Source organism: Paucimonas lemoignei (genome assembly GCF_004342585.1).
In the GTDB taxonomy this organism is placed as follows: domain Bacteria; phylum Pseudomonadota; class Gammaproteobacteria; order Burkholderiales; family Burkholderiaceae_D; genus Paucimonas; species Paucimonas lemoignei.
Genome location: NZ_SLZQ01000004.1, coordinates 112,792 through 170,084 on the forward strand (window position 1 = coordinate 112,792; position 57,293 = coordinate 170,084).

55 protein-coding genes and 4 tRNA genes (2 of these 59 only partly in view) are annotated in these 57,293 nt (G+C 57.6%); 10 read left to right on the forward strand and 49 right to left on the reverse strand.

The genetic code is table 11. The features are described 5' to 3' along the window. The 32 genes from rplE to EDC30_RS07980 form a co-directional block, all read right to left on the reverse strand. On the reverse strand, positions 1-232 hold the 5' end (the start) of the coding sequence (gene rplE / locus EDC30_RS07825) for a 50S ribosomal protein L5 (RefSeq protein ID WP_132258274.1). It extends 308 nt beyond the left edge of the window; only the first 232 of its 540 coding nucleotides appear in the window; its start codon is at positions 230-232; the stop codon falls past the left edge of the window. A 5-nt stretch (positions 233-237) separates the two neighbouring features. After that, positions 238-552, reverse strand: coding sequence for a 50S ribosomal protein L24 (gene rplX / locus EDC30_RS07830; RefSeq protein WP_132258275.1), 315 nt, complete (start codon positions 550-552; stop codon positions 238-240). 9 nt (positions 553-561) lie between these two features. Then, positions 562-930 (reverse strand): 50S ribosomal protein L14, encoded by a 369-nt coding sequence (rplN, locus tag EDC30_RS07835; RefSeq protein WP_132258276.1) that lies wholly within the window; start codon positions 928-930, stop codon positions 562-564. A 282-nt stretch (positions 931-1,212) separates the two neighbouring features. Then, a complete protein-coding gene (gene rpsQ / locus EDC30_RS07840; RefSeq protein WP_132258277.1) occupies positions 1,213-1,485 on the reverse strand; it encodes a 30S ribosomal protein S17 in 273 nt (90 codons plus the stop codon). Beyond that, entirely contained in the window at positions 1,485-1,676 is a 192-nt protein-coding gene (rpmC, locus tag EDC30_RS07845; RefSeq protein WP_132258278.1) for a 50S ribosomal protein L29, read from the reverse strand. Before rpmC ends, rpsQ begins: the two co-directional genes overlap by 1 nt. Positions 1,677-1,688: 12 nt before the next feature. Further along, on the reverse strand, positions 1,689-2,108 hold the full coding sequence (gene rplP, locus EDC30_RS07850; protein ID WP_132258279.1) for a 50S ribosomal protein L16: 420 nt from the start codon (positions 2,106-2,108) through the stop codon (positions 1,689-1,691). A gap of 2 nt (positions 2,109-2,110) precedes the next feature. After that, positions 2,111-2,950 (reverse strand): 30S ribosomal protein S3, encoded by an 840-nt coding sequence (gene rpsC, locus EDC30_RS07855; protein WP_132258280.1) that lies wholly within the window; start codon positions 2,948-2,950, stop codon positions 2,111-2,113. A 9-nt stretch (positions 2,951-2,959) separates the two neighbouring features. Continuing rightward, positions 2,960-3,292: a 50S ribosomal protein L22 gene (rplV, locus tag EDC30_RS07860; protein WP_207907235.1), complete on the reverse strand. Its 333-nt coding sequence runs from the start codon at positions 3,290-3,292 to the stop codon at positions 2,960-2,962. Between the two features lie 6 nt (positions 3,293-3,298). Further along, complete coding sequence (rpsS, locus tag EDC30_RS07865) at positions 3,299-3,574, reverse strand: 30S ribosomal protein S19 (RefSeq protein WP_007875308.1); 276 nt, start codon at positions 3,572-3,574, stop codon at positions 3,299-3,301. Between the two features lie 10 nt (positions 3,575-3,584). Beyond that, entirely contained in the window at positions 3,585-4,412 is an 828-nt protein-coding gene (gene rplB / locus EDC30_RS07870; protein WP_132258282.1) for a 50S ribosomal protein L2, read from the reverse strand. Next, positions 4,412-4,729, reverse strand: coding sequence for a 50S ribosomal protein L23 (gene rplW, locus EDC30_RS07875; RefSeq protein WP_132258283.1), 318 nt, complete (start codon positions 4,727-4,729; stop codon positions 4,412-4,414). The genes rplB and rplW overlap by 1 nt, the downstream gene beginning before the upstream one ends. Next, a complete protein-coding gene (gene rplD / locus EDC30_RS07880) occupies positions 4,726-5,346 on the reverse strand; it encodes a 50S ribosomal protein L4 (RefSeq protein ID WP_132258284.1) in 621 nt (206 codons plus the stop codon). The genes rplW and rplD overlap by 4 nt, the downstream gene beginning before the upstream one ends. 3 nt (positions 5,347-5,349) lie before the next feature. Then, positions 5,350-6,018, reverse strand: coding sequence for a 50S ribosomal protein L3 (gene rplC / locus EDC30_RS07885; protein ID WP_207907236.1), 669 nt, complete (start codon positions 6,016-6,018; stop codon positions 5,350-5,352). Between the two features lie 142 nt (positions 6,019-6,160). Beyond that, a complete protein-coding gene (gene rpsJ, locus EDC30_RS07890) occupies positions 6,161-6,478 on the reverse strand; it encodes a 30S ribosomal protein S10 (RefSeq protein ID WP_132258286.1) in 318 nt (105 codons plus the stop codon). A 59-nt stretch (positions 6,479-6,537) separates the two neighbouring features. Then, complete coding sequence (gene tuf, locus EDC30_RS07895; RefSeq protein WP_132258287.1) at positions 6,538-7,728, reverse strand: elongation factor Tu; 1,191 nt, start codon at positions 7,726-7,728, stop codon at positions 6,538-6,540. Positions 7,729-7,821: 93 nt separating this feature from the next. Then, the gene (gene fusA / locus EDC30_RS07900; protein ID WP_132258288.1) at positions 7,822-9,927 is read right to left on the reverse strand and encodes an elongation factor G; all 2,106 of its coding nucleotides are present in this window, start codon (positions 9,925-9,927) and stop codon (positions 7,822-7,824) included. A gap of 127 nt (positions 9,928-10,054) precedes the next feature. Beyond that, positions 10,055-10,525: a 30S ribosomal protein S7 gene (gene rpsG, locus EDC30_RS07905; protein WP_132258289.1), complete on the reverse strand. Its 471-nt coding sequence runs from the start codon at positions 10,523-10,525 to the stop codon at positions 10,055-10,057. A 135-nt stretch (positions 10,526-10,660) separates the two neighbouring features. Beyond that, positions 10,661-11,044: a 30S ribosomal protein S12 gene (rpsL, locus tag EDC30_RS07910; protein WP_132258290.1), complete on the reverse strand. Its 384-nt coding sequence runs from the start codon at positions 11,042-11,044 to the stop codon at positions 10,661-10,663. Positions 11,045-11,444: 400 nt separating this feature from the next. Next, on the reverse strand, positions 11,445-15,686 hold the full coding sequence (rpoC, locus tag EDC30_RS07915) for a DNA-directed RNA polymerase subunit beta' (protein ID WP_132258291.1): 4,242 nt from the start codon (positions 15,684-15,686) through the stop codon (positions 11,445-11,447). A gap of 233 nt (positions 15,687-15,919) precedes the next feature. Beyond that, complete coding sequence (rpoB, locus tag EDC30_RS07920; RefSeq protein WP_132258292.1) at positions 15,920-20,026, reverse strand: DNA-directed RNA polymerase subunit beta; 4,107 nt, start codon at positions 20,024-20,026, stop codon at positions 15,920-15,922. 260 nt (positions 20,027-20,286) lie between these two features. Further along, the gene (gene rplL, locus EDC30_RS07925; RefSeq protein ID WP_132258293.1) at positions 20,287-20,664 is read right to left on the reverse strand and encodes a 50S ribosomal protein L7/L12; all 378 of its coding nucleotides are present in this window, start codon (positions 20,662-20,664) and stop codon (positions 20,287-20,289) included. Positions 20,665-20,726: 62 nt separating this feature from the next. Continuing rightward, positions 20,727-21,224: a 50S ribosomal protein L10 gene (gene rplJ, locus EDC30_RS07930; RefSeq protein ID WP_132258294.1), complete on the reverse strand. Its 498-nt coding sequence runs from the start codon at positions 21,222-21,224 to the stop codon at positions 20,727-20,729. Between the two features lie 334 nt (positions 21,225-21,558). Further along, positions 21,559-22,254 (reverse strand): 50S ribosomal protein L1, encoded by a 696-nt coding sequence (gene rplA, locus EDC30_RS07935; RefSeq protein WP_132258295.1) that lies wholly within the window; start codon positions 22,252-22,254, stop codon positions 21,559-21,561. A 1-nt stretch (position 22,255) separates the two neighbouring features. After that, positions 22,256-22,687: a 50S ribosomal protein L11 gene (gene rplK / locus EDC30_RS07940; RefSeq protein WP_132258296.1), complete on the reverse strand. Its 432-nt coding sequence runs from the start codon at positions 22,685-22,687 to the stop codon at positions 22,256-22,258. Positions 22,688-22,860: 173 nt separating this feature from the next. Continuing rightward, entirely contained in the window at positions 22,861-23,457 is a 597-nt protein-coding gene (gene nusG, locus EDC30_RS07945; protein ID WP_132258297.1) for a transcription termination/antitermination protein NusG, read from the reverse strand. A 2-nt stretch (positions 23,458-23,459) separates the two neighbouring features. Beyond that, positions 23,460-23,840 carry a preprotein translocase subunit SecE gene (gene secE / locus EDC30_RS07950; RefSeq protein WP_132258298.1) on the reverse strand — a complete coding sequence of 127 codons (381 nt, stop codon included), beginning with the start codon at positions 23,838-23,840 and terminating at the stop codon, positions 23,460-23,462. 36 nt (positions 23,841-23,876) lie between these two features. Further along, positions 23,877-23,952 (reverse strand) — tRNA-Trp (locus tag EDC30_RS07955). Positions 23,953-24,100: 148 nt separating this feature from the next. Next, positions 24,101-25,291 (reverse strand): elongation factor Tu, encoded by a 1,191-nt coding sequence (gene tuf / locus EDC30_RS07960; protein WP_132258287.1) that lies wholly within the window; start codon positions 25,289-25,291, stop codon positions 24,101-24,103. Positions 25,292-25,415: 124 nt separating this feature from the next. Further along, positions 25,416-25,490: transfer RNA gene (locus EDC30_RS07965), tRNA-Thr, on the reverse strand. A gap of 44 nt (positions 25,491-25,534) precedes the next feature. Further along, a tRNA-Gly gene (locus tag EDC30_RS07970) sits at positions 25,535-25,608 on the reverse strand. A 58-nt stretch (positions 25,609-25,666) separates the two neighbouring features. Next, a tRNA-Tyr gene (locus tag EDC30_RS07975) sits at positions 25,667-25,752 on the reverse strand. A 207-nt stretch (positions 25,753-25,959) separates the two neighbouring features. After that, positions 25,960-26,943, reverse strand: coding sequence for a gamma-glutamyl-gamma-aminobutyrate hydrolase family protein (locus EDC30_RS07980; RefSeq protein ID WP_132258299.1), 984 nt, complete (start codon positions 26,941-26,943; stop codon positions 25,960-25,962). Between the two features lie 110 nt (positions 26,944-27,053). Here EDC30_RS07980 and arsC point away from each other — a divergent pair, with 110 nt between their 5' ends. Continuing rightward, on the forward strand, positions 27,054-27,413 hold the full coding sequence (gene arsC, locus EDC30_RS07985) for an arsenate reductase (glutaredoxin) (protein WP_132258300.1): 360 nt from the start codon (positions 27,054-27,056) through the stop codon (positions 27,411-27,413). Between the two features lie 64 nt (positions 27,414-27,477). Here the strand turns inward: arsC and EDC30_RS07990 are convergent, their stop codons facing one another. From EDC30_RS07990 to EDC30_RS08000, 3 genes are all read right to left on the reverse strand, one after another. After that, the gene (locus tag EDC30_RS07990) at positions 27,478-29,088 is read right to left on the reverse strand and encodes a tetratricopeptide repeat-containing response regulator (RefSeq protein WP_132258301.1); all 1,611 of its coding nucleotides are present in this window, start codon (positions 29,086-29,088) and stop codon (positions 27,478-27,480) included. 191 nt (positions 29,089-29,279) lie between these two features. Next, complete coding sequence (locus EDC30_RS07995; RefSeq protein ID WP_132258302.1) at positions 29,280-29,474, reverse strand: DUF2905 family protein; 195 nt, start codon at positions 29,472-29,474, stop codon at positions 29,280-29,282. Positions 29,475-29,495: 21 nt separating this feature from the next. Then, positions 29,496-30,656, reverse strand: coding sequence for a class I SAM-dependent methyltransferase (locus tag EDC30_RS08000; protein ID WP_207907246.1), 1,161 nt, complete (start codon positions 30,654-30,656; stop codon positions 29,496-29,498). A 106-nt stretch (positions 30,657-30,762) separates the two neighbouring features. On the opposite strand from EDC30_RS08000, the gene EDC30_RS08005 reads away from it, so the two are divergent. From EDC30_RS08005 to glmU, 4 genes are all read left to right on the forward strand, one after another. Beyond that, positions 30,763-31,536: an SDR family oxidoreductase gene (locus EDC30_RS08005; RefSeq protein ID WP_424446906.1), complete on the forward strand. Its 774-nt coding sequence runs from the start codon at positions 30,763-30,765 to the stop codon at positions 31,534-31,536. A 12-nt stretch (positions 31,537-31,548) separates the two neighbouring features. Continuing rightward, a complete protein-coding gene (locus tag EDC30_RS08010) occupies positions 31,549-31,944 on the forward strand; it encodes a dihydroneopterin aldolase (RefSeq protein ID WP_132258303.1) in 396 nt (131 codons plus the stop codon). Positions 31,945-31,947: 3 nt separating this feature from the next. Beyond that, positions 31,948-32,877: a tRNA 2-thiocytidine(32) synthetase TtcA gene (gene ttcA / locus EDC30_RS08015; protein ID WP_132258304.1), complete on the forward strand. Its 930-nt coding sequence runs from the start codon at positions 31,948-31,950 to the stop codon at positions 32,875-32,877. Between the two features lie 181 nt (positions 32,878-33,058). Continuing rightward, positions 33,059-34,417 (forward strand): bifunctional UDP-N-acetylglucosamine diphosphorylase/glucosamine-1-phosphate N-acetyltransferase GlmU, encoded by a 1,359-nt coding sequence (gene glmU / locus EDC30_RS08020; RefSeq protein WP_132258305.1) that lies wholly within the window; start codon positions 33,059-33,061, stop codon positions 34,415-34,417. 109 nt (positions 34,418-34,526) lie between these two features. On the opposite strand, the gene EDC30_RS08025 is transcribed toward glmU, so the two are convergent. The 4 genes from EDC30_RS08025 to EDC30_RS08040 all read right to left on the reverse strand — a co-directional run bounded on the left by EDC30_RS08025 (position 34,527) and on the right by EDC30_RS08040 (position 39,059). Further along, positions 34,527-35,312: a 1,6-dihydroxycyclohexa-2,4-diene-1-carboxylate dehydrogenase gene (locus EDC30_RS08025; RefSeq protein ID WP_132258306.1), complete on the reverse strand. Its 786-nt coding sequence runs from the start codon at positions 35,310-35,312 to the stop codon at positions 34,527-34,529. A 101-nt stretch (positions 35,313-35,413) separates the two neighbouring features. Beyond that, a complete protein-coding gene (locus EDC30_RS08030) occupies positions 35,414-36,751 on the reverse strand; it encodes an MFS transporter (RefSeq protein ID WP_132258307.1) in 1,338 nt (445 codons plus the stop codon). A 177-nt stretch (positions 36,752-36,928) separates the two neighbouring features. Beyond that, positions 36,929-37,846 (reverse strand): dioxygenase family protein, encoded by a 918-nt coding sequence (locus EDC30_RS08035; protein WP_132258308.1) that lies wholly within the window; start codon positions 37,844-37,846, stop codon positions 36,929-36,931. A 76-nt stretch (positions 37,847-37,922) separates the two neighbouring features. After that, positions 37,923-39,059 carry a muconate/chloromuconate family cycloisomerase gene (locus EDC30_RS08040; protein WP_132258309.1) on the reverse strand — a complete coding sequence of 379 codons (1,137 nt, stop codon included), beginning with the start codon at positions 39,057-39,059 and terminating at the stop codon, positions 37,923-37,925. 108 nt (positions 39,060-39,167) lie between these two features. Between EDC30_RS08040 and EDC30_RS08045 the strand changes: the two genes are divergently transcribed. Continuing rightward, the gene (locus EDC30_RS08045) at positions 39,168-40,091 is read left to right on the forward strand and encodes a LysR family transcriptional regulator (protein ID WP_132258310.1); all 924 of its coding nucleotides are present in this window, start codon (positions 39,168-39,170) and stop codon (positions 40,089-40,091) included. Positions 40,092-40,121: 30 nt separating this feature from the next. On the opposite strand, the gene EDC30_RS08050 is transcribed toward EDC30_RS08045, so the two are convergent. Next, a complete protein-coding gene (locus EDC30_RS08050; RefSeq protein WP_132258311.1) occupies positions 40,122-43,598 on the reverse strand; it encodes a DUF748 domain-containing protein in 3,477 nt (1,158 codons plus the stop codon). Positions 43,599-43,706: 108 nt separating this feature from the next. Next, complete coding sequence (locus EDC30_RS08055; protein WP_132258312.1) at positions 43,707-44,174, reverse strand: Lrp/AsnC family transcriptional regulator; 468 nt, start codon at positions 44,172-44,174, stop codon at positions 43,707-43,709. Positions 44,175-44,345: 171 nt separating this feature from the next. Between EDC30_RS08055 and glmS the strand changes: the two genes are divergently transcribed. Continuing rightward, on the forward strand, positions 44,346-46,163 hold the full coding sequence (gene glmS, locus EDC30_RS08060) for a glutamine--fructose-6-phosphate transaminase (isomerizing) (RefSeq protein ID WP_132258313.1): 1,818 nt from the start codon (positions 44,346-44,348) through the stop codon (positions 46,161-46,163). 182 nt (positions 46,164-46,345) lie between these two features. Here glmS and EDC30_RS08065 read toward each other — a convergent pair whose 3' ends face one another. From EDC30_RS08065 to EDC30_RS08080, 4 genes are all read right to left on the reverse strand, one after another. Next, positions 46,346-47,275 carry a DMT family transporter gene (locus EDC30_RS08065; RefSeq protein ID WP_424446907.1) on the reverse strand — a complete coding sequence of 310 codons (930 nt, stop codon included), beginning with the start codon at positions 47,273-47,275 and terminating at the stop codon, positions 46,346-46,348. A 268-nt stretch (positions 47,276-47,543) separates the two neighbouring features. After that, complete coding sequence (locus tag EDC30_RS08070; protein WP_132258315.1) at positions 47,544-47,918, reverse strand: nuclear transport factor 2 family protein; 375 nt, start codon at positions 47,916-47,918, stop codon at positions 47,544-47,546. Positions 47,919-47,928: 10 nt separating this feature from the next. Further along, entirely contained in the window at positions 47,929-48,795 is an 867-nt protein-coding gene (locus EDC30_RS08075) for an alpha/beta hydrolase (RefSeq protein ID WP_132258316.1), read from the reverse strand. A 92-nt stretch (positions 48,796-48,887) separates the two neighbouring features. After that, entirely contained in the window at positions 48,888-50,111 is a 1,224-nt protein-coding gene (locus tag EDC30_RS08080) for an ABC transporter substrate-binding protein (protein ID WP_132258317.1), read from the reverse strand. 387 nt (positions 50,112-50,498) lie between these two features. On the opposite strand from EDC30_RS08080, the gene EDC30_RS08085 reads away from it, so the two are divergent. Both EDC30_RS08085 and EDC30_RS08090 read left to right on the forward strand, forming a co-directional pair. Continuing rightward, positions 50,499-51,287 (forward strand): IclR family transcriptional regulator, encoded by a 789-nt coding sequence (locus EDC30_RS08085; RefSeq protein ID WP_132258318.1) that lies wholly within the window; start codon positions 50,499-50,501, stop codon positions 51,285-51,287. Between the two features lie 25 nt (positions 51,288-51,312). After that, positions 51,313-52,254, forward strand: a complete 942-nt coding sequence (locus EDC30_RS08090) for a bestrophin family protein (protein ID WP_132258319.1) — start codon at positions 51,313-51,315, stop codon at positions 52,252-52,254. A 109-nt stretch (positions 52,255-52,363) separates the two neighbouring features. Here EDC30_RS08090 and metE read toward each other — a convergent pair whose 3' ends face one another. Continuing rightward, the gene (gene metE / locus EDC30_RS08095) at positions 52,364-54,655 is read right to left on the reverse strand and encodes a 5-methyltetrahydropteroyltriglutamate--homocysteine S-methyltransferase (protein WP_132258320.1); all 2,292 of its coding nucleotides are present in this window, start codon (positions 54,653-54,655) and stop codon (positions 52,364-52,366) included. A gap of 101 nt (positions 54,656-54,756) precedes the next feature. Between metE and EDC30_RS08100 the strand changes: the two genes are divergently transcribed. Then, complete coding sequence (locus tag EDC30_RS08100) at positions 54,757-55,662, forward strand: LysR family transcriptional regulator (RefSeq protein ID WP_132258502.1); 906 nt, start codon at positions 54,757-54,759, stop codon at positions 55,660-55,662. A gap of 30 nt (positions 55,663-55,692) precedes the next feature. Here EDC30_RS08100 and EDC30_RS08105 read toward each other — a convergent pair whose 3' ends face one another. The 3 genes from EDC30_RS08105 to EDC30_RS08115 form a co-directional block, all read right to left on the reverse strand. Then, positions 55,693-56,319, reverse strand: coding sequence for a LysE family translocator (locus EDC30_RS08105; protein WP_132258321.1), 627 nt, complete (start codon positions 56,317-56,319; stop codon positions 55,693-55,695). 119 nt (positions 56,320-56,438) lie between these two features. Further along, complete coding sequence (locus EDC30_RS08110; protein ID WP_132258322.1) at positions 56,439-56,747, reverse strand: hypothetical protein; 309 nt, start codon at positions 56,745-56,747, stop codon at positions 56,439-56,441. 67 nt (positions 56,748-56,814) lie between these two features. Then, positions 56,815-57,293, reverse strand: partial view of a YbfB/YjiJ family MFS transporter gene (locus EDC30_RS08115; RefSeq protein WP_132258323.1) — the 3' end only. The gene runs 718 nt beyond the window's last position; 479 of the gene's 1,197 nt are visible here — the last part of the coding sequence; the start codon falls outside the window, past its right edge; its stop codon occupies positions 56,815-56,817.

Consider the following 57,293-nt stretch of genomic DNA (forward strand, 5'->3'; position numbering starts at 1 on the left):
TGAAGCCTGCGATAGCTTTACGGGCTTTGGTCACGACCGGCTTTTGACCTGCAATCTTAGTCAGATCGCCGACTGCATGCTCGATCACTTTCTTGTCTGCGACGGCTTCGGACAGACCCATGTTCAGGGTGATCTTGGTCAGACGCGGGACTTCCATCACCGACTTGTAACCAAATTTGCTGGTCAGGTCGGCAACGACTTTATCTTTATAGAACTGTTGGAGACGTGCCATGATTTTTATACCTTCACGACTTCGCCGCTGGACTTATAGACGCGGACTTTTTTGTCGCCCTCAGTCTTGTAGCCCACACGATCGGCCTTGCCAGCCGCCGCATTGAACAATGCAACGTTGGACACATGAATTGGCATCAGCTTGTCGACGATGCCACCAGTTGCACCGGTCATCGGATTCGGCTTAGTCGCTTTCTTAGCAACGTTGATGCCTTCGACGATAACGTAGTCGGCATTCACGCGCTGCTTGACAACACCACGCTTGCCTTTGTCTTTGCCGGTCAGGACGATTACCTCGTCGTTTTTACGAATCTTGCTCATGACGACTCCTTACAGAACTTCAGGTGCCAGGGAGACGATTTTCATGAAGCGCTCGGTACGCAGCTCACGAGTCACCGGCCCAAAAATGCGGGTGCCGATCGGCTCGAGCTTGGCGTTCAACAAGACTGCAGCATTGCCATCGAACTTCACCAGCGAACCATCCTGGCGACGCACACCTTTGGCGGTACGCACAACCACGGCGTTATAGATTTCGCCTTTCTTGACGCGACCACGCGGCGCAGCGGCTTTCACCGTGACCTTGATAATGTCGCCAATGCTGGCATAGCGGCGCTTGGAACCACCCAGCACCTTGATGCACAGGACTTCGCGTGCACCAGTATTGTCGGCCACTTCGAGCCGGCTTTCAGTTTGAATCATGATATTTTCTTTCCCAACTTAACCCGGAATTCGCACAATGCGGCATCTCGGTCAGTCTTGGTCCCGCCGTCAGTCTTGCGTTACAAAACTGCCGATTGGGTGGACAAATCCAAAACTCTTGCTAAGACGATTATTACAAACTGCAGAGCTTTTCTTACTACCAGTTCCCGCAAATAATCTCACAGGAACGAAGCCAAACATTATGTCACCAAAATGCCGGGCTCGCAAGCTTTTTTTGATACGAAAAAGGAGTGGTCATTACAACCACTCCCTGATCCATCATTAGACCACTTGTGCGACTTGGACGATGCGAGTCACAGTCCAGGCCTTGGTCTTCGAAATCGGGCGACCTTCCTGGATTTCCACCATATCGCCTTCTTTCGCCTGGTTGGCTTCGTCATGCGCATGATACTTATTCGAACGCATGATGATTTTGCCGTACAGCGGATGCTTGACGCGGCGCTCGATCAGCACGGTCACCGTTTTGTCCATCTTGTCGGAGACCACCTTGCCAACCAAGGTACGCTTCAACGCGGGCTTCACTTGATCGTTCATTATTTGGCTTCCTTCTGGTTCATGACGGTTTTCACGCGAGCGATGTCGCGGCGAACTTTCTTCAGCTGGGAAGTGTTGCTCAGCTGTTGAGTCGCCACTTGCATGCGCAGGCTGAATTGCGCCTTCAGCAGTTCGCTGAGTTCTTTCTTCAGCGCTGCCTCGTCCTTGCCGCGGAGTTCAGATGCTTTCATGTTTCACTCCAATTATTGGCCGACTTGGCGAACGACGAAAGTCGTCGACAGCGGCAGTTTAGCAGCGGCCAAGCGGAACGCTTCGCGCGCCAGCGCCTCGTCGACGCCATCCATCTCGTACAGTACCTTGCCCGGCTGGATTTCAGCGACGTAGTACTCCGGATTGCCCTTACCGTTACCCATACGGACTTCGGCCGGCTTGTTGGAAATCGGCTTGTCCGGGAAAATACGGATCCAGATACGGCCGCCACGTTTGATGTGACGGGTCATGGCGCGACGTGCAGCTTCGATCTGACGGGCAGTGATACGGCCGCGGCCAACTGCTTTCAAACCGAATTCGCCGAACGAGACGGCAGTGCCGCGCTCGTGCGAAATGCCCTTGTTGCGGCCTTTTTGCTCTTTGCGATATTTTCTGCGTGCTGGTTGCAGCATGATTATTCTCCTGCTTTCTCAGCCGGGGCGGCGCCAGCCGGCTTCTGAGCGCGAACCCGCTTGGCGCCAGGCGCACCAGCGCCCGGAGCACCCGCTGCCTGACCTTCCGGACGGGCTGTGCGCGGACGGCTGCCCGGCTTGCCATCGTCACGACGCGGACCGCGACGCTTCTTCTCTTCTTCCACCGGTGTTTCGATGGTCGGAGCTTCGCCGCTGGCCAAACGGTCGCCGCGATATACCCAAACCTTGATACCGATGATGCCGTAGGTCGTTTCAGCTTCACCGAAGCCGTAATCGATGTCGGCGCGCAGGGTGTGCAGAGGCACACGGCCTTCGCGGTACCATTCGGTACGGGCGATTTCAATACCGTTCAGACGACCCGACGACATGATCTTGATGCCTTGAGCGCCCAGACGCATGGCGTTCTGCATTGCGCGTTTCATGGCACGGCGGAACATGATGCGCTTTTCGAGCTGCTGCGCGATCGAATCGGCGATCAGCTGGGCGTCGACTTCCGGCTTGCGGATTTCTTCGATGTTGACGTGCACAGGCACGCCCATCATCTTGCCCAGCGCCGACTTCAACACTTCGATGTCTTCGCCCTTCTTGCCGATCACAACGCCCGGACGGGAGCTGAAAATCGTGATACGGGCATTCTTGGCGGGACGCTCGATGACCACGCGGCCAACGGAGGCGTTCTTCAGTTTCTTCTTCAGGTATTCGCGAACCTTCAGGTCTTCGTTCAGCATGCTGGCAAAGTTGCCATTGCCTGCATACCAGCGCGAGCCCCAGTTACGCGTAACCGCAAGACGGAAACCGGTAGGATGAATTTTCTGTCCCATCGTGACTCCTTAGTTACCGACAGTCACGTAAATGTGACAGGATTGTTTAGAAATACGATCACCACGGCCTTTAGCACGCGCAGTGAAGCGCTTCAACACAGGACCCTGCTCGACGTAGATGGTTTTCACCTTCAGTTCGTCGATGTCAGCACCGTCATTGTGTTCAGCGTTCGCAATAGCGGACTCCAGCACTTTCTTGATGATCGCTGCGCCTTTTTTCGGGCTGAAAGCCAGGATATTCAAGGCTTGATCAACTTTTTTGCCGCGAATCAGATCGGCAACCAAGCGGCCCTTTTGTTCCGACAGGCGTACGCCGCGGAGAATAGCTTTAGTTTCCATCATCGCACCTTATTTCTTGGCTTTCTTGTCGGCGGCGTGACCCTTGAACGTACGGGTCAGCGCGAATTCGCCGAGCTTGTGACCAACCATGTTTTCCGACACATAGACCGGCACGTGCTGCTTGCCGTTATGTACCGCGATGGTCAGACCAATGAAGTCCGGCATGATGGTCGAACGACGCGACCAGGTCTTGATGGGCTTCTTGTCCTTAGTCGCTTGCGCGGCTTCGACCTTCTTCACCAGGTGGGCGTCACAGAACGGCCCTTTTTTCAATGAACGTGTCATGTGTTACCCCTTATTTCTTGCCACGGCGAGAGACGATCATCGAAGTCGTGCGCTTGTTGCGACGTGTCTTCTTGCCCTTGGTCTGCTGGCCCCACGGCGAAACCGGATGACGGCCTGCCGAGGTACGACCTTCACCACCACCGTGCGGGTGGTCGATCGGGTTCATGACCACACCACGCACCGTCGGGCGGATACCGCGCCAACGAGTTGCACCGGCCTTACCGATCTTGCGCAGGTTGTGTTCGCCGTTGCCGACTTCACCAACGGTGGCGCGGCATTCGATATGCACGCGACGCACTTCGCCGGAACGCAGACGCACCTGAGCGTAAGTACCTTCACGCGCCATCAGCACAACGCCGGCACCGGCGGTACGCGCGATTTGCGCGCCTTTACCCGGCAACATTTCGACGCAGTGCATGGTGGTGCCGACCGGAATGTTACGGATCGGCAGGCAGTTACCAGCCTTGATCGGGGCTTCGGATCCGCTCATCAACTGGTCGCCCACAGCCACGCCCTTCGGCGCAATGATGTAACGACGCTCGCCATCGGCGTAGCAAAGCAGAGCGATATGCGCGCTGCGGTTCGGATCGTATTCCAGACGCTCAACTTTGGCAGCGATGCCATCCTTGTTGCGACGGAAGTCGACGACGCGATAGTGATGCTTGTGACCACCACCGATATGACGGGTGGTGATGCGGCCGTCGTTGTTACGGCCGGCAGTCTTCGATTTCTTTTCAACCAGGCTGGCGAGCGGACGGCCTTTGTACAGGTCGGGATTGACGACCTTGACCATGCCGCGGCGACCTGCCGAGGTCGGTTTCATTTTCACGAGTGCCATTATTTAGCCTCCTCGTTGAAGTTGATTTCCTGACCGGGCTTCAGGCACACAAACGCACGCTTGGTGTGGTTGCGACGACCCATGAAGCGACCGGAGCGCTTTTCCTTGCCCTGGCGGTTGGCGGTTTGCACCGACGCCACTTCGACCTTGAACATCAGTTCGACGGCAGCCTTGATTTCAGGCTTGGTGGCGTCACGCGTCACCAGGAATACCACCTGCTCGCTCTTTTCAGCGACGAAAGTAGCCTTCTCGGAAATCACCGGCGCCAGCAGCACTTTCATCAGGCGCTCTTCGCTATGTTTGATGACTGCGCTCATGCCAGCATCTCCTCAATCTTGGCCAATGCCGGCTTGGTGATCAGGACTTTCTTGAAGAACACCAGCGATACGGGATCGGCGTGACGCGGCTCGACCACCAGCACGTTCGGCAGATTGCGCGAAGCGAGCAACAGGTTTTCATCGAGGTTGTCAGTAATAACCAGCACGGATTCAAGACCCATGCCTTTCAGTTTCTGCGCCAGCAGCTTGGTCTTCGGTGCATCGACCGACAGGCTTTCCACGACGGACAGACGGTCTTCGCGAGCCAGCTGCGAGAGGATCGAGCAGATACCTGCGCGATACATCTTCTTGTTGACCTTGTGCGAGAAGTTTTCGTCAGGCGAATTCGGAAAAATACGACCACCACCACGCCACAGCGGCGAGGACGACATACCAGCACGAGCGCGGCCCGTACCTTTTTGACGCCACGGCTTCTTGGTCGTGTGGCTGACTTCTTCACGGTCTTTTTGCTTGCGGTTACCGCTACGTGCGTTAGCCTGGTAAGCAACGACCACTTGGTGAATCAGCGCTTCGTTATAGTCACGACCGAAAATGGTGTCCGGTGCAGCGACGTTCGAGGCAGCTTGACCCTGATCATTCAGGAGCTTGAGTTCCATCGATTAGGCTCCCTTCTTTGCTTTGACTTTGATTGCAGGCACGACCACGACTTGGCCGTTCTTGGCACCAGGCACGGCACCTTTCACCAGCAACAGCTGACGCTCAGCGTCAACGCGAGCGATTTCCAGGTTTTGCACGGTGGTGGTGACATCACCCATGTGACCGGTCATGCGCTTACCAGGGAACACGCGACCCGGATCCTGCGCCATACCAATGGAACCCGGCACGTTGTGCGAACGGGAGTTACCATGGGTTGCGCGGCCAGAACCGAAGTTGTAGCGCTTGATGGTACCGGCATAGCCCTTACCGATGGACACGCCTTGCACGTCCACTTTCTGACCAGCTTCGAACATACCGATGCCAACGACATCGCCAGCCTTCAGCTCGGCAGCCTTGACAGCGTCAACGCGGAATTCTTTGAGAACAGTGCCAGCTTCCACACCAGCCTTGGCATAGTGACCAGCTGCTGCTTTGTTGACACGGGAGGCACGGCGAGCGCCGTATGCAACCTGAACGGCGGTATAACCGTCAGTTTCAGGCGTTTTGATTTGGGTCACTCGGTTGTTCGACACGTCCAGCACGGTAACGGGGATGGAATCTCCGTCTTCCGTAAAGATGCGCATCATACCAACCTTGCGACCAACAAGGCCTAGGCTCATTGTTTTCTCCATTCCCACCTACGATTGGGCGGGGCTGATGTTTGTACAACTAAATAAATGCGAGTCCGCGTGATGCAGACCCGCACGAAAGCCGATTATCATAACCCGAAAATCCGCGCAATACAATACTATGCGCGAAATTTCGGATCAGCAATTACTGCAGTTTGATTTCGACATCGACGCCAGCCGGCAGGTCCAGCTTCATCAGGGCGTCAACAGTCTTGTCGGTCGGATCGACGATATCCATCAGGCGCTGGTGCGTACGGATTTCGAACTGATCGCGGGAAGTCTTGTTGACATGCGGGGAACGCAGGATGTCATAGCGCTGGATGCGGGTCGGCAGCGGAACCGGGCCCTTGACCACGGCGCCTGTACGCTTGGCGGTATCAACGATTTCCAGAGCGGACTGGTCGATCAGGCGGTAATCGAACGCCTTCAGGCGAATGCGGATTTTTTGATTCGGGGTCGACATGGGTTTTCCTTTAAAAGAGCGAACTGCGGACCTCCCCGGTCCGCAGCAATTCGTGAGTATTACTCGATGATTTTAGCGACGACGCCGGCGCCGACGGTACGGCCACCTTCACGGATAGCGAAGCGCAGGCCTTCTTCCATCGCGATCGGGTTGATCAGTTGCACAGTGATCGAGACGTTATCGCCAGGCATCACCATTTCCTTGTCCTTCGGCAGCTCGATCGAACCAGTCACGTCCGTGGTACGGAAGTAGAACTGCGGACGATAGTTATTGAAGAACGGGGTGTGACGACCACCTTCGTCTTTCGACAGAACATAGATCTCGCCGGTGAAGTGCTTGTGCGGCTTGATCGAACCCGGCTTGGCCAGCACTTGGCCGCGCTCGACTTCTTCACGCTTGGTACCGCGCAGCAGCACGCCAACGTTGTCGCCAGCTTGACCTTGGTCCAGCAGCTTGCGGAACATTTCCACGCCAGTGCAGGTGGTCTTGACGGTATCACGGATACCAACGATTTCGATTTCTTCGCCGACCTTGATGATGCCGCGCTCAACACGACCAGTCACCACGGTACCGCGACCGGAGATCGAGAACACGTCTTCCACCGGCATCAGGAAGGTGCCGTCGATGGCACGTTCCGGCGTCGGAATGTAGCTGTCCAGGGCTTCAGCCAGCTTCAGGATGGCGCCTTCACCCAGGTCGCCCTTGTCGCCTTCCAGCGCCAGCTTAGCCGAACCGCGGATGATCGGCAGATCGTCGCCCGGGAATTCGTACTTGGAAAGCAGCTCGCGCACTTCCATTTCAACCAGTTCCAGCAGTTCTGCGTCGTCGACCATGTCGCACTTGTTCAGGAACACGATGATGTACGGCACACCAACCTGGCGAGCCAGCAGGATGTGTTCGCGGGTTTGCGGCATCGGGCCGTCAGCGGCCGAGCACACCAGGATCGCGCCGTCCATCTGCGCTGCACCGGTAATCATGTTCTTGACGTAGTCAGCGTGGCCCGGGCAGTCAACGTGGGCGTAGTGACGGTTCTGGGTTTCGTATTCAACGTGCGCGGTGTTGATGGTGATGCCGCGTGCCTTTTCTTCAGGAGCAGCGTCGATCTCATCGTACTTCTTGGCTTCGCCGCCAAACTTCGCCGACAGCACGGTCGCGATTGCCGCGGTCAGGGTGGTCTTGCCATGGTCAACGTGACCAATGGTGCCAACGTTCACGTGCGGTTTCGTCCGCTCAAACTTGCCTTTTGCCATTTTTCTCTTCCTTCAATTCAAAAAGAACGATTTACTTACTTAACTTTGTAAAGCGAAGCAGGTTTATCCCGCCTCGCTTTTTTTCAATGAAAATTACTTCGACTTGGCACTGATGATGGCGTCGATAACATTCTTCGGCGCTTCAGCGTAGTGCTTGAATTCCATCGTGTAGGTTGCACGACCCTGGGTTGCGGAACGCAGCGAGGTCGAGTAACCGAACATTTCCGACAGCGGCACCTCAGCCTTGATGATTTTGCCGCCACCGCCAGCAATTTCATCCATGCCCTGCACCATACCGCGGCGGGACGACAGATCGCCCATCACAGTACCGGCATAGTCTTCCGGAGTCTCCACTTCCACAGCCATCATTGGCTCGAGGATAACCGGGCTGGCTTTCTTGCAGCCGTCCTTCAGCGCCATCGAACCTGCCATACGGAAGGCGTTTTCGTTCGAGTCCACATCATGGTACGAACCGAAGGTCAGGGTAACCTTGATGTCGACCATCGGGTAACCGGCCAGCACGCCGTTCGGCAGCGTGTCGATAATGCCCTTCTCGACTGCCGGGATGTACTCGCGCGGCACCACGCCGCCCTTGATTGCGTCGACGAATTCGAAGCCCTTGCCCGGCTCTTGCGGTTCGATGGTCAGCACGACGTGACCGTACTGGCCGCGACCGCCCGACTGCTTGACGAACTTGCCTTCGACGTCGGTAACAGCCTTGCGGATGGTTTCGCGATAAGCCACTTGCGGCTTGCCGACGGTTGCTTCCACGCCGAATTCGCGTTTCATGCGGTCGACCAGAATTTCCAGATGCAGCTCACCCATACCGGAAATGATGGTTTGGCCGGATTCTTCGTCGGTCTTGACGCGGAACGACGGATCTTCTGCAGCCAGACGATTCAGTGCCAGACCCATTTTTTCCTGGTCAGCCTTGGTCTTCGGCTCGACAGCCTGCGAAATCACCGGCTCCGGGAACACCATGCGTTCCAGCGTAATGATCGAAGTCGGATCGCACAGCGTATCGCCGGTGGTCGCTTCTTTCAGACCCACGGCAGCAGCGATGTCACCCGCGCGCACTTCTTTGATCTCTTCGCGCTGGTTCGCGTGCATCTGCAGAATACGGCCCAGACGTTCCTTTTTGCCCTTGACCGGGTTGAACACGGTGTCGCCGGAATTGACGACGCCCGAGTACACACGGAAGAAGATCAGCTGGCCAACGAACGGGTCGGTCATGATCTTGAATGCCAGAGCGGAGAACTTTTCGTCATCGCTTGCTTGACGCACGACTGGCTCTTCGTCTTCGTTGACACCAGAAACCGGCGGAATGTCGGTCGGCGCAGGCAGGAAGTCGAGCACGGCGTCGAGCATACGCTGAACACCCTTGTTCTTAAATGCGGAACCGCACATCATCGGCTGGATTTCAGCTGCGATGGTACGCTGGCGCAGGCCGGCCATGACTTCCGCTTCAGTCAAGTCACCTTCTTCGAGGTACTTGTTCATCAGCTCTTCAGATGCTTCGGCAGCTGCTTCGACCATCTTCTCACGCCATTCATTGGCGGTATCGACCAGGTCGGCAGGAATGTCGCCGTATTCGAACTTCATGCCTTGCGAAGCTTCGTCCCAGATGATGGCCTTCATCTTGATCAGGTCTACCACGCCCTGGAAGTTTTCTTCAGCGCCGACAGGGATCACGATAGGCACAGGATTCGCCTTCAGGCGAGCGCGCATTTGCTCGACAACCTTGAAGAAGTTGGCGCCGGTACGGTCCATCTTGTTGACGAAAGCAATACGCGGCACTTTGTACTTGTTAGCCTGGCGCCATACGGTTTCCGATTGCGGCTGCACGCCACCCACGGCGCAATACACCATGCAAGCACCGTCCAGCACGCGCATGGAACGCTCCACCTCGATGGTGAAGTCCACGTGGCCCGGGGTATCAATCACGTTGATGCGATGCTCAGGACGCGAAGCGTCCATGCCGCGCCAGAAGCAAGTCGTAGCCGCAGAGGTAATGGTGATGCCGCGTTCCTGCTCTTGCTCCATCCAGTCCATGGTGGCTGCGCCGTCATGCACTTCACCCAGCTTGTGATTCACGCCTGTATAAAACAGGATACGTTCGGTAGTGGTGGTCTTGCCGGCATCGATGTGAGCGGAAATACCGATGTTGCGGTAGCGCTCAATAGGGGTCTTGCGAGCCATATTCAATCCTAAGTCGTTTAACGAACAAAACCGAGCACCAATTTTTTATCAAAAATGGGCCCGGCTTCGAACAAATTACTTGCATAAAAAGCCCGGACTTCGCATCGAAGCCAAGGCTCTCGTTTCATTAGAAGCGGAAGTGCGAGAATGCCTTGTTCGCTTCAGCCATGCGATGGACTTCGTCGCGCTTCTTCATCGCACCGCCGCGGCCTTCAGCCGCTTCCATCAATTCGCCACCCAGACGCTGCGGCATGGACTTTTCGCTGCGCTTGTTGGCAGCTTCACGCAGCCAGCGCATCGACAGCGCCATACGGCGAACCGGACGCACTTCGACCGGCACCTGGTAGTTTGCACCACCGACGCGGCGGGATTTCACTTCGACCAGCGGCTTGCAGTTGTTCAGGGCTGCAGCGAAAACTTCCAGCGGATCCTTGCCCGATTTTTGCTGGATGTGCTCGAACGCACCGTAGATGATGTTCTCGGCGACCGATTTTTTACCGGACAGCATCAGGACGTTAACGAATTTAGCAACATCAACATTGCCGAACTTCGGATCAGGCAAAATTTCCCGCTTGGGGACTTCACGACGACGTGGCATTTCGATTCCTTTCAATTCTCTTCAGTTGAGCGCCAGGTTTTTTCCTGCGCACTCGCGGGAAACCATCATAGTTACCCACTTACTCGACCCGTTGGGGGCCGACTCCATTCCGCCAACGACGACGGAAAACCTTGATTACTTCTTCGCAGCCTTGGCGCGCTTGGCACCGTACTTCGAGCGAGCTTGCTTACGATCCTTGACGCCTTGGGTGTCCAGGGAGCCGCGAACCATGTGATAACGCACACCCGGCAAGTCTTTCACACGGCCGCCGCGGATCAGCACGACGCTATGCTCTTGCAGGTTATGACCTTCACCGCCGATGTACGAAATGACTTCGAAACCGTTGGTCAGACGAACCTTGGCCACCTTACGCAGCGCCGAGTTCGGCTTCTTCGGAGTGGTGGTGTATACACGGGTGCAAACGCCGCGTTTTTGCGGGCTGTTTTCCAGCGCCGGCGATTTGCTCTTCACCTTGGCGGAAACCCGCGGCTGGCGAATCAATTGATTAATAGTTGGCATCGGTCTTTAATTCAACAAATGTTATTAATAAAACAAACCCGGAAACGATTGTCCGGGGGCGTACGGAAAACTTACACGAGAAACTCATGCATTTCGATTCAGCACATGCAAGGGGAAAAGCGTCGCGAGAGGTGAGAAATTGCTGACCAAAGAACGCTTAAGCCCGAGCGAGCTTAAATTCGAGAACTCGCGAGTATATCCCTCATTTTTGGCTCAGTCAACGATTGCGCGGGATTTCACGCGTCAGGCTCGCCGATTACATGTATTTTTGCCGACACCGCGTTCCGGCATTGTCATTTCGGCATTCATGAGTGGTTTCGCGCGAATGTCATGCCCAATCGACATCGAAAAAAAACGGCACCGGGGTACGGTGCCGTTCTTGTTATTGCGGAAAAGCTGATTACGCTTCGCCGCCTTCCTGAGTTCCGAAGCTTTCGGCAGGAGCTTCTTCGCTGTCGGTCGAACGGGCGTTTTGCTCAGCTTGCAGCAATGCGGTCCGCTCTTCGGCTTCCCAGGTTTCCTTCTCCTTGCGAGCGCGGTGATAAGCCAAACCGGTACCGGCAGGGATGAGGCGACCGACGATGACGTTTTCCTTCAAGCCACGCAGGCCGTCGCGCTTGCCCATGATGGCAGCTTCGGTCAGCACACGAGTGGTTTCCTGGAAGGATGCTGCGGAGATGAAGGAATCGGTCGACAGCGATGCCTTGGTAATACCCAGCAGTACGTTTTCGTAAGTTGCGGGGCGACCACCGGCAGCGATGACGCGATCGTTTTCGTCCAGCAGTTCCGAACGCTCGACTTGCTCGCCCGGGATGTAGTTGGCGTCACCCGCATCGACGATTTGAACGCGGCGCAACATCTGGCGCACGATGACTTCGATGTGTTTGTCGTTAATCTTCACACCTTGCAAGCGGTACACGTCTTGCACTTCGTCGACGATGTAGCGAGCCAATGCTTCGATACCCAGGAGGCGCAGGATGTCTTGCGGGTCGGCCGGGCCGTCCACGATCATCTCGCCCTTGTTCACCACCTGGCCGTCGTGCACCAGCACTTGCTTGTCCTTGGTAATCAGGAACTCGTGCTTGTTGCCTTCCATGTCGGTGATTTCCAGGCGCTGTTTGCCCTTGGTTTCCTTGCCGAATGCCACTGTGCCGGTAACTTCCGCCAGCATGCCGGCATCCTTCGGCGAGCGTGCTTCGAACAACTCAGCCACGCGCGGCAGACCGCCGGTAATGTCACGGGTCTTCTGCGATTCGGTCGGGATACGCGCCAACACTTCACCGACGCTCACCTGCTGACCGTCCTTCACCGTGATCAGCGCACCGACCTGGAAGCCGATGGTTACCGGATGTTCGGTGCCGGCGATCTTCACTTCTTCGCCCTTGTCGTTCAGCAGTTTCACCTGCGGGCGGGCGCTCTTGGCGGTAGAAGTGCTGCGGCGCTTGGCATCGATAACCACCAGCGTCGACAGGCCGGTCACTTCGTCGATCTGCTTGGCGACGGTAACGCCTTCCTCGACATTCTCGAACTTCACCGTACCGGCGTATTCGGTAATGATCGGACGAGTCAGCGGATCCCATGTTGCCAGGGCGGTACCGGCCTTGATGACCAGTCCATCCTTGACGATCAGGGTGGCACCGTACGGCACCTTGTGACGTTCACGCTCACGGCCATGGTCGTCGGTGATCAGCACTTCGCCGGAACGGGAAATGACGATCTGCTCGCCCTTGCCGTTGGTGACATAACGCATGGTGGCGGTAAAGCGCACCGTACCGTTGGACTTGGCTTCCACGGAAGAAGCGACTGCCGCACGCGAAGCCGCACCACCGATGTGGAAGGTACGCATGGTCAGCTGGGTTCCCGGCTCACCAATCGACTGCGCAGCGACCACACCGACCGCCTCACCAGCGGCAACCAGCGTGCCGCGGCCGAGATCGCGACCATAGCACTTGGCGCACAGGCCATAGCGCGTGTCGCAGGTCAGCGGCGTGCGGACCTTGACTTCATCGATGCCCAAGCGCTCGATTTCCTCGACCTTGTCTTCATCCAGCAAAGTGCCGGCTTCATACAGGGTTGCCTGCGTTTCCGGATTGATGACGTCAATCGCGGCAACACGGCCGAGGATACGGTCGCGCAGTGCTTCGATGACTTCACCGCCTTCAACCAGCGCCTTCATTGCGGCGCCATTAGAGGTGCCGCAATCGTCCTCGATCACCACCAGATCCTGGGTCACGTCGACCAGACGGCGAGTCAGGTAACCGGAGTTCGCGGTCTTCAACGCGGTATCGGCCAGACCTTTACGTGCACCGTGAGTAGAGATGAAGTACTGCAGAACGTTCAAGCCTTCGCGGAAGTTCGCGGTAATCGGCGTCTCGATAATCGAGCCGTCCGGCTTGGCCATCAGGCCGCGCATACCGGCGAGCTGGCGAATCTGGGCAGCGGAACCGCGCGCACCGGAGTCGGCCATCATGTAAATCGCATTGAACGATTCCTGCGTGGCTTGAGTGCCGTCACGCTTGGTAACAGGCTCGACTTTCAGCTGGTCCATCATGGCCTTGCCGACCTCATCACCGGCCTTGCCCCAGATATCCACCACCTTGTTGTAGCGCTCGCCTGCGGTAACCAGACCGGAAGCGTACTGCTGCTCGATCTGCTTAACTTCATGCTCGGCCTGCGAGATGATGGTGGTCTTTTGCGGCGGCACCAGCATGTCGTCCACGCAGATCGAAATGCCGGCGCGGGTCGCCAAGCGGAAGCCTGACTGCAGCAACTGGTCGGCGAAGACCACGGTCGCGCGCAGGCCGCACTTACGGAACGACGTGTTGATCAGCTTGGAGATTTCCTTTTTCTTCAGCGCCTTGTTCAACACAGTGAACGGCAGGCCCTTCGGCAGAATCTCCGACAGAATGGCGCGGCCGACCGTGGTTTCGTAACGCTTGACGGTCTTGACGAATTCGCCGGTTGTCGCATCTTTCGGATACTCGGTGATGCGCACGGTGATACGGGTAGTCAGTTCGACTTCCTTGTTTTCGTAAGCGCGGATCACTTCCGACACGTCCGGGAACAGCATGCCTTCGCCCTTGCCGTTGATACGTTCACGGGTGGCGTAGTACAGACCCAGCACGATATCCTGCGACGGCACGATCGACGGTTCGCCGTTGGACGGGAACAGGATGTTGTTCGAAGCCAGCATCAAAGTGCGGGCTTCCATCTGTGCTTCGATCGACAACGGCACGTGGACAGCCATCTGGTCACCGTCGAAGTCGGCGTTGAACGCCGCGCAAACCAGGGGGTGCAGCTGGATCGCCTTACCTTCGATCAGCACCGGCTCGAACGCCTGGATACCCAGACGGTGCAGGGTCGGCGCACGGTTCAGCATCACCGGATGTTCACGGATGACTTCTTCCAGGATGTCCCACACCACCGGTTCCTGGATTTCGACCAGCTTCTTGGCAGCCTTGATGGTGGTAGCCAGGCCCATCAATTCCAGCTTGTTGAAGATGAATGGCTTGAACAGTTCCAATGCCATCAGCTTCGGCAGACCACATTGATGGAGTTTCAACTGCGGGCCCACCACGATGACGGAACGGCCCGAGTAGTCGACGCGCTTACCCAGCAAGTTTTGACGGAAGCGACCGCCCTTACCCTTGATCATTTCAGCCAGCGACTTCAGCGGACGCTTGTTGGCGCCGGTCATGGCTTTACCGCGACGGCCGTTATCCAGCAACGAGTCGACTGCCTCTTGCAGCATTCGCTTTTCGTTGCGGGTGATGATTTCCGGAGCGCGCAATTCCATCAGGCGCTTCAGACGATTGTTACGGTTGATGACGCGACGATACAGATCGTTGAGGTCGGAGGTCGCAAAGCGGCCGCCATCCAGCGGGACCAGCGGGCGCAGTTCCGGCGGCAAGACCGGCAGCACTTCCATGATCATCCAGTCCGGCTTGATGCCGGAGCGCTGGAATGCTTCCAGCACTTTCAGACGCTTGGCGTACTTCTTGATCTTGGCTTCCGACTTGGAATCCTTGAGCTCTTGGCGCAGGGTCTCGGCTTCGCGGTCGATATCGATCGAGCGCAGCAGTTCACGAATACCCTCGGCGCCCATGAACGCGGTGAAGTCGTCGCCGTATTCTTCATACTTGGCAGCGTAATCGTCTTCCGACATGATCTGGCACTTCTTCAGCGGCGTCATACCCGGATCGGTCACGACATAGGCTTCGAAGTACAACACGCGTTCGATATCGCGCAGTGTCATGTCGAGCACCATGCCCAGACGCGACGGCAGCGATTTCAGGAACCAGATATGCGCGGTCGGCGAAGCCAGTTCGATGTGGCCCATGCGCTCGCGGCGCACTTTCGCCAGCGTGACTTCGACGCCGCACTTTTCGCAAATGACGCCGCGGTGCTTCAGGCGCTTGTACTTGCCGCACAAGCACTCGTAATCCTTGATCGGGCCAAAGATCTTGGCGCAGAACAGACCGTCGCGCTCCGGCTTGAAGGTACGGTAGTTGATGGTTTCCGGCTTCTTGACTTCGCCGTAGGACCAGGAACGGATTTTCTCGGGCGACGCCAGGCCAATCTTGATGGCGTCGAATTGTTCATTTTGCTGAACTTGCTTGAATAGATCGAGCAGAGCTTTCATTGGTATCACTCCAGTAAGGCGTGAAAAACGCTTGACGGTAATGCTTGGAAACTGCGATTCGCTTCAACCCTGTTCGCACTGGCGGGAGAGCCCTTCCCTGCCTCGGGAGAGTTCCGCCGGTACCGGGAACGAGTGCCGCTTCCCCTACCTGCCAACTACAACTGCGAAATGCCGGCACTTGGCCAGCATTCCAAATTCTTGCCGCTCCCTTGCGAGAGCGGCTCCTTTATTGCTTAGTCGCGCTCGAGGTCGATATCGATACCCAGCGAGCGGATTTCCTTCACCAGCACGTTGAAGGATTCCGGCATGCCGGCATCGATGACGTGGTCGCCCTTGACCAGGTTCTCGTACACCTTGGTACGGCCGTTCACGTCGTCCGACTTCACGGTCAGCATTTCCTGCAGCACGTAAGAGGCGCCATACGCTTCCAGTGCCCAGACTTCCATCTCGCCGAAACGCTGGCCGCCGAACTGCGCCTTGCCGCCCAGCGGCTGCTGTGTCACCAGCGAGTACGGGCCGGTGGAACGGGCATGCATCTTGTCATCGACCAGATGGTGCAGCTTCAGCATGTGCATGTAGCCAACCGTAACGGTGCGCTCGAAAGCCTCGCCGGTGCGGCCGTCGTACATGGTGACCTGGTTCTTCGACGGCGTCATGCCCAGATGCTTGGCGACGTCGTCCGGATACGCCAGGTCCAGCATGCGGCGGATTTCCTCTTCATGCGCGCCATCGAACACCGGGGTGGCAAACGGCACACCATTCTTCAGGTTTGCCGCCAGTTCCAGTACTTCCTCGTCGCTGAACTGGTCGAGCTCTTCCTTGCGACCGGTCTCGTTATAGATCGTGGTCAGGAAGTTGCGCATTTCAGCTGCCTTGGCTTGCTGCTTGAGCATCCGATCGATTTGACGACCAAGACCCTTCGCTGCCCAGCCAAGGTGGACTTCCAGCACCTGACCGACGTTCATACGCGACGGCACGCCCAGCGGATTCAGCACAACGTCGGCGGTAGTGCCGTCAGCCATGTACGGCATGTCTTCCACCGGAACGATACGCGAGACCACACCCTTGTTACCGTGACGACCCGCCATCTTGTCGCCAGGCTGCAGGCGACGCTTGACCGCCAGGTACACCTTGACCATCTTCTGCACACCCGGCGGCAATTCGTCGCCCTGGGTGAGCTTCTTGCGCTTCTCTTCGAATGCGAGGTCGAACTGGTGGCGCTTCTCGGCGATCGATTCCTTGATCGCTTCCAGAGCGGCTGCCATGTCGTCGTCGGCCGGACGGATATCGAACCACTGGTACTTGTCCAGATCGGCCAGATATTCCTTGGTGATAGCAGCACCCTTGGCCAGCTTCTTTGGACCACCGTTGACGACCTTGCCGATCAACATGCGTTCCAGACGCTGGAAGGCATCGCCTTCCACGATACGCAGCTGGTCGTTCAGGTCCAGGCGATAGCGCTTGAGTTCATCGTCGATGATCTGCTGAGCGCGCTTGTCACGCTGGATGCCTTCACGGGTAAACACTTGCACGTCGATGACGGTACCGACCATACCTGACGGCACGCGCAGCGAGGTATCCTTCACGTCGGATGCCTTTTCGCCGAAGATCGCGCGCAGCAGCTTCTCTTCCGGAGTCAGCTGGGTTTCGCCCTTCGGCGTCACCTTACCGACCAGCACGTCGCCGGCTTCGACTTCCGCGCCAATGTAGACGATGCCCGACTCATCCAGACGAGCCAGTTGATTTTCTGCCAGGTTGGAGATATCACGAGTGATTTCTTCCGCGCCCAGCTTGGTATCACGTGCAACAACCGACAACTCTTCGATATGGATCGAGGTGTAACGATCGTCAGCCACGACCTTTTCGGAGATCAGGATCGAGTCTTCGAAGTTGTAGCCGTTCCACGGCATGAACGCCACCAGCATGTTCTGGCCCAGCGCCAATTCACCCAAGTCGGTCGATGCGCCGTCGGCAACGACGTCGCCACGTGCCACGCGATCGCCCTTCTTGACGATCGGACGCTGGTTGATGTTGGTGTTCTGGTTGGAACGGGTGTACTTGATCAGGTTGTAGATGTCCACGCCGACTTCGCCGGCTGCGGCTTCGTCGTCGTTCACGCGGATCACGATACGGCCGGCATCGACGTAATCGACGATACCGCCACGCAGGGCTTGCACGGTGGTGCCCGAGTCGACTGCAACGGTGCGCTCGATACCGGTACCGACGAAGGCTTTTTCCGGACGCAAGCAAGGCACGGCCTGACGTTGCATGTTGGCGCCCATCAGCGCGCGGTTCGCATCGTCGTGCTCGAGGAACGGAATCAGCGAGGCTGCCACCGACACCACCTGACCCGGCGCCACGTCCATGTACTGTACGCGTTCCGGCGACACCAGAATCGTTTCACCAGCTTCACGCGCCGACACCAATTCGTCGGACAGCATGCCGCTCTCGTTGATAGCAGCGTTTGCCTGGGCGATGATGAAGCGGCCTTCCTCGATTGCGGACAGGTAGTCGATCTGGTCGGTCACCTTGCCGTTTTCAACCTTGCGGTACGGCGTTTCCAGGAAGCCGTACTCGTTCAGGCGAGCATACAGCGCCAGGGAGTTGATCAGACCAATGTTCGGACCTTCCGGCGTTTCGATCGGGCAGACGCGGCCGTAGTGGGTCGGATGCACGTCGCGCACTTCGAAGCCGGCGCGTTCGCGGGTCAGACCGCCAGGGCCAAGAGCCGAGACGCGACGCTTGTGGGTGATTTCCGACAGCGGGTTGGTCTGGTCCATGAACTGCGACAATTGCGAAGAACCGAAGAATTCGCGAATCGCAGCCGAGATCGGCTTGGAGTTGATCAGGTCGTGCGGCATCAGGTTGTCCGCTTCGGCTTGGCCGAGACGTTCCTTGACAGCGCGCTCGACGCGCACCAGGCCGGCACGGAATTGATTCTCCGCCAGTTCGCCGACGCAACGCACGCGACGGTTACCCAAGTGATCGATATCGTCGACCTCACCGCGGCCATTTCGCAACTCAACCAGAATCTTGATGACAGCCAGGATATCGTCGTTGGACAGGGTCATCTGACCGGTCAACTCATCGCGGCCGATACGACGGTTGAACTTCATGCGGCCCACGGCCGACAAGTCGTAACGATCTTCGCTGTAGAACAGGCCATTGAACAGCGCCTCGACCGATTCTTCGGTCGGCGGTTCGCCAGGACGCATCATGCGGTAGATCGCCACGCGAGCAGCGGTCTGGTCAGCAGTATCGTCGGTGCGCAGGGTTTGCGAGATGTAGCCGCCCTGGTCCAGATCGTTGATGTACAAGGTCTGGATGTCGGTGACGTTGGCGTCGCGCAGGCGACCCAGCAACTCATCGGTCAGCTCGTCGTTGGCATTGGCGATGACTTCACCAGTGTCGGCGTCGATGATGTTCTTGGCCAGCACGCGGCCGACCAGGTACTCTTCCGGTACGGAGATGTACTTGATGCCGGCACCTTCGATTTCGCGCACATGCTTGGCGTTGATGCGCTTATCCTTGGCAACGATGACCTTGCCGGACTTATCGGTGATATCGAAGCGGGCGACTTCGCCGCGCAGCCGTTCGGCGACGAATTCCATCTCTGCGCCTTCCGAGCGCAGGGTGAAATTGTCGAACACGAAGAAGTTTGCCAGGATCTGTTCCGGCGTCATGCCGATGGCCTTCAGCAGGATCGTTACCGGCATCTTGCGGCGGCGGTCGACGCGGAAGAACAGGATATCCTTCGGGTCGAACTCGAAATCGAGCCAGGAGCCGCGGTAAGGAATGATACGGGCCGAGAACAGCAGCTTGCCGGACGAATGCGTCTTGCCGCGGTCATGTTCGAAGAACACGCCCGGGGAACGGTGCAACTGCGAGACGATCACGCGCTCGGTACCGTTGATGACGAAAGAGCCGTTGACCGTCATCAGGGGCAGTTCGCCCATGTAGACTTCCTGCTCCTTCATTTCCTTGACGACCGGCTTGGTTGGCGATTCCTTATCCAGGATCACCAGACGCACCTTGGCGCGCAAGGGCGAAGCATAGGTCAGGCCGCGCTGTTGGCATTCCTTGACGTCGAAGGGAGGATCGCCCAGCACATAAGACAGGAATTCGAGGCGCGCAAAACCATTGTGCGACACGATCGGGAAAATGGAGGAAAAGGCGGATTGCAAGCCTTCGTTCTTGCGATGCGCCGCACCCTTGTCGGCTTGCAGGAAAGCCGTGTAGGATTCAAGCTGAGTCGCGAGCAGGTAGGGAACGTTGTGAACGTTAGCGCGTTTCGCGAACGATTTGCGAATGCGCTTCTTCTCAGTAAATGAGTAGTGCATGGACACTCCGTGAGTGACAGGTAGGATGGAGAATTCAGGTTTCGCCACGAGAAAGGATGTCCCTCCTCATCAATCTGCGAAACCTCAAGTCTCGGCTCCGAGTACTTTCTTAAACTTGCCTTGGCTAGACCAGCGCCACAAACAAGCCGCATTTACTGCATAAATCGAAAACGACAAAGGAGCCAAAGCCGAATCCTTCCTGAGAAGGTATCGCACTTTGACTCCGGCGCTACAAAACTAGCAACGCCCCAGCAAACCTATTACTTGAGGTCAGCCTTGGCGCCAGCTTCTTCCAGCTTCTTCTTGGCAGCTTCAGCGTCAGCCTTGGCCAGACCTTCTTTAACTGGCTTCGGTGCACCGTCGACCAGATCCTTGGCTTCTTTCAGGCCCAGACCGGTGATTTCGCGGACAGCTTTAATGACGCCAACCTTGTTAGCACCCACTTCAGCCAGAACCACGGTGAATTCGGTTTGCTCTTCAGCAGCAGCGGCAGCAGCACCGCCGCCAGCCGGACCAGCAACTGCCATTGCAGCAGCGGAAACACCGAATTTTTCTTCGAATGCCTTGACCAGGTCATTCAGTTCCATCACGGACAGCGCGCCTACGGCTTCCAGGATCTCTTCTTTGCTAATTGCCATTTAAAACTCCTAATTGGTATTGGTTACTTCATCTAGTCGGTACACATGCCAGGCAAAGCGCATTAAGCGGCTTCGCCTTCTTTCTTGGCTGCCAAAGCAGCCAAGCCACGCGCAAATGCCGAAACCGGTGCCTGCATAACGCCCAACAGCTGGGCCAGCAGAACTTCACGGGTCGGAATATTAGCCAACGCGGCAACACCGGTTTTATCCAGTGATTTGCCTGCGTAGTTACCTGCCTTGATGACCAGCTTGTCGTTGGTTTTGGCGAAGTCATTGATGACTTTCGCTGCAGCCACGGCATCTTCGGAGATCGAATAGATCAACGGACCGGTCATTTCGGAGGCGAGGCCGGAGAATGCGGTTCCTTCGACGGCGCGACGTGCCAGCGTGTTTTTCAACACGCGCAGGTACACACCTTGGGAACGCGCATTGGCGCGCAGTTGCGTCATGTGACCAACCTGGATGCCACGGTATTCGGCGACGACGATGGTCTGCGCTTTTGCTACTTGTGCGGAGACTTCTGCGACGACGGCCTTCTTGTCATTCAGATTGAGACTCAAGATCAACCTCCAAAAATGATGCTCGGGATATTACTTCCTCGCATCGGTTCGAACACGGCGTCCGAAGTTAGGAGTTCCATACTGGCAGACCAGCTTAGAGACTACAAAACTTGTTCGGGTTCACCATCTGCGTTGGGTAAGGAATAATTTCTTATGTCCTGGTTTAACCTTGCACATCAACCACTTGTGCTCGGCCCAACGGTCTTTGATTGCCTGCCCCGCTTACCTTAAAAACTTGACACGGGCATTACTCCGCGCTCATTTTCGAGGCTGACGGCACAGCCCAAAGAATCGCCCCACGCCGCTTGTACGGCATGAGGACTTAAACCTTCAATTACGCAGCCAGGCTACCCTGGTCAACGCGCACACCAGCACCCATGGTCGACGAGATCGCGACCTTGCGCAGGTATACACCCTTGCTGGTTGCTGGCTTGGCCTTGTTCAGCGCATCGATCAGGGCCAACAGGTTGGCTTTCAGATCGGCATCCGAGAAGGACTTGCGGCCGATGGTGGCGTGAATGATGCCGGACTTGTCGGTACGGTATTGCACCTGACCAGCCTTGGCATTCTTGACTGCAGTAGCCACGTCCGGAGTGACGGTACCGACCTTCGGGTTCGGCATCAGGCCACGCGGCCCCAGCACTTGACCCAAGGTACCGACGATACGCATGGTATCCGGCGAAGCGATGACGATATCGAACGGCATGTCGCCGCCCTTGATACGCTCGGCCAGGTCTTCCATGCCGACGATATCGGCACCAGCAGCCTTGGCGGCCTCAGCCTTGTCGCCCGAAGCGAACACAGCCACGCGCACGGTCTTGCCGGTACCGGCCGGCAGCACTACGGAACCGCGAACAACCTGGTCCGACTTCTTGGCATCGACGCCGAGCTGCACAGCCACGTCGATCGATTCATTGAACTTGGCGGTCGCGCATTCCTTGATCAGGGCGATGGCGTTATCGAACGGGTAGGACTTGGTACGATCGACTTTTGCTTTTTGCGCTTGAGCGCGCTTGGACAGTTTTGCCATGTTACAGACCCTCCACCGTGATACCCATCGAACGAGCGGAACCGGCGATGGTACGCACGGCTGCTTCCATGTCAGCGGCCGTCAGATCCGGACGCTTGGTCGTTGCGATTTCTTCAGCTTGCTTGCGGGTGATCTTGCCAACCTTATCGGTATGCGGCTTCGCAGAACCCTTCTGGATGCCAGCGGCTTTCTTGATCAGGATGGTTGCCGGCGGCGTCTTCATCACGAAGGTGAAGGACTTGTCCGCGAAAGCTGTGATCACGACAGGAATCGGCAGACCCGGTTCCACGCCTTGAGTCTGGGCGTTGAAGGCCTTGCAGAATTCCATGATGTTCAGACCGCGCTGACCCAGCGCAGGGCCGATCGGAGGAGAGGGATTGGCTTTACCAGCCGGAACTTGCAGCTTAATAAAGCCGACGATTTTCTTGGCCATGATGGCTCCTGTATTGATTGAGTGATAGCGCCCGTTCACCGATGAAGTTACTAAGGCTCCTCCTGGTACTGCTAATGCCGATTTTCACGAACTGCTGTGGCGCCCGGCGCAGCGCATATTTTTTAAAGCAATGAAACGCCAAACATTTGGCCACACTGAAAAGGCAGGACCTCTTACACCTTTTCGACTTGTCCGAACTCGAGCTCGACTGGAGTCGCGCGGCCGAAAATCGTCACGGATACACGCACGCGCGATTTTTCGTAGTTGACTTCCTCGACATTGCCATTGAAGTCGGTGAATGGGCCATCCTTGATGCGCACCATTTCCCCCACTTCGTACAACACCTTGGGACGCGGCTTTTCCACGCCTTCCTGCATTTGCTGCAGGATCTTGTCGACTTCATGCGGCGGGATCGGCGTCGGCTTGTTGGACTTGCCGCCAATGAAACCGGTCACCTTGCTGGTATTTTTCACCAGATGCCAAGTGTCGTCGGTCATTTCCATCTCGACCAGCACATAGCCAGGGAAGAAGCGACGCTCGGTGACTGCTTTTTGACCGTTTCTGACCTCAACCACTTCTTCGGTCGGCACCAGAATCTGGCCAAACTGATCTTCCATGGCAGCACGCGCGATACGCTCACGCAGAGCACGTTGCACACTCTTTTCCATGCCGGAATAAACATGCACCACGTACCAGCGCTTCTTGCTGGCAGCGGCGGGCGCGGCGTTCTGGCCCTCGGCAGGCACATCGCCTTGAATATTCTCGCTCATTATTATTTCCAGCCTAGGATCAGGTCGTACAGCACCACTTCGAGCAACTTGTCGGTTCCCCAGAGGAAGATCGCCATGATGACGACAAATCCGAAGACGACGCCGGTGATTTGCATGGCCTCTTTGCGGCTCGGCCACACTACTTTCTTGGTTTCGCGCACAGACTCCTTGGCGAACGCCAGGAAATTGCGCCCAGGCTCAGCGGTCCAGAGCAACAGAACAGCCACTACCAAGCCACCAATCAAAGCGCTTGCGCGCAGCAGCGTTTGCTGGCCAGCCAATGCATAAAAACCAACAACACCTGCAAGCGCGGCGAACACAGCCAGCGCAACCTTTACCTTGTCGCCGGACGTGCTTACGGTCTGTACGGGATTGTTAGACATACTATTTTTGCTTTCGGTGCCCTGCACCTGAATCGGTGGCAGGGGCGGAGGGCCTCGAACCCCCAACCTACGGTTTTGGAGACCGTCACTCTGCCAATTGAGCTACGCCCCTACTAACTTGTCGATGTTACGCGCCAAGCGCTTTACTACTGACCGGCGCACAACATTTCAATTATTTGAGGGCAGATTACTTGCCCTCTTCAACACTCACCGAAAGTGAAGCGGCAGATTGTACCACTTCACTCTCGTTTTGACGCGTATTACTCGATGATTTTAGCGACGACGCCGGCGCCGACGGTACGGCCACCTTCACGGATAGCGAAGCGCAGGCCTTCTTCCATCGCGATCGGGTTGATCAGTTGCACAGTGATCGAGACGTTATCGCCAGGCATCACCATTTCCTTGTCCTTCGGCAGCTCGATCGAACCAGTCACGTCCGTGGTACGGAAGTAGAACTGCGGACGATAGTTATTGAAGAACGGGGTGTGACGACCACCTTCGTCTTTCGACAGAACATAGATCTCGCCGGTGAAGTGCTTGTGCGGCTTGATCGAACCCGGCTTGGCCAGCACTTGGCCGCGCTCGACTTCTTCACGCTTGGTACCGCGCAGCAGCACGCCAACGTTGTCGCCAGCTTGACCTTGGTCCAGCAGCTTGCGGAACATTTCCACGCCAGTGCAGGTGGTCTTGACGGTATCACGGATACCAACGATTTCGATTTCTTCGCCGACCTTGATGATGCCGCGCTCAACACGACCAGTCACCACGGTACCGCGACCGGAGATCGAGAACACGTCTTCCACCGGCATCAGGAAGGTGCCGTCGATGGCACGTTCCGGCGTCGGAATGTAGCTGTCCAGGGCTTCAGCCAGCTTCAGGATGGCGCCTTCACCCAGGTCGCCCTTGTCGCCTTCCAGCGCCAGCTTAGCCGAACCGCGGATGATCGGCAGATCGTCGCCCGGGAATTCGTACTTGGAAAGCAGCTCGCGCACTTCCATTTCAACCAGTTCCAGCAGTTCTGCGTCGTCGACCATGTCGCACTTGTTCAGGAACACGATGATGTACGGCACACCAACCTGGCGAGCCAGCAGGATGTGTTCGCGGGTTTGCGGCATCGGGCCGTCAGCGGCCGAGCACACCAGGATCGCGCCGTCCATCTGCGCTGCACCGGTAATCATGTTCTTGACGTAGTCAGCGTGGCCCGGGCAGTCAACGTGGGCGTAGTGACGGTTCTGGGTTTCGTATTCAACGTGCGCGGTGTTGATGGTGATGCCGCGTGCCTTTTCTTCAGGAGCAGCGTCGATCTCATCGTACTTCTTGGCTTCGCCGCCAAACTTCGCCGACAGCACGGTCGCGATTGCCGCGGTCAGGGTGGTCTTGCCATGGTCAACGTGACCAATGGTGCCAACGTTCACGTGCGGTTTCGTCCGCTCAAACTTGCCTTTTGCCATCTTAGACTCCTAACGATTGGATGAGTATGTTCAGGCACGTGCCCGACCGTCTTGCTGAAACAACTGATTGGCAGACCAGTCACCCGCGCTTACTGCGCCGGCACCCCGGTCCACCAATCTTATCTGGTGCCCTTGACGTGGATTGAACACGTGGCCTCTCCCTTACCAAGGGAGTGCTCTACCACTGAGCTACAAGGGCTTATTTTTGTCGCTCGCCACCCGCAGGCGCGCTCGACTCAAACTTGGAGCGGGTGAAGGGAATCGAACCCTCGTCTTAAGCTTGGAAGGCTTCAGCTCTACCATTGAGCTACACCCGCGAGGACTGCAATCTGGTACTTCAAACGCTCTATCTATTCTCTGCGCGGTCATCAGACCTGGTGGAGGGGGCTGGATTCGAACCAGCGTACTCATAAGAGGGCAGATTTACAGTCTGCTGCCTTTAACCACTCGGCCACCCCTCCGCAGGGAACCCCAAACTATAGATATCGCTCGCGGTTTTGTCAACGGGCATTCATGATTTATACCGATTTTTTTGCAAAATCGGGTGGACAGGCCACTTTCTAGCTGTGTCAGGAACAACGATGGCAGAGGAAATCTTATGCCTTCTTCACCATTTTGTCTTTGACCAGCGGCATGCCAAGTCGATTTACTTGCCTTCTTCCTATGCTTTAGAAACGGGTCTCGCGTGCCGCCCGCAGGAAATCGTCGAGAATCGGAGTGCAGTCGAGCAGCCCGGGAGTGCCGGCCCGATGGAATTCGGGATGCCACTGGAGTCCCATGACGAACCGCGCCTTGCGATAACGGATCGCTTCGACGATATTGTCGCCACCAGATACAGCTTCGACGGCCAGGTCACGGCCAAGCTCGCGGACGGCCTGATGATGAATGGAGTTCACTAGCGGCTCGGGCGTGCCGGAGAAGAGCGATCCCAGGGTAGAGCCCTGCGGAAATCTGAGCGCGTGATAATGGCTATCGTATGCTTCGTCGACGTGGGCAATCGCGGTGGGCACGTCGGTCGCGATATCCTGGTACAAGGTGCCGCCGAAGGCGACGTTGATGAGCTGGCAACCGCGGCAAATCCCTAGAACGGGCTTGCCCGCTTCGATGAATTCATGCAGCAGTTCCAGTTCATACATGTCGCGCGCACGGTCGCCCATCCATTCCGGACGGGTCGCGGCTTGGCTATAGGTTTGCGGCGAGACGTCCGCCCCACCCTGCAGCACAAGCCCGTCCAGATGCTTGGCATAGTCGCGCAACCGGATATTACTGGAGTGCAGCATCCCGGTATTGTTCACCGTCGGGATCATAAAAACGAGGACATCACGCGACATGACCCAGTGCGCAATGGACTCTTCCAGGTACTGCAGCGTTTTGCCGCGCAATCCCTTGGCGCCGGCTTCGGGATGAAAAATCCGGGCCGAGACACCGATTCGCAAGGTTCGGCGCATCAAGCGGCTGCCGATTTGATTCGATACACCTTTTATCCGGCCAGCCATGATTTTCCATGCGAGCGACCAGGGTGCCTCATCCTGCTTGAGATATGCAGGGGTACTGGCCTTTTCTATTTCGATGGGCTGTGCGGTATGTGTGCGCTCACCTGTTTCAGCAGGCGGCGCAATTGCCGGCGTAGTTTGGTCTTTCTGGTTTGACATCGCAGAGGGTTTAAATAAAGAAAGATGTAGACCGCTAACGATACCAAAATATCCGCTCAGCATCGAAGACAGATAAAATTGGCGAGATTCAGTCATGCATTTTTGTCTATATGATTACCATTTACCATAATCCCCGCTGTTCCAAGTCACGTGAAGCGCTGACTATTGTTGAAGAATTCGCCCATGCCAGGAAGGAACCCCTGAACGTTGTCGATTACCAAAAAACTCCGCTCAATCTGGATCAGCTTCGCCAACTGCAGCGCCAGCTCGATGTTGCAGCCTCTGACATGATCCGCACGAATGAGGAAGAATACGCGGCATTGAACCTGGCAATGGCAGACGATGACGGCTTGCTCAATGCATTGGCCAAACACCCGCGTCTGTTGCAAAGGCCTGTCGTGGCGTATCGGGATCGGGCAGTGATCGCCCGGCCACCGGAACAATTACCCGCCTGGCTGGAGTCCCGTTAACCATCAAGTGCGACAGCAGCGTGCCCGGCCATGGGCCAGCCTGAGCGCTTGGCCGGCGTGCCTGTCACCGGCCGTGCTTGCGCAGGATTTGGCCATGTAATTCAGCCAACGGCGACAGGCGCGGATTGCCGGGTTCAAGCTGGCGCGCTTTGTCGATCAACAGGCGGCAGCGTTCGCTCAGGTTGCCATCCCATCCCAGGTTTTCCAGGTATTTCAGAATCGCCACGGCGGCATTGAATACGACTTGCGGATTGTCCGGCAGTTTCTGTACCGCCGTTAACATTTGTTCGACGGCGCCCTTGTAATCGCCCTGGCGCGCCTTGTCGGCGCCTGAAGTGACCAGTTCGACAACCTGCTTGCGGCTTTCGCGCGAGGTTTGTTCCGCCAGGTCGGTGCGGCCATGTTTTTCAAAAATGCTCACGGCCTTGGCCATGGCGGCGCCATCAGCGGCATTGTTCATCACATCGAGCATGACTTCGCTGGCGCCCTGCTCCAGGTTATTGGCAAGGCAGCTGCTGGCCAACAGCATTTTCATTTCCGCCGACATGCCGATCGGTTCGCGGCAAGCCGCCACTGCCGTCGCCAATTCTTCGACCGCACGCGTCTTGTCGCCCAGCGACTCATGCACCAGCGCGGCTGAGATTGCCCGGCACGCCGGCATTTTCTCATTGCCCTGCAAGGATTTCTGCAAGTCGCGGATGACCGAGGAGGCTTGCTGGGCATCGCCCTTGGTAACCAGCGTTTTGACGAGTTTTACGTGATCTTCCGGATCGCGGAATTCCGAGTATTTTGCCTTGGTGACGACTTGCTGGAACGAGCGCTCGGCGACCTTGACATCGCCCGCCGCCAGCGCCACCTCTCCCAGCCTGCGCAAGCGCCGCAGCGCGTGAGGCGAAATTGCTACCGCGCCCTCCAGCACGGCCTTGGCCCGTTCGATCTGGCCGACCCGCTCATGGGTTTTGGCCAGCCAGTCGTACGCATCCATGTACTTGTTGTTTTCCTCCACCAAGCCTGCGAGGATTTCCTCTGCCTCCTCAAGGCGGTCTTGATGAAATAGCGCCTTGCCCAAGCCGAGGCGCGCCCAGGCGACAGTTCGCATTTCGATCAGCTGACGATAGAGTTGCTCGGCCTGTTGCGACTCGCCCAGCGTGATATGCAGCTCGGCCCGCAAGCGCATGAAATCAACGGCCAGGCGCGGATGCGCGGCTTCGCCGGCAAGGCATGCCTGGACGGCGTCTTGCAGACGGCTATGTGCGATCAATTCATGTACCGGCTGAAAAATGGCGAGCTTTTCAAGCGCGCGCACGATCCGCTCGAGCAGCATGTCAGCGGTAAACGGCTTGAGGATATAGTCGGTCGGTCCCAGCTCGGCGGCACTGACCACTTTTTCATAGGCCCGCTCGGCGGTGACGATGAAATAGATGGCCCACAGGCTGATGATCCGGTTATGCCGCAAATCTTCGAGCAGCTGCTGACCATCCTGCCCTTGGCCCAAGTCGTACTCGCAAATGATGATGTCGAATGATTTGTTCTGTAGCTGCCGGATCGCCGTACTGGCGCTGACGGCATGCTCAATCTTGGTAATGCGGCACAAGTTCAGCATATTGTGCAGATTGGCACGCATCCCCGAACTCGGGTCGATAATCAATGCGGTGAGTTTGCTGAAGTCTTTCATCCGTTACGCATGCCAGAGAAGTGATGCGGGTTATACGACCAGAATGTTACTGCTGGCACAAGTATATTACGGAGAAGTTGCCAAACACGAGGTGACTGTTGCTTTAAAGTATTAATCAGTCGTGGCCGTTGAATAAATGACGACCATGCCAAGGCGACGTCCAAGTCGAGCTTGGCGAGGACCAGACCGGCTTACAACAGCTTGGCAAGCACGAGAACCAGCAGATAGCAAAGCAGCGACGATCCGAATGGCAGGCAGACGATTTGCCCGAACAAGCGGAAGCGGATATCGCCCGGCACGCGGCCAACCCCGAGCTTTTCCAGCCAGGGAATCAGGACCGAAAAAATCATCAGCGTGAGGAAAATCACGCCCAGCCAGCGGATCATGTCAACACTCCTGTACGGCGCTTACAGCCGGTAACTGCGATCATTGCGGGCGAATTTGCCGGGTAATTGCACATGCGTGCCGACGACCATCACCTTGAAGAGTTCGCCCATTTCGGCCGGCGACGTCAGCTTTTGCAAGGCGTTGGCTTGCGGGAGATAGCGTAACTGGTCGGATGGCGACGTGCGCAGCAGCAGGTCGCCGATGCCGGCATCGAGCAGAAACGCCGCCTGGCTGGTGTAGCCGAGCAAATCCAGGCCGCCTTCGATCGCCGTGCGCGCCATCGCGGTGAAATCGACGTGGGCGGTAATGTCTTGCAGGCCGGGATAGTAGAACGGATCATCGTGGGCGTGATGGCGGTAATGGCACATCAGGGTGCCCTGGGCGCGCTGGCCTAGATAGTATTCCGCCGCCGGAAAGCCATAGTCGATCAGGATCGCCGCGCCGCCATAGCCATTCTGGTCGTAGCCGGCAGTCAGCATGCCCGCCAGCGAGCGCATGAAGGCAACTGAAACCGGATGCACTTCGGTGACGTAACCGACCGGTAAGGCGTCGGCATCGGGGATTTGCGCAACAAGGGATGGCGGGCACGGGTGGTCGCGATAGACAAAGCGCTTGTCGGCCAGGCCGATGCCACGCTCCTTCCAGCCTTGCGGCGTTTTCACCACCAGGTTGACCGGCATGGCGTCGAGCACTTCATTGCCCAGAACGACGCCGGAAAACGCCGCTGGAAAATGATCGAGCCACGTCACCTGCGGAAAGCCGCGCAGGGTATGTTGTTGCCGTTCGCGCAACTCGCCCGAGAGTTCGACGATGGCATAGCGGTGGACCGTCACGCCCAAGGCAGCCAATTCGGTCAGCACGTCGCGGGCGAGCTTGCCGGTGCCGGCGCCGAATTCGATGATCTGCGGGGCGCTTTGCGCCATCAGCTCGGCGGCCACATGGGCCAGGGATTCACCAAAAAGCGGCGTGATTTCCGGCGCGGTTGTAAAATCCCCGTCTTTGCCCAATTTTGCCGCTCCGCCACTGTAGTAGCCCAGGCCCGGCGCATACAATGCCAACTCCATGAAGCGGGAAAAAGGAATCCAGCCGGAATTGTGGCGGATATCGTTGGCGATCAGGGTGTGCAGGTTGCGGGAAGCATACAAGGCATCCGCAGAAGGTTCGGGCAGGTTCAATTGCATGGCGCTATTGTAGTAAAAACGGTAAATCCCTAGGGAAAATTTCAACGCGGGTGGCAATCGCTCAAGGCAGTTTGGCTTGTCGTTTAAGAATTAATTGCCACTAATCATGTCTATGACAGCAAATCAACAAAAAGTTGCATTGGTGACAGGCGGTGCGAGACGCATCGGACGCGCCATTGCGCTGGGCTTGGCGACAAAAGGCTGGGATGTGGTGGTGCATTATGGCCAATCCGGCAACGACGCTGTCGAGGTGGTGCGCGAGATTGAAGCGCTGGGACGGCGTGCCATCGCGCTGCAATGCGACTTGGCCGATGAAGCGGCGGTCAAGGAATTGCTGCCGCGCGCAGCCTGCGAACTCGGACGCGTGCGCTGTGTAGTCAACAATGCGTCGCTGTTCGAGTATGACGACGCCGCCAGCTTCCGCTATGCGCAACTGGATGCGCATATGCATGCCAATCTGGCAGCTCCCGTGATGCTGGCGCGCTGCCTGCACGAGGCCACGCCCGCCGGCGAACAAGCGGTGGTAGTGAATCTGCTGGACCAGAAGTTGTATAACCTGAACCCGGATTTTTTATCGTATACCCTGTCCAAGGCTGGCTTGCAGACGGCGACTACCGTGCTGGCGCAGGCGCTGGCGCCAAAGGTGCGCGTGGTCGGTGTCGCGCCGGGCATCAGCCTGGTGTCGGGCGAGCAGACCGAGGAAGGCTTCGCCAAGGCGCATCGACTCACGCCGCTGGGCAAGTCGAGCACGCCGCATGATATCGCCGCGGCGGTATGCTTTGTCGCGGAGGCGCCGGCCATCACCGGCACCACGCTGGTCGTCGATGGCGGCCAACACCTGATTCCCTTGCAACGCGATGTGATGTTCATCGCTCAATAATTTATCGAGATTATGCTTGCCTCTCTCTTTCACCCGGAACTCGCCGATTGTCGCCGCCTGTTCCTGCGCAATTACGAAGTCCAGATCAATATCGGCGTGCACGATTTCGAAAAGAAAGGCGAGCAGCGCGTGCTGGTCAACGTCGATCTCTTCATTCCGCTAGCCGTGTCGACACCGAAAACCGACCAGCTCGAGGAAGTGGTCGACTACGATTTCATGCGTGCCACCATCGCCCGCCGTATGGCCGAAGGCCATATCCATTTGCAGGAAACGCTGTGCGACGATGTGGCGCGGGCGATGCTGGCGCATCCGAAGGTACGGGCCGTGCGCGTCTCGACCGAGAAGCCGGATGTCTATCCGGATTGCGATTCGGTCGGCGTGGAAGTGTTTCATGTGAAGGAAGCGTAAGAAATGGATGCCGTCACTACTGCCGTGTCGCCGCAAGCTGCGGATGTCAAGAAGGCGGAAAAAGTCGCCTACGAAAACAACAAGCTGCACAAGCGCCTGTGCCGCCTGGTCGGACAGGCCATCGGCGACTTCAACATGATCGAGGATGGCGACAAGGTCATGGTGTGCCTCTCCGGCGGCAAGGATAGCTATGCCCTGCTGGATATCTTGATGACGCTGCGCGAGCGCGCGCCGATCCAGTTCGATATCGTTGCCGTCAACCTCGACCAGAAGCAGCCGAATTTTCCGGCGCATGTGCTGCCTGAATACCTGACGAAACTGGGCATTCCCTTCCATATCGAAAACCAGGATACCTATAGCATCGTCAAGCGCGTCATCCCCGAAGGGAAGACCACCTGCTCGCTTTGCTCGCGCCTGCGCCGCGGCATCCTGTATCGCGTGGCCGATGAACTGGGCGCGACCAAGATCGCGCTGGGCCACCATCGCGACGATATTCTCGAAACCTTTTTCCTGAATATGTTCTTTGGCGCCAAGCTCAAAGGCATGCCGGCCAAGCTGCAGTCGGACGATGGCAAGCATATCGTCATCCGCCCGCTCGCTTATGTAAAGGAAAGCGATACCGAGCGCTATGCCGAGGTCAAGCAATTCCCCATCATTCCGTGCGACTTGTGCGGCAGCCAGGAAAACCTGCAAAGGAAGCAAATCAAGGCCTTGATGCGCGAGTGGGAAAAGAAGTATCCGGGGCGCGTGGAGAATATTTTCTCTGCCCTCTCCACGGTCGCGCCTTCCCATCTGATGGATAGAGATTTATTCGATTTTGCCGGGCTGACTGCCACCGGTGAAGCCGATCCTAACGGCGATATCGCGTTTGATGAAGAGCCTTGCGCGACGCCGGCGGACTCTTCGGTGATCCGCCTGCAACTGGATGACTGATTTAACGTCTCCGGTTTGACAAGCCGCAGGCAGACCGGGTTTGCCTGCGTGCTAAAATTTGCACTGATAACAAGATTCGGCGCCATCATTTCCGGCGCAAAGACATTATCTTTGGCCTAAGCAGTGTCGCTTGCTGCCTTGGGCGCTAACCATCAATTTTTTCGATCCCATCACTTTCTATATGAACGTCGTCATCCTCGCTGCCGGCATGGGCAAACGCATGCAATCGGCGCTGCCGAAAGTCCTTCATCCGCTGGCGGGCAAACCGCTGCTGGCGCATGTGATCGATACCGCGCGCACCTTGTCGCCCACCCGCCTGTGCGTGGTCTACGGCCACGGCGGCGATGCCGTGCCGGTCGCGCTCAAGGCGGAAGACACGCTGTTTGCCAAGCAGGAGCCGCAACTGGGCACCGGGCACGCGGTGATGCAGGCGATTCCGCAATTGGATGAATCGGTGCCGACGCTGGTGCTGTATGGCGACGTGCCGCTGACTACCGCCGATACCTTAAAGCGCCTGCTGGATAGCGCCGGCAATGACAAGCTGGCAATCCTGACGGTGGAACTGGAAGACGCCACCGGTTACGGCCGCATCGTGCGCGAAGGCGGCGAGATCGTGAAAATCGTCGAGCAAAAGGATGCCAACGAAGCGCAGCGCGCCATCCGCGAAGTCAACAGCGGCATCCTGGTGGCGCCGACCGCGGCCCTGAAGCGCTGGCTGGGCACGCTGTCGAACGACAATGCGCAGGGCGAATACTATCTGACCGATATCGTCGCGCGCGCCGTGGCGGAAGGCATGCCGGTGCGCTCGGCGCAACCGGCGGCAGTCTGGGAAACCCTGGGCGTCAACAGCAAGGTGCAACTGGCCGAGTTGGAGCGCATCCATCAGCGCACGATCGCCGACAAGCTGCTGGAACAAGGCGTGACGCTGGCCGACCCGGCGCGCCTGGACGTGCGCGGCACGCTGACTTGCGGACGCGACGTGACGATCGATGTGAATTGCATTTTCGAAGGCAAGGTGACGATCGAGGAAGGCGCTTCCATTGGCGCGCATTGCGTGATCAAGAATGCCACCATCGCCAAGGGCGCGCAGATCAAGCCGTTCTGCCATATCGAGGATGCGCTGGTTGGGCCGGCCTCGCAGATCGGCCCGTATGCGCGCCTGCGCCCGGGCACCGAGCTGGGCGAGGATGTCCATGTCGGCAATTTCGTCGAAGTGAAGAATAGCCAGATCGCCGCGCACAGCAAGGCCAATCACCTGGCTTATGTGGGCGACGCCACGGTCGGTTCGCGCGTCAATATCGGCGCCGGCACCATTACCTGCAATTACGATGGCGCCAACAAGTTCCGCACCGTGATCGAGGATGACGCCTTCATCGGCAGCGATACGCAGCTGGTGGCGCCGGTCACCGTCGGCAAGGGTGCGACGCTGGGCGCCGGCACTACGCTGACCAAGAATGCCCCCGCCGGCCAGCTGACCGTCTCGCGTGCCAAGCAAATCACGATCGAAGGCTGGCAGCGGCCGGTCAAGGCAAAAAAATAAGCCGTCGACCTTTTTGGATTAGACGGCTTGTTTAGCTGCCCTCCCCTTTGCCGGGAGGGCTTTTTTTATGTCGTGACGAATTCGCGCGCCAATCTCATGGCAATCGGTTCTAGCCGATGGCGCCGCCAGCGACATACATGATCTGCCCGGTGATGTAAGACGCTTCGGGCGCCGCAAAGAAACAGATTGCTGCGGCAATTTCTTCCATCTTGCCGAGCCGGTTCATCGGCGTATCGCGCATGCTCTGCACGTAGATGCCCTTCATCCATTCCTGCTCCTGCTCGGAGAGCACCTTGGGATTGCGCGGCACGATGCGCTGGCCATTATCGATGGCACCGGGCGAGACGCAATTGACGCGCACGCCGGATTCGCCCAGCTCCATCGCCATGGCCACGGTCGCCGCATGAACGCCGCCTTTGGCAGCCGCGTACGGCACCCGGTAAATGCCGCGGGTGGCGATCGAGCCGACGTTGACGATCGCGCCGGACTTTTGCGCCTGCATGACCGGGATCACTTCGCGGCAGCACCAGAGCGTCGGCCACAGCGAGCGTGATATTTCCTTTTGCATCTCATCTTCCGAATATTCCCAGAAGGGCTTGGCCCAGATCGTGCCGCCGACGTTGTGTACCGAGACGTCGATCCTGCCATATTGCTTCAGCGCCGCTTGCACCATCTGGCGTGCGCCCGCGCTGGTTTCCAGGTCCACGCCGAGCGCAATTGCCTCGCCGCCACCATTTTTGATCTCTTCCAGGACGCTGTTGCAGGGCTCGATCGCCCGGTCTACCAGCACGACGCGCGCGCCCTCGGCGGCAAGGCGCAATGCGGTGGCCTTGCCTATGCCTTGCGCGGCGCCCGTCACAATGGCGACTTGTTCTGCAAATCGTTTATCAGTCATTTCTCATTCCAATCATGAACTGCCAACCGTGCGCCTGACGCCGCGTGATTTCCCGGATAGGGAAGGCGCAGCGTCCGGCGACGGCGGTCGAGATGATTACGTTAATGCGCTGCCGCCAATGTGCCGCTGCGATTGGCTGCAACTGTCTTGATGATGGCAAGGCCGGCTGCGGCGATTGCCAGTGGCAGCACCAGCGTCATGTAGAAGCCCGAAGGGCCGCCCTGCTCCAGCACCCAGCCGCCGCTGGCCGAACCCAGGATGGCGCCCACCCGGCCCAGCGCGATGGCCCAGCCGGTAGCGGTGGCGCGCAATGCCGTGGGATAGGCTTCGGCCACCATGTAGTTCAGCACGATTTGCTGGCCGCCGATGCCGAGGCCGGCTGCGCCTGCCAGAATGAAGACCCAGGTCCAATTGGTGCCGCTATTGGCCAAGCCGACGCTCACGAGCATGCCTAAGATGAACAGCGCCAGCAAAAGCATGCGGGTATTCATTTTCGGCAGAATGGTCGCCAGCGGGATGGCGCACACGACAAACACCGCGTTGACGGCGACAGTACCCATCGGTGCCGAGGTGGCGGGCAGGCCGCTGGCCTTGAGCACGGTCGGCAGCCAGGACAGGAACATGAACCATGCCACCCAGTTGAACAGGTAGATCGTCCAGATGGCAATGGTGTTGCGCGCCAGGCCATCGGCAAACAGCGAGGTAACGCTGGTTTTCACTTCCAGTTCCGGCACGGTATAGCTGGCATGCGCCATTAGCGGCCTGCGCACGATCTTGCCGATAATGCGGTCGATCTTCGCCGTGTTGTCCTTGTCCTTGCGGCCGGCCATGTAGTACAGCGATTCGGGCAGCGCGAACGCCAGGATCACCAGCAGCGCAAGCGGCACCAAACCGCCGACCGCGAAAATGCCTTGCCAGCCGATCACCGGCAGCATTTTCGCCGCCAGCAGGCCACCGAGAATGGCGCCGGCCGGCAAGCCGAGCAAGACGGTCGTCATGATGGTGCCGCGCTTGTTGGAAGGGCCATATTCAGCCGCCAGCGACAGCACCACCGGCGTAGCGCCGCCCATGCCCAGTCCGGCGAGGAAGCGCAAGACAAAGATTTGTTCGGTCGTGGTGGCGAACGCGGTCGCCAGCGAGGCGCCGCCGAACAGCGCCACGGCACCCAGGATGGCGGGGCGGCGGCCGATCTTGTCACCGACTAGGCCCAGCGACATGGCGCCCAGCACCATGCCAATCGTTCCTGCGGTCATGACAGGCGCCAGCGCGCCCGGCCCCAGATTAAATGCCTGGATCAGCGCCGGGCCGGTAAACGCCACGGCTTGTGTATCGAAGCCATCGAAGATGGCCACCAGGAAGCACAGAATAAAAACGCGCCACTGAAACGAGGTCAATGGCGCATCGTTAATCAACTCGGGAATCGAATACTTGGTATTCATGTCTACTCCAACCTTGATTGAATAATCGTTTGTGAATTGTTTGCTGGCGCTAACTGCCAGCAAGGTGCCGAATCGTGGTGAGACAGGGCGGGACGCCCGGCGCATCGGCAGGCGTTCTTTTTGTTATGAGTGGGATTCCCGTCCCACACTCACGCCGGCAGGACGGGGAATGCCAGATCAAGCGTCGATGCGTTCAATACGGCTTAAGTGCTTCGACTCTTTTTCATCATGGGCGACTTGCAGCACAAAGTCGAAAGGAATACGGGTAAACGGCCCCTCGATGCCAAGCGATTCATACCCTTTTGCCGATTCCACTTTTTCGAGCGACACCACCAGCCCATCGCGGGTGGCAAAGGCGAAGTCATCGTCGATATAGGTATCACCCGGGATATTGACCTGCGTGGTCAGGGTGCGCATGCCTGGCGCCGACACCAGGAAGTGAATGTGCGCCGGACGGTGGCCATGGCGGCCGAGCGCGGCAAACAGTTCGGCAACCGGACCGGTCGGCGGGATCGCATAGCCCGGCGGAATCACACTGCGGAAGCGGTAGCGACCCTGTTCATCGGTGATGATATTGCGGCGCAGGTTGTACGGCTTCTGGCTTGGGTCGAAGTGCGAGTACATGCCGTGTTCATTGGCATGCCAGGCATCCAGCGAGGCATTGGCCAGCGGCTTGCCATCGATGCCGCGCACCACGCCTTCCATCACATAGGTTTCGCCCTGCATGGTGCCATCGTCCAGGCGCGCTTCATATTTGCTGCTGGGCGCGCCCGGCACATACAGCGGCCCCTCGATGGCGCGCGGCGTGCCGCCTTCAAGGCCGGCCTTCTTGTCGGCTTCGTCCTGCAGGATATCGAGCAGGCGGTCAAAGCCCAGGCCGGCGGTAATCAAGCCGATCTGGCCGGAAGCGCCCAGGCGGCTCAGCCATTGCGTCGCCGCCCAGAATTCATCCGGCGTGACCTTCAGTTCGTCAATCGTCTTGAACAGGTCGGATATGATGCGCTGGCTCAGCGCACGCACCCGTTCATTGCCGGGCGCAACCCTGGCGGTATTGACGCGGTTGAGCAACTCTTCGCGCGTAAATTCGTTTTTCATTTCAGTCTCCTGTTACTTGCTTCAAATGGATGGATGCGGCCGGCTTCTTGATCGCAGACCGCCAGTGCGCGCTGCATTAGCAATCACGCCGGTAGTACGCCAGCTTGTCTTCATCGAGCGTCAAGCCAAGGCCCGGCAGCACCGGCACTGGCAATTCGAAATTGCGGATGGTGGGCCGCTCGACCACCACGTCATCTTTCACCAGCAAGGGGCCGAACAACTCCGTGCCCCATTCCAGCTTCCGGCAAGCGGCAAAGGCATGCGCCGAAGCGATGCTGCCGATGGCGCCTTCCAGCAAGGTGCCGCCATAGCACCCGATACCAGCGGCATCGGCAACCGTGGCCGTGCGCAGCACGCCCAGCGGGCCGCCGGACTTGCCGATTTTCAGCGCAATGATGTCGGCCGCCTGGTCCGCGGCATAATCGAATGCCTCATCGGCATCTTGCACGCCTTCGTCGGCCATGATCGGAATGTCGAAGCGACTTGTCAGCCGCGCCATCGCACGGCGGTTGTCGCGCGCGACCGGCTGCTCGATCAACATCACGCCGGCATCGACCAGTTGCGGGATGAATACCGCCGCCGTCGCCTCGCTCCAGGCCTGATTGACATCGACCGTCAGTTGCGCGCGGTCGCCGAGCGCTGCCTTGATGGCCGCCACATGAGCCACATCCGCCCTGGGATCGCGCTTGCCGATCTTGAGCTTGAAGACATTGTGGCGGCGCATCTCCAGCATTTCTTCGGCTTCGGCAATATCGCGCCCACTGTCGCCGCTGGCCAGCGTCCACAGTACCGGCAGACTCGTGCGGACGGCGCCGCCAAGCAAGGCGTGCACCGGCACGCCGAGGCGCTTGCCCTGCGCATCCAGCAAGGCGGTTTCCAGGGCCGACTTGGCCAAGGCATTGCCCTGTACCGACTTGGCAACCCGCGCCATGACCGCATTGACACTATCGACAGGCATGCCGATGATCAGCGGCGCGATATAGCGATCCAGCGCCAGCTTGGTCGATTCCGGGCTTTGCTCGCCATAGGCCAGGCCGCCGATGGTAGTGGCCTCACCGACGCCTTCGATGCCGTCGCTGCAACGCAACCGCAGTATCACCAGAGTCTGGTTGAGCATGGTGGCCATTGCCAATTGGTGAGCACGAATCGTCGGCAAATCGACGATGATGGCGTCCAACGACACGATGGTTACCTGATTGTTTTTCAATTCCATTGAGTCATCCGTAAAACGAATATCTGATAGCGATTGAATGCATACTAGTTGTGTCGAATATGTTCGTCTAATATCATTTCCGTACCGAGCCATACCCAGGAGGTATAGATGGAATTGCGCCACCTGCGCTACTTTGAAGCATTGGGACGGACGCTGAATTTCACCCGTGCCGCTGAGCAATTACATATCGCGCAACCGCCGCTGTCTCGTCAAATTCGCCAGTTGGAAGAAGAGTTGGGCGCCGAACTGATTGACCGCGAAGCGCGCCCGCTGGCATTGACGAAGGCGGGCACTTTTTTTCTAGAGCAATGCACGCAATTGCTTGCAAGGGTGAAGGAAGTGCAGGAAGCCACGCGCCGCATCAGCCAGGGTCAGCGCCGCTGGCTGGGAATCGGCTTTGTGCCCTCTGCCCTGTATGGCTTTCTGCCGGAGCTGATTCGCAGTTATGGCGAGCAAAGCAAAGGGGTGGAAATCGTACTGTCGGAGATGACATCGGTGCAGCAAGCCACGGCGCTAAAGTCGGGACGCATCGATATCGGCTTTGGCCGGCTGCCGCTGGAAGACCCGGAAATCATTTGCGAAACCATTGCCGAGGAAGCGCTGGTCGCGGCCCTGCCATTAAAGCATCCATTGTTGAAGTCACCGCGCCTGACATTGGCAGCGCTGGCGAAGGAGCCGTTTATTCTGTATCCGGTGCGCCCGCGACCGAGTTATGCCGACCAGGTGCTGCAGCAATTTCGCATCCATGGCTTGACGCTGTCGTCCATCATCGATGCCAATGAAATGCAGACTGCCATAGGCCTGGTCGCAGCAGGCGTTGGCGTCACGCTGGTTCCCAGCTCGGTGCAGCGGTTGCGCCGCGACGATATCGTGTATCGGCCCTTAAGCGACAGCTCCATCATGTCGCCCATCATCATGAACCGGCGTGCTGGGAATGACTCGCCGGACCTCATTCGGTTTTGCGAACTCGTGAAAATCCACGCCAAGGGCACGCCGCCAACACCGCGGCCACGGCGCAGGCGCTCAGCATAATTTACCTGACGTCCGCATTGGCGGATGACGTTACCGTAGCGAGAAATCGACTCTGCTAGGGCCAGGCTCCTTGGCCGATTTTGCCTCCTGCGTGGCAGTCTTGGTCGCCAGGATAAATACGCGCTCGCCGGGCACCTGGCCATTTTTCAGCAGCCAGTCCTTGACCGCCTGGGCGCGGCGATTGCCCAGCGCAGTCAGGTCGTCTTCATCGATCGGCGTATTGGCCATCATGAGTTTTTCCATTTCCGCCGCCGGCAGATCTTTTTGCAAGCCGATCATATTGCGCGGCTTGGGGAATTTCTCGCCCTTGTAAACTTTGGCCAGCAGGGCTGGATACTCTTCCGGCTTGACTTCCACGCCGCCTTCGGGAACCGGCTGGCCTCGATCCGCCAGGTTTTTCTGCTTGAGCGCCCGCACCTTGCGCAAGATGGCAGCTCGCTTCATGCCTTCGATTTCAGCTTCGGTGCCGGTATGGGCCGTGATTTCCAGCTTCAGCGCGGGACGCTCGGTGAGCGCCTTGGCAAGCGCCTTGAGCTTGTCGTCGCCTTCTGCCGCAATGGTGGCGCGCCCAGGAGTGAACTCCAGGTAAGACAATTCCTCCCCGCCGCCGAACAGCGAACCGAGCAGGGTGAAAGGCGCCGTGACCGCCTTGGTGATGGTATTGACGATGACTTTGACAATGATGGCGCCGATGGAAAACTGCGGCTCATCCAGCGACCCTTCGATCGGCAGATTGAGATCGATGACGCCATTGCGGTCACGCAGCAAGGCTACCGCCAGGTGCACCGGCAGGCTTGCCGCACCGGCATTGTCGATCTTGTCGCCGAATGTAAGCTGGTCAAGAATCAAGCGGTTGTTTGCCGTGAGCTTGCGCTTGTCGATCCGGTAAGCCACGTCGAACGACAGCTTGCCCTTTTCGATGCCGTAACCGACATAGCGGCCCGAATAGGGCGACAGCGGCGCCAATTCCATGTCGCGCACCTTGGCTTGCAGATCCATGGTCAGGTCGCCCTTCAACGGATTGATATTGCCGGCGACCGTAAGAGGTGCGCTATTGACCTGGCCGCGCAGGTTGACCGTGGCGCGGCTTTCCGGATTCGACGACAAGCCGGTCACAACGCCGCCCAGCCCCATCAGATTCGCAGTGTAGTTGGGTTTGATGAAATTGTCGGTGAAGCGCACGCGGCCGCCCTGCAGCGTCAGCTTGCCGATCTTCACTGGCGTTACCGGCTGCGCGCGCGTAGTGGCATTGCCGGCCTTCGCACCGGACATTTCCGGTACGGCCGACGATGCGGCTTTGGCTTTGGCCGTGCCTGCATCTGGAGACGCTGCCGATGCTGCCGTCTGCCCTGCTTGCGGACCGGCACTGCGCGCATTCGCTTCCGTCAGGCTGCGGCGATCCTCGGCATGGCTGCGCACAATATCCTGCAAATTGATGCGGCCGCTCGGATCGATGATGATACGGGCGAAGAAGTCACTCAGCGCGACTTGCTCCACCGTCAGCGCGAGAGGCTGCAGGTTGACATCAACGCCGCCGAAATACAGCGACTTCCAGCGCAGGAAATCGCTGCCGCTCTGTTTGTCTACCGTGGCGACATTGGCCAGCGTCACCTCGCCTTTGAAACCGCCGGCCAACTCACCATTCTTTTGCTGATCCAGCTGCAATTTTCCCTTGCCGCTCAAGCCGGCGCGACTCAGCTGCAAGTTGATGCGATCGGTGACATAAGGCTGCACCGGCAACAGGTCGACTTCGTGCATATCCAGCGTGAGATCGGCGTGCAACGGAAAAATCCCGAGCGTGCCATCCAGCGCCAGCTGTCCATTGCGGTTCGCCGTTGCCTTCAGGGCGATGCGGCTGCGCGCAGATGGCGCGGTGGATAGATCGGTCATGTTCAGGCTGATGGATCCCAGCTTGCTTGACGCCGGCTGCGCCTGGCTGCGATCTTCCAGCAGCGCTTCCCAGTTTTCGATGCCAATGCGGCCAACGCTCATCGTATAGCCTGCAGGCGTATTGGCGTCGGAGGATAAGCCGGCCTTTGCATCGACCTTCACTGCGGCGGGCACCACAGCCGTATTTGCATTTGCCACAGCAGGAATGGCAGCAGGAGCGGAAGCCGAAGCTTGCCGCTTGTCGTGCCGAACCTGGATATGGGCGCTCTTCGATACGACTTCCCCGATCTCCACCTTTCGCGCCCCCGTATCTACCGCAAGCTTGCGCAGCGTGGCATTGAATTTTTCAACGCCGGCAGACAAGGGGCCTGCCGGCCTCCGGTCGGTATAGCGCATGGCGAGATCAAGGATATCGAATTCGCCGAGCCTGAAAATTGTCGCAGCATCTTGCGGTTTGGCTGGAGCCGGAGTGCTCGCTGCGGCATTCACTGCCGGCGCCGATTTCGGCTTGCCTTCCATGGCTGCAGGCGAATCTTGCGTGGCCGGCGTCGCCGCAGGCGCAAGCGCAAACAGGCGCTGCAAATCGATGCGGCCGTCTTCCAGGCGCGATGCCTCGACTTCCATCCCTTTGATGGCCACCTTTGCCACGTCAATCTGCTTGCTTAATATGGATGTCCGGTCCAGCGTGACCCTCAACTCAGGCAAAGCCAGAAAGGTCTTGCCGGATTTGGGGTCGGTCATTTGCAATGACTTGAGCTGCACATCGCCCGACAGCGTCAGCGACGGCACCTGGCCGTGCGGTTGCCGGAAACTTGCTGCGAGACGCGTATCGAGCCGGGCGCTGGCCAGCTTGAAGGCCGGCTTGAACGGCAGGTACTCGACAAAGCGCGTGAGATCCAGGCCATCCAGTTTCAGTTCCAGCACGGCTTCGCGGTCGGCGGCAAATGGCTTGGCCTTACCCTTGAATAGCAGCGGCGTGCCGTTCACCTTGGCGCTCAGGAGCGGCTCGACAACGATATCAACCTGGGACGGCAGGGAAGAAATGAAAGGCACGCCGATATCCAGGGATTCGACGGCATGGCGGGCGCCAGCCGGCTGGTCTTCAAAATCGATGCGGCCACCGGCAATCTCCAGATTATTGAGTGAGAATCGCGCCGGCTTCTGTTCTTCGGCGGCGGATTTCTCATCCTTCTTCAGCAGGTCATCGATGTTGTAGTGGTGCGCGTCGGTGCGCACCAGATGCACATAAGGCTTGTCGAGCCGCGCGGACTGTACGACCGGCGCCAGCCGCCACAGCGATTCTGCCGACAGGTTAACCGTCAATGTTTCAAAGCTTGCAAACACGGCGTCGCTCTGCGGCTCGCGCATGCTGAAATCGTGGATCGTCAGCGCGAGCGCAAAGGGGCGCACTTCCACCTTGCTGATGCTGGCGGTGCGATGCAGCTTTTCGGGAATGATCTTCTCGACCTGCGATTGAATAATACGCGGCAGGACGACATAACCGAATGCCCCATATAACAGAATGGCAGCCAGCAGGCCTGCGAATGAGCGGATGAAAAGCGGGCGTCTGACGAAAGCGGCAAGGCGCGTGGATGGTGAAGCGGATGATACGGTCATGATTGAGTGATGCGAGGATGCGGTGCAATTGACATATACACGCGAAGAAGAGACGCGCCGATTCTAGCACTTAGCCAGCATCGGCTCGAATAAAATCAAATCCCTTGTTTAAACCGCAATGCGCGTTTCGAATTTGCTGCGGTGGATGGAAAAGAAACTGCGGACATTGCGCACGTTGGCATGCGAGGCAAACAAGCGATGCGCCAACGCGTGATAAGCCGGCATGTCGGCGACCTGCACTACCAATACAAAGTCAGGTCCCGGCGAGACGCGATAGCACTGCATGACCGCCGGTTCGCGCGCCGTCAGCGCCTCGAATTCATCCATGCGCTCGGCAGCCTGGTGATCCAGTGTAATTTCGACAATCGCCGTCAGGCCGGCGCCCACCTTGTCGGCAGCCAGCAGCGCCACCTGGCGCTCGATGATGCCGGCGTCGACCAGGCGCTTGACGCGGCGCAGGCAAGTCGGCGGCGAGGCATGCACCAGTTCCGCCAATTCATTGTTGGTGCGCGAGGCGTCTTCCTGCAGAGCATTCAGGATGCGTCGGTCCAGGTCATCCAGTAGCAAATCATCCACAAGGCGCTCACAGAATAGAAATTTAATTAAACTAATAATGATTAATTGAAATTATATTGCATATGCGATTGCTCGAGAAATATAAATCCACTTTATTCAAAATTTCGCAAACTTATTTCACAGCCTTTCTCCTACGATACAGGCATCTACAACACATACAAAGGACTTCCTATGTGCGGCATTGTCGGCGCAGTTGCAAAACGCAATATCACGCCCATCCTTTTGCAAGGCTTGAAACGCCTGGAATACCGCGGCTACGATTCGTGCGGCGTGGCGCTGCACGTCGATGGCATGCTGCAGCGTTCGCGCAGCACCGCCCGCGTCGCCGAACTGGAAGCCCAGGTGGAAAAATCCGGCTTGTCCGGCTTCACCGGCATTGCCCACACCCGCTGGGCCACCCATGGCGCGCCGGCGTCGCACAACGCCCATCCGCACTTTTCGCGTGAGCGCATCGCCCTGGTCCACAATGGCATCATTGAAAACCATGACGAATTGCGCGCCGAACTGAAGGCCGCCGGCTACGAATTCGAAAGCCAGACCGATACCGAAGTCATCGCCCATCTGGTTGACCAGATGTACACGGGTGACCTGTTCGAAACCGTGCAGCAAGCCGTCAAGCGCCTGCATGGCGCGTATGCCATCGCGGTCTTTTGCCGCGACGAGCCGCACCGCGTAGTCGGCGCGCGCCAGGGCTCACCCCTGATCGTCGGCGTGGGCGATGGCGAGAATTTCCTGGCGTCCGACGCCATGGCGTTGGCCGGCATCACCGACCAGATCATTTACCTGGAAGAAGGCGACGTGGTGGACCTGCAGCTGCAGCGCTGCTGGATCGTCGATAGCGACGGCAAACCGGCCGACCGCCCGGTACGTACCGTGCACGCGCATTCCGGCGCCGCCGAACTCGGCCCCTACCGTCACTACATGCAAAAGGAAATCTTCGAGCAGCCGCGCGCTATCGGCGACACGCTCGAAGGTGTCACTGGCATCATGCCGGAACTGTTCGGCGACAAGGCTTATGACATCTTCAAGAAAATCGACTCGGTTCTGATCCTGGCCTGCGGCACCAGCTATTACGCCGGGCTCACGGCAAAATACTGGCTCGAGTCGATTGCGCAAATTCCGGTGAATGTCGAAATCGCCAGCGAATACCGCTACCGCGACAGCGTGCCGAACCCGAAGGCTCTGGTCGTGACGATTTCGCAAAGCGGCGAAACCGCCGATACGCTGGCGGCATTGAAGCATGCGCGCTCGATGGACATGACCAATACCCTGACGATCTGCAACGTGGCCACCAGCGCCATGGTGCGCGAGTGTGCACTGGCTTACATCACCCGTGCCGGTGTCGAAGTCGGCGTGGCGTCGACCAAGGCTTTCACGACCCAGCTGGCAGCGCTGTTCCTGCTGACGCTGACGCTGGCACAGGTACGCGGCCGTCTCTCGGAAGAGCAGGAAGCCACCTGCCTGAAGGCGATGCGCCATCTGCCGGTGGCGATCAGTTCGGTCCTCGCGCTCGAGCCGCAGATCATCGCCTGGGCCGAAGAATTTGCCCGCAAGGAAAATGCCCTGTTCCTCGGTCGCGGCATGCATTACCCGATCGCCCTGGAAGGCGCGCTGAAGCTCAAGGAAATCTCGTACATCCATGCCGAAGCCTATCCGGCTGGCGAATTGAAGCATGGCCCGCTGGCGCTGGTGACCGAGGAAATGCCGGTCGTGACGGTGGCGCCGAACGATGCGCTGATCGAGAAGCTGAAGTCCAATATGCAGGAAGTGCGCGCCCGTGGCGGCCAGTTGTATGTGTTCGCCGATGCCGACTCGAAGATCGCTTCGAGCGAGGGCTTGCACGTAATCCGCATGCCGGAGCACTATGGCAAGCTGTCGCCGATCCTGCATGTGATTCCGCTGCAACTGCTGGCGTATCACACGGCGCTGGCGCGCGGCACCGATGTGGATAAGCCGAGGAATTTGGCGAAGAGCGTTACGGTCGAGTAAGCGCTATTTATATCAGTCGAGGCTGTGGCGACACTGAAGTCTGTCGCAAGAAACCGCTAGTGTAGGTACCTAGCGGTTTTTTATTCCCTTTCTGCTCGGTCGTAAGATACATCAATGTTCACCTGTAAGTGATTTGCTCGACGCATCGATCAAGCTTTAGCTGACGAAATCCCGGCACTTGCCTACTTTGCTTTCGCTAAGCCCTGATTTCTCCGCTCGTAAAGCAATCCGAACAAATTGGCACCCATGATCAGCGCCGCGCCAACAAACACGGTGGAATGCACGCTCTCGCCATATAACGCAGCGCCAATCAATGCAATTATCGGCAAACGCAAAAAGTCCATGGGTACGACGATGGTCGCATCGGCAAAAGACATGGCCTTGGTTATGCAGAAGTGCGCCGATAGCGCGGTGACTCCGACAATAAAGATAAGAGGCCAGGTAAATAGCGGGGGTATTGTGAAGTTGCCCAGGGAGGGTATTAACCCCAATGGCAGCTGGATCACCGTCATGTAAAACAGTATGCAAAGCGGCGACTCGGTCGAGGACAATTTTTTTGTCATCACATACGAAACGGCATAGGCAATCGCACCTAGAAGCACGGCGAATGCCGCAGGCTGCATCAGCCCGGTACCCGGTTTCACAATGATCAGCACGCCAATCAGGCCCGAGACGATCACGCCAATGCGCGTGGGAGTCAGCCTTTCCTTTAACAGAATCGCCGCGACCAAAGCCGTCCAGATTGGCGCAGTGAATTCAATCGCGAATACTTCAGCCAGGGGAATGAAAGCCAATCCGTAAAACCATCCGAATTGCCCGCCAAAGTGGCTGACATTGCGCAGGACATGCCATCGCAGCTTGCCGGTGAATATTTGCCGCCAGCCGGAGCGCCCTAACAGGATCGATATCACAATCAACCCGCATAGGCTGCGGAAGAACAGAATTTGAAACGTGCCAAGCGATGAAGATAGCGCTCGTCCCGCAAGTGCCATCGCGATAAACGATGCCAGCGCGCCAGTCATCCATATGATTGCCCATGTAATGGGATGGAATGTTCGCTTAACCAATGGGCACCTTTTATTTTTACTTGTCGACAGCGTGAATGCTGCCAAATTTTAAGAAGATTATCACTTCACGAGTAAAAACAAAAATCTCCGGAAACGGTTCTGAGCATGCCTGATAAAGATGAGGGATCGATGGCGACGCAGGCATCAGAAAAATTGTGGTGACAATGGCGCACTTTCCAACCAATAGTCATGGAAAGAGCACTGTTCCTGCAATTTGATCACTCCCTCCCTTGTGGGAGAGAGTCGAAGGCGGGGCGGTTCGCCCGATTTATCTGGTCATGCCCGGCTTTAGGCCGGAGGTTATCCTCGCGGATTACTTCACGATCTGCTTATAATACGTATCCTTCTTGACGATCTTGTCGCCACGGAATTCCCACAGATCGCAGCCACGCAAATCGAGCTTGTCGCCATTCGGCTGCGTTGCCGTAACGCGCCATTCGGACAACGCCTTGTCGCCGATGATCCAGTTTTTCCCTTCGGTCCACTGAATATCCGGCGTAGTGGCGAAACGCTTCGTCAGCGCTTCGCGGATCGCCGCTTTGCCCTTGAGACGCGTGCCCCAGATATCCGGTCCGGCGGCAAGAAGGAACTCGCCATCTTCCGCGAAGGAGTCAACCAGCGTGTCCACATCATGCGCGTTGAACGCATCGATGATCTTGTTCAGCACATCCATAGTAAGTGTCGTCATGCTTTCACCCTTATTGGCCTTTGATCAGCCGTAAAGATTTTTGGAAGAATACGCTTTCTTCCTTGGCCAGCTCGTTGAGCTCATCAAAGTGGTCGCAGTCCGGAACCGAGTAACGTTCCATGGGCCGATTTGCGGTCGCAAAGGCGGCGACGTAGATATCCGATTGACGGTGAAACTCTTCCGTCTCCTTACCGCCGCACACGACCAGTTGTGGCGCGTCAGTTGCCGGCGGATGGTTCATCGGACTTTCGGCTTTAGCTTCGGCAGCGTCCATGCGCACACCGTCGTTGATGGAAGAGAATCGCAGTGGTTCCAGGTCGAACAGACCGGAGACCGGAATGCCGCCCTTGACCAGGTCGCGCGGCAGATCGGCGCCAAGGGCCGACCAATCGGTTGCCATGATCATGCCGGTAATGTGGCCGCCGGCGGAATGCCCCATCACGTAGATCTGGTCGCTGGATCCGCCCAGTACCTGCGCATTTCGCCAAACCCACGCGACGGCACGGCGTGCCTGGGGCGTGATCTGGGAAATCCGCACCGACGGACATAAATTGTAGTTGACCAGGGCAACCGATACGCCATTCTTGACGAAAGGCTCTGCCAGGAAGCCATACACGGATTTGTCGCCGCGCTGCCAGTAACCGCCATGGAAATAGACGAGGATAGGACTTTCAGGCGAAGCGGCCGGAAAAAAATCGATGCGTTCGCGCTCACCCGGGCCGTATGCCAAGTCGAGCTTGCACGAGGCGGCGGCGCGGTATGCTTCGCTACGCTGTATCCAGTTCGGTACGACATTGACGTCGTAGTCGGGACGGCGCGCGCGCAGGTTGTACTGCGGTTCCATTTCTGCAAAGGTATAGTTGTTGGTGCTTGTCATTGTCAGGCTCAGTCTTTATGTTTGTTGTGATCGGGGCGTGCTAAACAAAGGCAATGCAGCACGCCCCAGTTACAGGTCACATCCTGCGAAGCTTATTTTTTCAAGAGCGGGCAGCGCGACTCAGACACCGGCGTGAATGCCTCATTTCCCGGAACAGTCTGGACCAGCTTGTAGTAATCCCACGGGTACTTCGATTCCTTCGGGGTTTTAACCTGCATCAGGTACAGGTCATGGACCATGCGGCCGTCTTCGCGGATCTTGCCGTTCTTGGCGAAGAAGTCGTTGATCGGCGTTTCCTTCATTTTCTTCATGACTGCGGCGGTGTCATCGGTTCCCGCTGCCTGCAGCGCCTTCAGGTAATGCATGGTGCTGGAGTAGACGCCTGCCTGCGACATGTTCGGCATTTTTTTCATGCGCTCGAAATAGCGCTTGGAAAAGGCGCGAGTCTCGTCATTCATGTCCCAGTAGAACCCGGTGGTCAGCAGCATTCCCTGCGCCTTTTCCAAGCCGAGAGCATGGACCTCGTTGATATAGACCAGCATGCCTGCCACGCGCTGGCCGTTCTTGGCGATGCCGAACTCGGATGCCGTCTTGATACTGTTGGCGGTATCCGCGCCGGCCGTGGAAAATGCCACCACTTTCGCCTTCGAAGCCAGCGCCTGGGTGACTGGCGACGAGTAATCCGGCGCATTGAGCGGCACGCGCACCGAGCCTAACACTTTGCCCCCACCTGCTTTGACCACTGCCATGGTGTCACGCTCAAAGTCATGACCGAAGGTGTAATCCACTGTAATGAAATACCAGGAATCACCGCCGGACTTGAGCACGGCCTTGCCGGTCGAGCGGGCCAGCGCATAGGTATCGTAGACGTAGTGGATGGTGTTGGCATTGCAATTCTCGTTGGTGAAGCGCGGAGAACCGGAGATGTTGATGACAACCAGTTTGTTCTTCTCCTTGGCGAGATCGCTCACGGCGAAGCCGGCGCTGGACATGTTGACATCCATGATCGCATCAACGCCTTTTTCGTCGAACCATTCGCGCGCCTTGGTTGAGGCAATGTCGACCTTGTTCTGCATGTCGGCATAGACCACCTCGATTGGCTTGCCCAGTACCTTGCCGCCAAAATCTTCCACCGCCATTTTCGCGGCTGTGACGCTGCCCATGCCTGCCACGTCCGAGTAGGTGCCCGACATATCCATCAAGAGGCCGATCTTGACGACACCGTCCGAAATCTGCGCCGATGCATGGGGCGCCGCGAATGCCAAGCCAAGGCTTGATGCCAATGCCATTTTTTTGAACGTAAGTTTGATTCCCATTTCCTTCTCCTCTCTTTATGCAGACAGCAATGAAACCCCGATACTCCCGAACTAGCTATCGGCGGTCAGGATGATGCTTGCCGGACTGTGCGCAATTTCGTCCAGTCTTCTTGCCTTGACGAAGTTCCGAAAACCGGAACTTATTCCGATTTGTGATATAGTATTCATGGCTTCATATGCCGTGTCAAGCGACACGGCTCACGGCAGCAATGCAGAAAGTTGTTGAACGACCGCGCGGGCTATTGCAGAAGCGAGAAAAGCCATGTTGAATTGCGACCGAGGCGCGCCGGATAACCAGGTGCGAATAGAAAAATTTTTGCGGTTGCCTGATGCTGCCACGGCCTCAGTGAGAGCCGCAGCCGTTCCCGCCAAATTGATGGATCCAGAATGACAGTCATAAACGATAAACATCCGCCGCTGGAACGCTATTTCCGGATTTTGGAAGTCCTCTCCGGCTTCCCCGAGGGACTGACATTAAGCGAGCTGACGAGCATTCTGGCGCTGCCCAAAGCGACCATGCACCGTTTGCTGGCAGCCATGCAGAAGTCGAACCTGGTGACAGTCAACGCCGGCGCAGCGGCTTATTTGCTCGCTGACCGGGTTCGGCGATTGGCTCTACTGAGTGCTGGCGCGGATTTCATCAAGGCGATGACGTCTTCGCATCTTCAGCAGTTGGTGGCTGAGACCGGCGAGACGTGCTATATCGCTCGGCTCGAAGGCAATCGTGTCCGCACGATTGTGATGGAATCGCCGAATGCGCCATGGCGCGGCTTCGTTTTGCCGGGTAAAATCATGTATCCGCATGCGACAGCCAGTGCAAAAGCAATTCTGGCATTCCAATCCAAGGACGTGATCGAACAAGCGTTGAGCGGTGATCTACCCCAACTGACACAGTACACCAAGACAAACCGCAAAGACATCAAGGCAGAATTCTCGCGCATTCGCGAGAATGGCTTTGCCACCTGCATACGCGAAGTGGATGAAGGCTTGGCTGCCGTTGCCGTGCCGATTGAGGTAGGAGTGGCTGGTGTTATCTATGGGCTGGGCATCGTTGGACCGCTGCCGCGCATCACCAGTTTGATAGATGCGGATATCGTATCGCGGCTCAAAACCATATCGGCCGCGATATCCGCGTTTTTGTCGAAGACCGGCGCGGAAATTCCTCAAATAGATTAATACCTACAGATTAGTACAAGCAGCAATGATTATTCGTGACCGGCCTTCAGGTTTAAGACTTTTCTTCATCCTGAAAGGATCCATTCTTCCTCACGTGGTAGGAGTTTTATCTGCCAACATCATCGTTGCGATCATAGTGACAGTTTTTCACGGCTCATTCTCGAACCTGAAAATCACCTTGACGCCGATTCCTTTCACCCTGATCGGGCTGGCTTTGGCAATCTTCTTGGGGTTTCGCAATACCGCGGCTTATGACCGCTTCTGGGAAGGAAGAAAACTATGGGGGCAGTTAGTATACGGGAGCCGCAACCTCGCTCGTGAATGCCTGAGCCTGATATCCGCAACCGAGCCAGCCAATTTCAAGACAGGCTTACAAGATGTAAGGATCAGAATCATTTACCGGGCCATCGCCTTCGCGCATACCTTACGTCAGACATTGCGGGAATCAGGCGATCTCTCGGAATTGAAGGAATACCTTCTGGAAGAGGATTGGCGCCAGCTCGGCAAGCCGGCCGGCAACTTGAATCTCCTGATGCTGCAAATGGGACGAGACGTACGGCTATGCCTGGAACAAGGACGCATCGATGGCCCTATCGCCACCGCCATCGATTCCACGCTGTCCTCGATGGCGGCAGTTGCCGCAAGCTGTGAACGCATTAAAAACACGCCGATTCCGTTTTCCTACTCGCTCCTGTTACATCGGACCGCTTACCTCTACTGCTTTTTACTTCCGTTCGGTCTTGTCGACACCACCGGGTTCATGACGCCAGTTGTCGTCGCAATCGTCGCGTACACGTTTTTCGGCCTGGATGCTCTTGGCGATGAGATCGAAGAACCATTCGGCACATCAGATAACGACCTGCCTCTGGATGCCATCTGTCGCACCATTGAAAGCGACTTGCGCAAGGCCGTGGGCGATCCGGATACTCCACCGCCTTTGATGCCTATAGATTATTGTCTTCGTTAGTTTTGCCTTTAGGTACGCTTGAGTGTCCACTTCCGGCCTTTGCTTCATCCGCATGACTCCTTCTGCTTCCGCAGGTTTTAATGCGTTGCATCGACCGGTCGCCGGTCGGTCAAGCGTCCGTGCGGAGGGCTTTGGCTGCTGAGACCATATTGTTCAACGCCGGCCCCACCTCAGACCATTGGCGTGTCTTCAGGCCGCAATCCGGATTCACCCACAGGCGCTCTGCCGGAATTCGCTCCGCGGCTTTCTTCATCAACTGCATGATGTGCTCCTTGGTTGGAATGTTCGGCGAGTGAATGTCGTACACGCCGGGACCGATCTCGTTTGGATACTTGAAATTGTCGAATGCATCCAGGAGTTCCATATCCGAGCGTGAAGTTTCAATCGTGATTACGTCAGCGTCCATGTCAGCGATCGACGCGATGATGTCGTTGAACTCCGAATAGCACATGTGAGTGTGAATCTGCGTCTCGTCTGCCACGCCGTTAGCCGTGATACGGAAGCACTCCACGGCCCAGTCCAGGTATTCCTTCCATTGCGACCTGCGCAGCGGAAGGCCCTCGCGCAACGCCGCTTCGTCAATCTGGATGACCCGCACGCCTGCCTTCTCCAGGTCGAGCACTTCCTCGCGGATTGCCAGCGCAAGCTGCCTGCACGACACGGAACGTGGCTGATCATCACGCACAAAAGACCAGTTCAGTATCGTCACCGGCCCGGTGAGCATGCCTTTCATCGGTTTTTTCGTCAGCGATTGCGCATAGGTGATCCATTCCACCGTCATAGGCTGTGGACGACTGATATCACCGAACAAAATTGGCGGCTTCACGCAACGTGAACCGTAGGACTGCACCCAGCCGAACTGACTAAACGCGTAGCCTTGGAGTTGTTCGCCGAAGTACTCGACCATGTCGTTACGTTCAGCTTCGCCGTGCACCAACACGTCCAGGTCCAACGCTTCCTGCTCGCGCACGCTACGCGCGATTTCGCCCTGCATCGCCGCCTTGTAACCCGCGGCATCAAGACGCCCGGCCTTGTACTCGCTGCGGGCGTGGCGGATTTGCGCTGTCTGAGGGAACGAGCCGATCGTCGTGGTCGGATAGAGCGGCAGCTTGAGCAACGCCGCTTGTTTCGCGGCGCGTTGGTCATACGGGCTGACGCGTTTTCCCAGTGTCGCGTCGATGCCGGCGATTGCGGCTTTGACTGCCGGATTGTGCACGCGCGGCGAAGTGCGTCGTTTTTCGATCGCCGCACTATTCGCGACGAGCGCTTCTTGTACCTGCACGCGCCCTTTATTCAAAGCTGTCGCCAGAACTTGCAGCTCCTCCAGCTTTTGCAGGGCAAAAGCTAACCACGATTGAATTTCGCGGTCCAGCTTCTGCTCACTGTCCAAATCGACCGGCACGTGCAGCAATGAGCAGGAAGGCGCGATCCACAAGCGGTTTTGCAATGAGCGGTGAATCGGCTCCAGCCAATCGAGCGTGGCATGCAGATCGGTCTTCCAGATATTACGGCCGTTGATTACGCCTAGCGACAAAACTTTATCGGCCGGTAATTGCGCAATGATTTGCTCCACTTCGGCATGGGCATTGATGGCATCGACATGCAAGCCTTGGACCGGCAGCTTGCAAGCCAATGGCAGGTTGGCTTCCAACGGCCCGAAGTACGTGGTCAGCAGCAATTTGACCTTGCCGGTGTCTAATGTCGCATACGCGGTGACGAAGGCTTGCTGCCATGCCGCGTCCAGCTCCGTCACCAGAGCCGGCTCGTCAATCTGTACCCAATCTATGCCATGGGCGGCCAACGTATCCAGCAATTGCACATACGCCGGCAGCAGGCATGGCAGCAAAGCCAGCTTGTCGGAGTTGTCCTTGGCTTTGCCTAATGCAAGGTAAGTGACCGGGCCGATGATGACCGGTTTGGCCTTGACGCCCTGTACCTTGGCTTCCGCCAGTTGTTCCAGCAGACGCGAAGCATCCAGCTTGAATGCGGTCGCCGCAGTAAACTCTGGCACGATGTAGTGATAATTAGTGTCAAACCACTTTGTCATCTCGCCTGCGGCGACACCGCCGCAGCAGGCGCTGTGGGCTTCCACGTCCTGCGCCGAACGTCCGCGCGCCACGCGGAAATAATTGTCCAATACATCCCCGTGGAAATCGCGCACGCGCTCAGGCAGATTACCCAGCGTGAAACTCATGTCGAGTACCTGATCGTAGAAAGCGAAGTCACCGACAGGGACCAGATTCAGACCGGCCTGCATGCTCCAATGGCACTTGCGCAGATGGGAGCCGACGTCCTTCAATGCCTCACGCGAGGATTCGCCGCGCCAATAGGATTCCAGCGCAAACTTCAGTTCGCGCTTTGCGCCGATACGAGGAAAGCCGAGATTGTGTGTAGTGACCATGATGATTTGCTCTCAAAAAGGAATGAGGCGCATCGTACGGAGCCTAATGCATGAAGTAAAATGGTATTAATTCAATCATCCATGAATTTAATTCAACAATGATGTTGGAACGTATTCACTTAGCCATCCTGCAAGAAGTTGAGAAGCAGGGCTCCTTAACCGCTGCCGCAGATATTTTGTGCGTGACGCAGTCAGCGCTAAGCCACAGCATGAAGAAGCTGGAACAGCAATTGGGAACGGATATCTGGCTGCGCGAAGGGCGCAGCCTTCGGCTGACGCAAGCCGGACAGTATCTGTTAGCTGTGGCTAATCGGGTGTTGCCGCAGTTGACGCTTGCCGAAGAAAGGTTGCGCCAGTTCGCCCAAGGAGAGCGCGGCACACTGCGCATCGGCATGGAGTGCCATCCCTGTTATCAGTGGCTATTGAAGGTTGTGTCTCCCTACTTGACGGCTTGGCCCGACGTTGACGTGGACGTCAAGCAGAAATTCCAGTTCGGCGGCATCGGCGCCCTATTCGGCTACGAGATCGATTTGCTGGTTACACCGGATCCGCTCCATAAACCCGGACTGAAATTCGAGCCCGTGTTCGACTATGAGCAGGTCCTGGTAGTCGCCAGTAACCATAAGTTGGCGAAGTTCGAATACGTCAAACCGAAGCAACTCCTGCATGAAGTGCTGATCACCTATCCTGTCGCAATAGATCGATTGGATATCTATAATCAGTTTCTGCAGCCGGCTGGCGTGGCGCCCAAGCGCCATAAGACCATCGAGACTACCGACATCATGATGCAGATGGTTGCCAGTGGTCGTGGCGTGGCAGCCCTGCCTCGCTGGCTCGTACAAGAATACTCCAGCAAGGTCGACGTCGTTCCCATCCAACTAGGGCAAAAAGGCATTGCGAAACAGATCTTTCTTGGTGCGCGTGAAACAGACTTAGAGATCGATTATCTCAAAGCTTTCATTGAATTAGCCCGCAAGCCCAGCGCTTCTCTCTTCACGGCTAGTTGATTGCAAGCTTGATGAAGGCTCGCACGCGCATCAACGTGAAACGATAAGCCGCAAACCCAAGGCAATGAAAACGGTGCCGGCGATACGATCGAGGATCACCCCCGCCTTCGGTTTCTTGCTGAGCCATTGCCCCATCGCGCCCGAAAAATAGCCAAGCAAGCCGAACAGCACGGCGGCCTGGACAGTGAACGTCACACCCAGCGCTGCTAACTGCCAGCCCACATTCCCCTTGGCCGCAATCACGAATTGCGGCAGGAATGAAAGAAAAAACAGCACGACCTTGGGATTGATGGCGTTGGCAAAGACGCCCTTGAAAAACAGGGTCGACAGTCGCTGCTCGGCGGCCCGCACTTCCTTGACCTTGGCCGCTCCCGTGCTACGCAATGCGTTCCAGCCGAGCCAGAGCAGGTACAGTCCGCCGCCGATTTTTAACAAGGTGAAGGCTGCGGGCGATGCCGCAATCAGTGCGCTGACGCCCACCACCGCAAGCAAGGTATGGCTGAGGCAACCGAGCGCGCATCCCAGACCGAATGCGATGCCCTGCTTGCGCCCTTTTGACATCCCCATGCCCAGCACCATGAGATTGTCCGGGCCGGGCGACGCGGTGATGAGGATTGCGGCAAGAAGAAAACTGGAGAATTGCTCGATTGTCAGCATGGTGGCATAGCGCGAGTTGGACAAAGGAGAAAAGTATACCGGCCACGGCAAATCAGGTCTGAATGCTTGAACCAGCCAAGCGTTGACTCCGAGCGTGTTGTACTCACGCGTGCGTCGGGCTACAACACATCGACATCAGTTGCGCGGATGAGAATCCGGTCCTGGCTGAAGCGCTTTTCCAATTCCTGCCGATAGACGTTCCACCAGCTTGCATCGGTTGTCTCCACCATCACCTCGACAAGAATCACGTCATCCCGGCAGACCGCGCCCTTGTCGTTTTCCCAGGCGCCGACAGCGGGAGAACGCAAGTAAAGCGTGACGCCGCCAAAAGCATCCGTCAGCTCTTGCCGCACCTGGTCCAGCAGGCGCCTGGGAAAAGCCTGCCCGGCATTGTCGTACAAGGGGAGCAGAATTTGTATCAGTCGCATGCAGTGTGTGGCAATGAAGGTTTTTTCGATTAATCACCGGCCGAAGCCAGGTTCTCTTATCCCGCAGCTATTTGGACTGGCTCATCCGCCACAGCCATGCCGCTGTCGCAAACAGCAATATGGTCGCCGTCGCATTGGCCCAGCTGATCGCGTCCCAGCCTGCTATCTGCCCTGAACCGAACGCCCGGATCATGAGTGGCCCGACAATCTGCCCGGCGGCGAAACCTGCCGTCATCCGTCCCAGCAGCAGCGTCGGATTGGCGGGCATGGTTTCCCGCGCCAGCTGCAAGCCAGCCATCGTCGCCACCATGAAAGTACCGCCGACTAGCACGGCGCACACTGCGATAGACCATAAAGAATTCACAAACAGCGGCAGCAACGTGCCGAGCGCCATGCTCGCTTGCGCCAGCGCCCATAAGCGCGCCCTTGGCCAGGCGGCCAGCCATCGCGCTCCCGCTGCAACCGACAATGCGGCGGCCAGTCCGAAAATCGGCCATGTCAGACCGAATATCCGCGGATCGGATGTCAGCTGCTTGGCCATGGTCG

Coding starts and splice junctions, on each gene's coding strand:
- rplX (WP_132258275.1), bottom strand. CDS start 552: ATGAGCAAGATTCGTAAAAACGACGAGGTAATCGTCCTGACCGGCAAA.
- rplN (WP_132258276.1), bottom strand. CDS start 930: ATGATTCAAACTGAAAGCCGGCTCGAAGTGGCCGACAATACTGGTGCA.
- rpsQ (WP_132258277.1), bottom strand. CDS start 1,485: ATGAACGATCAAGTGAAGCCCGCGTTGAAGCGTACCTTGGTTGGCAAG.
- rpmC (WP_132258278.1), bottom strand. CDS start 1,676: ATGAAAGCATCTGAACTCCGCGGCAAGGACGAGGCAGCGCTGAAGAAA.
- rplP (WP_132258279.1), bottom strand. CDS start 2,108: ATGCTGCAACCAGCACGCAGAAAATATCGCAAAGAGCAAAAAGGCCGC.
- rpsC (WP_132258280.1), bottom strand. CDS start 2,950: ATGGGACAGAAAATTCATCCTACCGGTTTCCGTCTTGCGGTTACGCGT.
- rplV (WP_207907235.1), bottom strand. CDS start 3,292: ATGATGGAAACTAAAGCTATTCTCCGCGGCGTACGCCTGTCGGAACAA.
- rpsS (WP_007875308.1), bottom strand. CDS start 3,574: ATGACACGTTCATTGAAAAAAGGGCCGTTCTGTGACGCCCACCTGGTG.
- rplB (WP_132258282.1), bottom strand. CDS start 4,412: ATGGCACTCGTGAAAATGAAACCGACCTCGGCAGGTCGCCGCGGCATG.
- rplW (WP_132258283.1), bottom strand. CDS start 4,729: ATGAGCGCAGTCATCAAACATAGCGAAGAGCGCCTGATGAAAGTGCTG.
- rplD (WP_132258284.1), bottom strand. CDS start 5,346: ATGGAACTCAAGCTCCTGAATGATCAGGGTCAAGCTGCCTCGAACGTC.
- rplC (WP_207907236.1), bottom strand. CDS start 6,018: ATGGAGAAAACAATGAGCCTAGGCCTTGTTGGTCGCAAGGTTGGTATG.
- rpsJ (WP_132258286.1), bottom strand. CDS start 6,478: ATGTCGACCCCGAATCAAAAAATCCGCATTCGCCTGAAGGCGTTCGAT.
- tuf (WP_132258287.1), bottom strand. CDS start 7,728: ATGGCAAAAGGCAAGTTTGAGCGGACGAAACCGCACGTGAACGTTGGC.
- fusA (WP_132258288.1), bottom strand. CDS start 9,927: ATGGCTCGCAAGACCCCTATTGAGCGCTACCGCAACATCGGTATTTCC.
- rpsG (WP_132258289.1), bottom strand. CDS start 10,525: ATGCCACGTCGTCGTGAAGTCCCCAAGCGGGAAATTTTGCCTGATCCG.
- rpsL (WP_132258290.1), bottom strand. CDS start 11,044: ATGCCAACTATTAATCAATTGATTCGCCAGCCGCGGGTTTCCGCCAAG.
- rpoC (WP_132258291.1), bottom strand. CDS start 15,686: ATGAAAGCTCTGCTCGATCTATTCAAGCAAGTTCAGCAAAATGAACAA.
- rpoB (WP_132258292.1), bottom strand. CDS start 20,026: ATGCACTACTCATTTACTGAGAAGAAGCGCATTCGCAAATCGTTCGCG.
- rplL (WP_132258293.1), bottom strand. CDS start 20,664: ATGGCAATTAGCAAAGAAGAGATCCTGGAAGCCGTAGGCGCGCTGTCC.
- rplA (WP_132258295.1), bottom strand. CDS start 22,254: ATGGCAAAACTGTCCAAGCGCGCTCAAGCGCAAAAAGCAAAAGTCGAT.
- rplK (WP_132258296.1), bottom strand. CDS start 22,687: ATGGCCAAGAAAATCGTCGGCTTTATTAAGCTGCAAGTTCCGGCTGGT.
- nusG (WP_132258297.1), bottom strand. CDS start 23,457: ATGAGCGAGAATATTCAAGGCGATGTGCCTGCCGAGGGCCAGAACGCC.
- secE (WP_132258298.1), bottom strand. CDS start 23,840: ATGTCTAACAATCCCGTACAGACCGTAAGCACGTCCGGCGACAAGGTA.
- tuf (WP_132258287.1), bottom strand. CDS start 25,291: ATGGCAAAAGGCAAGTTTGAGCGGACGAAACCGCACGTGAACGTTGGC.
- EDC30_RS07980 (WP_132258299.1), bottom strand. CDS start 26,943: ATGTCAAACCAGAAAGACCAAACTACGCCGGCAATTGCGCCGCCTGCT.
- arsC (WP_132258300.1), top strand. CDS start 27,054: ATGATTACCATTTACCATAATCCCCGCTGTTCCAAGTCACGTGAAGCG.
- EDC30_RS07990 (WP_132258301.1), bottom strand. CDS start 29,088: ATGAAAGACTTCAGCAAACTCACCGCATTGATTATCGACCCGAGTTCG.
- EDC30_RS07995 (WP_132258302.1), bottom strand. CDS start 29,474: ATGATCCGCTGGCTGGGCGTGATTTTCCTCACGCTGATGATTTTTTCG.
- EDC30_RS08000 (WP_207907246.1), bottom strand. CDS start 30,656: ATGCAATTGAACCTGCCCGAACCTTCTGCGGATGCCTTGTATGCTTCC.
- EDC30_RS08005 (WP_424446906.1), top strand. CDS start 30,763: ATGTCTATGACAGCAAATCAACAAAAAGTTGCATTGGTGACAGGCGGT.
- EDC30_RS08010 (WP_132258303.1), top strand. CDS start 31,549: ATGCTTGCCTCTCTCTTTCACCCGGAACTCGCCGATTGTCGCCGCCTG.
- ttcA (WP_132258304.1), top strand. CDS start 31,948: ATGGATGCCGTCACTACTGCCGTGTCGCCGCAAGCTGCGGATGTCAAG.
- glmU (WP_132258305.1), top strand. CDS start 33,059: ATGAACGTCGTCATCCTCGCTGCCGGCATGGGCAAACGCATGCAATCG.
- EDC30_RS08025 (WP_132258306.1), bottom strand. CDS start 35,312: ATGACTGATAAACGATTTGCAGAACAAGTCGCCATTGTGACGGGCGCC.
- EDC30_RS08030 (WP_132258307.1), bottom strand. CDS start 36,751: ATGAATACCAAGTATTCGATTCCCGAGTTGATTAACGATGCGCCATTG.
- EDC30_RS08035 (WP_132258308.1), bottom strand. CDS start 37,846: ATGAAAAACGAATTTACGCGCGAAGAGTTGCTCAACCGCGTCAATACC.
- EDC30_RS08040 (WP_132258309.1), bottom strand. CDS start 39,059: ATGGAATTGAAAAACAATCAGGTAACCATCGTGTCGTTGGACGCCATC.
- EDC30_RS08045 (WP_132258310.1), top strand. CDS start 39,168: ATGGAATTGCGCCACCTGCGCTACTTTGAAGCATTGGGACGGACGCTG.
- EDC30_RS08050 (WP_132258311.1), bottom strand. CDS start 43,598: ATGACCGTATCATCCGCTTCACCATCCACGCGCCTTGCCGCTTTCGTC.
- glmS (WP_132258313.1), top strand. CDS start 44,346: ATGTGCGGCATTGTCGGCGCAGTTGCAAAACGCAATATCACGCCCATC.
- EDC30_RS08070 (WP_132258315.1), bottom strand. CDS start 47,918: ATGACGACACTTACTATGGATGTGCTGAACAAGATCATCGATGCGTTC.
- EDC30_RS08075 (WP_132258316.1), bottom strand. CDS start 48,795: ATGACAAGCACCAACAACTATACCTTTGCAGAAATGGAACCGCAGTAC.
- EDC30_RS08080 (WP_132258317.1), bottom strand. CDS start 50,111: ATGGGAATCAAACTTACGTTCAAAAAAATGGCATTGGCATCAAGCCTT.
- EDC30_RS08085 (WP_132258318.1), top strand. CDS start 50,499: ATGACAGTCATAAACGATAAACATCCGCCGCTGGAACGCTATTTCCGG.
- EDC30_RS08090 (WP_132258319.1), top strand. CDS start 51,313: ATGATTATTCGTGACCGGCCTTCAGGTTTAAGACTTTTCTTCATCCTG.
- metE (WP_132258320.1), bottom strand. CDS start 54,655: ATGGTCACTACACACAATCTCGGCTTTCCTCGTATCGGCGCAAAGCGC.
- EDC30_RS08100 (WP_132258502.1), top strand. CDS start 54,757: ATGTTGGAACGTATTCACTTAGCCATCCTGCAAGAAGTTGAGAAGCAG.
- EDC30_RS08105 (WP_132258321.1), bottom strand. CDS start 56,319: ATGCTGACAATCGAGCAATTCTCCAGTTTTCTTCTTGCCGCAATCCTC.
- EDC30_RS08110 (WP_132258322.1), bottom strand. CDS start 56,747: ATGCGACTGATACAAATTCTGCTCCCCTTGTACGACAATGCCGGGCAG.